Consider the following 54,338-nt stretch of genomic DNA (forward strand, 5'->3'; position numbering starts at 1 on the left):
CGGCGGGTTCCCCCCCCCCCCCCCCGCGCCGCGGCGCGGGGGGGGGCGGTTCCCCCGGCCCCGGGCCCGCGGTCGGGGGGGGGGGGGGGCCGGTACACCCGCCCGGCCCCCACGCCGCGCGAACGGCTCCCTCCGGCCCTTCCCCTGACCGGCCGCACGCCACGCGAACGCCGTCCCCGGCCCTTCCCCTGACCGGCCACGCACCAGGCGACTTCCCCGCTGTCCGGGGTCAGGCGAAGCGTTCGATCGTGACCGGGATCAGGCCCTGGCCGCGGATCGCCTGCCGGTGGTGGTGGAGCAGGGCGCCGATGGCGGCCAGCGGGCCGGCGCTCAGGCGTACGGTGACGTCCAGGCACCAGGCGATGCCGGGGCCGATGCGCCGCAGCTCCCAGGTGAAGGTGTGCCCGGCGGCGGTCGCCGTGGCGGTGCCGGCGATCCTGGCCCGCGGGTTCTCCCGCGGCGGCTCCAGGCGCAGGACGGTGCTCACGTTCGCCAGGCCGCGCTCGCCGAGCTCGCCCGCGAACAGGATGCGGTAGCGCCGGGTCTGCGCCGAAGGGGAGCCGCCCAGGTCGAGCGGGGCCGCGGCGGGGAGCGCCTGGCGGTACTGGAAGAAGGCCCGCAGCTCGGCCTCCTCCGGCAGCGCGCCGCCGCCGAGCATCGAGTAGGTCTCGCGGGCGTCGCGCCGGGTCACGGGCAGCACCCGGTCGCGCAGCGCGGGGTCGGCGCGGATGGCCCGGCTGGATCCGGGCGACTCGCGCCACTCGCCGCACTCGGCGGTCCATTCCGCGCAGTCGATGCCCGCGGCGGTGTAGTCGTCGCAGAGCACGAACTCCTCGACCAGGATGCCCAGGGGAAGTGTTCCGCGGCCACGGTCGGCGGCGTAGATCAGGTAGTAGTCCAGGGGTACGTCGGCGTCCATTGGCGACATGATCGTGGTGCGGGCCCCCGCGGGCAAGGCGACATTCTGATGTTCGCGCAGGTCCTGCCGTCAGATGACGGTCTAGCCGGTCACGGGTTTGCCCGTGGCGCTGCCGGCGAGCCATTCCGTCCACGACTTGGCCCACGGGGTCGGGCCGTTGCCGAATCGCAGCTTGCGCGAGGTGCCCGTGACCTGGATGACGTCGCCGCGCTGGGTGAAGTCGTAGAACCAGCGGGCGTCGGCGGGGCTGGCGTTGACGCAGCCGTGGCTGACGTTGGAGTTGCCCTGCGCGCCCGTCGACCAGGGCGCGGCGTGGAAGAAGGTGCCGCTGTAGGTCATCCGGACGTTCCATTTGGTCTTGATCCGGTACTCGCCCGGCTCCCCGATGGTGGCCGAGTCCATGACGGTCTCCGCGGCCTTCTCCTGGGCGATCATGGTGCCGGAGTAGCTGTCGTCGCCGGGTTTGCCCAGGCTGACGGGGATCGTCCGGACGACCTTGCCGTCCGCGGTGACGACGGCCCGGTGGCGGTCGGCGTCCACCTTGGTGACGTGCCGGGGGCCGACGGTGAAGGACAGGCTGCGGTCCCTGGTCCCCCACAGGTCCTCGCCCGCGCGCAGCCCGGCCAGGTGGGCGACGACCTTGACCTTCTCCCCCACCGGCCAGTACTCACGCGGCCGGAACTGCACCTCGCGGTCGCTCACCCAGCTCCACGCGCCTTCGACCGGCTCGGACATCTCCACCACCAGCGAGCGCTCGACCGCCGCGCGGGCCTGCCTGGAGGTGACCGGGTGGGACAGCAGCAGCTGGACCGGCATCCCGACGCCGACCTTCTCGCCGTCCAGCGGCGACATGCCGCTCTGCAGAGCCCGCCTGGGCTTGAGCGTGGTGAAGGACGACCGCCCGGTGACGGCCTTGCCGTCGGTGCCGGTGGCCTGCGCGCTCACCGTGTACGACGTCGCCGGGCGCAGCGGCCACCGTGGCCGCCAGGTGCCGTCGGCCGCCGTCGAGCCGGTCACCTGGCGTCCCTTGGCGTCGGCGACGGTCACCTTGGTGACCTTGCCGCCGGTGACCCGCACGCTGATCCCGGTGTCGGGGGCGACCTTCTTGGCGCCGTCCGCCGGGGTGATCGCGAGCTTGGCCACCGGGCCCTCGGCCTGCCGCGGGCCGCCCGGCGGCTGGGCGCCGCCGCCGCCGGAGGCGCATCCGGCGAGCAGGAGCCCCGCGAGGGCGAGCGTCGTACTGGTCCGGCCGTTCCGCATCCTCGATGCCTCCCGTGCCTGACAAGGCGTCAACTTCTTCATTGAACGGTCTGCGCTGTCACGTGCGGACACTTCTGCCCAATGAGCATGGGAGAAACCTTCATCCGCCGATGACCACTCTTGCGAACCTTGCGGGCCGATCTGGTGTCCAACTCTCTGGAACGGTCCTTCTGGGCCGGTCTCAGGGGATGACGCACCGGGGGCGGTGCATGAGGGGGAACGTCATGAACGGCGGCATGAAGCGGTACCTGTCCGGTATCGGGATGACCGCGGCGACACTGGCCGTCACGACCGCGCTCATGGGGGCCACCCCCGCCCACCCCACGCCCTCCCCCACCCACCCGGCGCCGTCGGCCTCCCCCGAGCCGAAGCCCGACCACAAGCCGGACCACAAGCCGGACCACAAGCCCGGCCACAAGCAGGACCGGACCGGGCCGTCCGCCGAGCCCACCGAGACCGCCGAGCCCACGGGGCCCGCCAAACCCGCCGAGCCCGCCGAGGCGGGCAAGCCCGACTGCCGCAAGGTCAAGTGCGTGGCGCTCACCTTCGACGACGGCCCGGGGCCCTACACCGGGACGCTGCTGCGCCACCTGGCGAAGTACCGGGCCCACGCCACGTTCTTCGTCGTCGGACAGAACGTCGGCCTCCACCCCGACGTGGTGCGCCGCACGGTCGAGGCGGGGCACGAGCTGGGCAACCACACCTGGTCCCACCCCGACCTGACCCGGCTGTCGCCGGCCGCGATCAGGTCCCAGCTCGCCCGCACCGACCAGGCCGTGAAGTCGGCCGCGGGCGTCGTGCCCGGCCTGGTGCGTCCCCCGTACGGCGCGACGGACGGCGACGTGCGGCGGCAGGCGCACCGGCCGCTGGTCCTGTGGAGCGTGGACACCCTCGACTGGCGCTACCGCGACAGCGCCAGGGTGGCCCGCGTCTCGCTCAAGCGGGTCCGCCCCGGCAGCGTCATCCTGTTCCACGACATCCACCCGACCACGGTCAAGGCCCTCCCGCGGGTGCTGAGGGGCCTGTCCGCCCGCGGCTACCGGTTCGTCACGGTCAGCGAGCTGTTCGGCGGCCGGCCGCCGAAGGTCGTCTACAACGCCCGCCGGCTCTCCGGCGGCCCCAGGTAGCCGGGCAGGCGCCCGCCGGTGTCCACCACGAGCCGCTGCAGGACGACGGTCGGGTCCGCCATCCAGAACTTCAGCACGTGCCTGCCGGGAGCAGTGACCGTGTGCACGGTCGTGGTCTCGTTGACGTTGTCGGACGTGTTGCGCTCCCACTGGCGGTTCATGGTCGTGCCGTCGGCGCCGGTCACGGCCGTGACGTTCACCGTCCGGGGCGGCTGGTCGTCGATGGAGACGGCGTAGCTGAGCCCGTCCGACGGCAGGACGTTGTTGCGCGGCGACAGCAGCGCCGAGACCTTGACCTGACCGGCCGTGAACAGCGTCATCGTGTACTCCAGCCGCGGGCTGTCCCCGCCGGGGGTGACCCGCGGGGCGGTCACCGGGCGCGGGGTCACGCCGTCTGAGCTGCGGCCGAGGTCGGGGATGGTCCGCCAGGCGCCGACGGCCCGGTCGTGGTGCGCGGCGTCGACGGCGACCTGCCCGCCAGCCTCGACGAACCCCTTGACCGGGCCCGCCGGGTTGTCCACGACCGCCTTGACCGTCACGCTCGTCCCGCCCGGCCCGGTGACGGTGAGCGGCACCCGGACGCGGGCGGCCCGCTCGGCCGGCCGCCGCCATTCGGCCGTGACCCGGTCCATCTCCTGGTAGCTCGTCAGGCTGAACGGCGTGTCGCGGTCGTCGTAGGTGACCTTCGTCGGGTCGGCCGGGTGCACGATGATGCGGCGGTTGAGCAGCTCGGGCTTCCGGCCTGTGGGCCCTACTCCTCGACGGTCTCCTCGTAGCCGATCGCGGCGTCCGCCGCGTCGCCGCCCGACTCGCGGGCCCGGTAGCTGTCGCCGCCGTAGAACCTGAAGGCGCCGTTGTCGGCCCGCTCGCCGACGGGCGGCACGCGGCCGTCGATGGCGATGTAGTACCAGCCGTAGCCGCCCTGCCGGTCCTCGCAGAAGTTGTTGACCACGCGCCGCCGGGACGGCTTCGCGACGCACACCTCGACCCACTCCGAGGGCGTCTCGATGGCGGTCTCGGCGCCGGGGCCGCCCTGCGGCGACGCCTTGGTGAGCTCGTCGTCCCCGGGGTCCTCGTAGGTGCCGCCGTCGGCCCGTTCGCCCACCGCGGGGACGGTGGCGTCGCCGGCGTAGAAGTACCAGGCGTAACCCCGGCGCTCGTCCTCGCACGGGCGGTAGTCGGCCCTGGCCTGCGTGCCGGTGTCCACGCAGACGGCGATGCGGACGGACTCGTCCTGCGCCGCGGCGTCGGACTCGCCGTCGGGCTCGTCGTCGATGACCTCTTCGGTCTCCTCCGGCGCGGCCGGCGGACCGGTGTCGGCGACGGTGCAGCCGGCGGCCAGGACGGCGACGAGCGCGAGGCAGGCGAGTCGTAACAAGGATCCTCCACGGACTCGGAGTGACGACCGGCCAACGAGCGGGGAACCGGGCCCGGTTCCCCGCACGCGGCGGCAGGCCATTGACGACTAATCGTTTGGGACCGTACATTTTCGAAGCACCCGTCCGCGACAGAAGGGCCGACGATGCCGGTCAACGGCGACATGCCGACGCTCGACCAGACGTTCGCCACCGAACAAGCGGTGGCCGCCGGGGAGCGGGGCGCGTCGTGACCCACGAGGAATGGCTGAGCCGGGCCGCGGCGGTCGCGCCGCCGTCCGCGCACCACATCGACGGCGCCGACGAGCCCGGCGGCGCGTCCTTCACGGCGCGCTCGCCGCGCGACGGCCGGGTGCTGGCCGAGGTGGCCGACGGCGGCGAGGCGGAGGTCGGGCTCGCGGTGTCGGCGGCGCGGCGGGCGTTCGACTCCGGGCCGTGGCCGCGGATGGCGCCCGCCGAGCGCGGGCGGGCGCTGGTTCGGCTGGCGTCCCTGATCGAGGAGCGGCGCGAGCACCTGGCGCTGCTCGTCAGCCTGGAGATGGGCAAGCCGATCACCGACGCGCACGACATCGAGCTGCGCGCCGCGATCACCACCTTCCGCTGGTACGGCGAGCTGGCCGGCAAACTGGCCGACGAGGCCCCGCACGTGCCCGCCGACGCCCTCGCCCTGGTCACCCGCGAGCCCGCCGGGGTCGTCGGCGCGGTCGTGCCGTGGAACTTCCCGCTCACGCTGGCCTCGTGGAAGGTGGCCCCCGCCCTGGCCGCGGGGTGCACGGTCGTGCTCAAGCCGTCGGAGCTGTCGCCGCTGTCGGCCCTGGAGCTGGGACGGCTGGCCACCGAGGCGGGGCTGCCGCCGGGCGTGCTCAACGTGGTCGCCGGCGACGGCCCAACCGCCGGGCGGGCGCTCGGCCTGCATCCCGGCGTGGACGTGCTGGCCTTCACCGGCTCCACCGCCGTCGGGCGGCACTTCCTGCGTTACTCGGCCGACTCCAACCTCAAGCGCGTGTGGCTGGAGCTGGGCGGCAAGTCGCCCAACATCATCCTTCCCGACGCCCCCGACCTGGAGGCCGCCGCGGCCACCGCCGCCTGGGGCATCTTCTTCAACCAGGGCGAGATGTGCACCGCGCCGTCCCGCCTGCTGGTCCACCGGTCGGTGGCCGACCGGGTGACGGAGGCCGTGGTCGCCCGCGCCCGCGCGCTGCGCGTCGGCGACCCGCTCGACCCGGCCACGGAGATGGGCGCCCTGGTCGGCGAGGCCCACCTGGAACGGGTGCGCGGCCACGTCGAGGCCGGTCTCGCCGAGGGCGCGCGGCTGCGTACGGGCGGCGGCCGGATCCTGGCCGGCACCGGCGGCGCCTACCTCGAACCCACCGTCTTCGACCGGGTGGACCCCGGCTCCCGGCTGGCCAGGGAGGAGATCTTCGGCCCGGTGCTGTCCGTGCTGCCCTTCGACGACGTCGAGGAGGCCGTCCGCCTGGCCAACGACACCGAGTACGGCCTCGCGGCCGGCCTGTGGACCTCCGACCTGGGCACCGCGCACCGCGTCGCCCGCGCGCTGAGGGCGGGCACCGTCTGGGTCAACTGCTACGAGGAGGGCGACCTGACCGTGCCCTTCGGCGGCATGCGGCAGTCGGGCAACGGCCGCGACAAGTCGGCGCACGCGCTGGAGAAGTACACCGAGCTCAAGACCACCTGGATCCAGCTGTGAGACCGCTGATCGCGATCCCCGCCCGCTTCTCCGCCACCGCCTCGGCCCTGCGCCACGCCGCCGAGGTGAGCGCCCGCGCCCTGGTGGAGGCCGTGTGGCGAGCGGGCGGCGAACCGGCCACGATCCACCCGGCGGCCACCGACGGCGTGGACGGCGCGGCGGCCCGGATGGCCAGGTTCGACGGCCTGCTCCTGCCCGGCGGCGGCGACGTGGCCCCCCACCGCTACGGCGCTCCCGACACCCACCAGGACGTCTACGACGTGGACGACGTCCAGGACGCCTTCGATCTGGCCCTGGCCCGCCACGCCCTGGCCGCCGGGCTGCCCACGCTGGCGATCTGCCGCGGCCTCCAGGTCGTCAACGTGGCCCTCGGCGGCACGCTGGAGCAGGACATGGGCGGCCCCGAGGGCGGCCACCGGCACGTCGTGCACCCGGTGTCGCTGCGCCCCGGCACCCTGCTGGAACGCGCGGCCGGGACGGCGAAGGTGGAGGCGTCCTGCTTCCACCACCAGCGGGTCGAGCGGCTCGGCGACGGCCTGTCCCCCGCCGCGCACGCCGCCGACGGCACGGTGGAGGCCGTTGAGCTCGACGGCGCGCCCGGCTGGTTCGCCGCCGTGCAGTGGCATCCCGAGGACACCGCCCATCGCGATCCGGCCCAGCAGGCCCTGTTCGACGCGCTCGTCCGCGAGTCGGGGCATCATGGCTGTCATGATCCGCGCCGCCGTCCCTGAGGACCTGCCCGCACTCCACGACCTCGCCGTCGCCTTCTACGCCGAGGACGGCTTCACCACCCCGGCGCAGACGCTGAAGGCCAACCTCGCCAGGCTGATCGCCGCGCCCGGCGTCCGGGTCGCGGTGAGCGAGAGCGAGGGCGAAGGCGAGGGGCGGCTGGTCGCGTTCGGCATCACCACGACCACGTTCGGGCTGGAGCAGGGGCTGTACGCCGAGCTGGAGGACCTGTTCGTCGCGCCGAGGGCACGGCGGCGGGGCGAGGCGGAGCGGCTGATCGAGGACAGCCGCCGGTGGGCCGCCGCCCAGGGCTGCACGGCCCTGGAGATCGTGATCGCCCCGAACGGCGCCGACGTGAGCCACCTGTTCGCCTACTACGGCAAGCGCGGCTTCCGTGACGAGGGCCGCCGCATCCTCAGCCACCCCCTGTGAGTTCCGGGGGACGACGGGCCGCCGCCCCCGGACGCTCACAGGCGCCCCGCGGCTCACCAGCGGCGGGCCGCCACCCCCGACGCTACGAGCGGTGTGGCGGGCGGATGCCGCGGAACTCCCAGTCGCCGCCGAGGGCGGTCGAGCGCACCTCCTCCGACTCCGTCGGCTGCGCGCCGACGTCGGAGCGGATCGGCACCGGCCCGGTGACGACGTGGTTGGTCAGCCGGCCGAGCCCTTCGGCCTCGACCTCGACGACGTCCCCCGGCCGGACGGGCCGCGAGCCCGCCGGGGTGCCCGACAGCAGCACGTCGCCGGGGAAGAGGGTGATCGTCCGGGCGATGTCGGCGACCAGGTAGTGCATGTCCCAGGTCATCTCGTCGGTGTTGCCGTCCTGGACGACCTCGCCGTTGACGTACGTGCGCAGGCGTTTGCCGCGGAAGTCCCAGCCGGTCACCAGGCCGGGGCCGAGCGGGCAGAGCGTGTCGGAGCCCTTGACGCGCAGCATCGAGCCGGCGTCGGTGTCGCGGAAGTCGTGCAGCCCGAAGTCGTTGGCCACGGTGTAGCCCGCGATGTGCGCGCCGGCCTCGGAGGGGGCGATGTTGCGGCAGGTCCGGCCGATGACGATGGCGATCTCGCCCTCGTAGTTGAGCCACTTGCAGCCCTGCGGCCGCACGACCGCGCCCCGGTGGGAGTTGAGCGAGGAGGTGGGCTTGTGGAAGTAGGTCGGCGCGTCCGGCAGCCGGGTCCGGAACTCCTCGACCCGGCTGCGGTGGTTCAGGTGCACCGCGATGATCTTCGTGGGGACGACCGGCGGCAGGTGCGCGGCCTCGTCGGCGCTGACTCGGCGGCCGTCCGCGGCGACGAGCTCGTCCCCGTCGCGGACGGTCTCGGTGACGGCGCCGTCCAGCAGGACGCGGCGGTACTCAGGCATGGGCGTTCTCCTGTCGGGGTGCGGTCCAGCCGCTGGCCGGGCGGTCGAACCAGAGCAGGGCCTGGCCGGTGCCGACGGAGTTCTCGTACTCGCCGTACTGCCGGGCGGGGGCCGTGCAGCGCTCCTCGCCGAGGGCGCCGGCCAGCATGACGTAGTGGTGGAAGCGGGCCTCGGGCTTGTACGTCCGGAACTCCGGCATCGTGCGCAGGACCTCGTCGTGCCGGCCCTGCCGGAACCATTCGATGCGCCGCAGGTCGGCGGCGCGGGCCTCGGGGGTGAAGACGTGCCGCGGGTCGCTGGACTCGTGGTCGCGCAGCTCGCGCAGCGGCCAGAACGTGTGCGACAGCGCGCCGGAGGCGATCACCAGCACCCGGCGGTCGGTGGCCGCGACGCCGTCGGCCAGCGCGCGGCCGAGCCGCAGGTGGTCCTCCATGTCGCCGGTCTGGCAGACGCCGATGCTCACCCAGCGTTTGCTGGGCAGGCCCTCGCCGAGGTACTTCCACAGGTTGGTGGTGGCGTAGTAGATCGGCAGGTACTCGTCGTCGATGGGGGTGATCCAGGTGCCGTGCCGGTCCGCGAAGGAGGCCACGTTGCGGGCCAGCTCGGGGTCGCCGGGGAAGTCGTACGGCATCCGGCACATGCCGCGCGGCAGCTCCTCGGAGGTGTACAGCCCGGCCCGGCGCGCCTGGGCGGTGACCACGAACTCGACCGTGGTGGCCCAGTGGGAGTCCAGCACCACGACGGTGTCGTAGTCGTCGCGCTCGAAGACGTCCCGGCGCAGCTCGCGCAGGCCGGTGACGAGGGTGATCTCCTTGCCCTCGTTCAGCTCCAGCCGGGTGGGCTCGGGCAGCACGATGGTGGGGACGTGCGCCAGCAGGCCGGCACCGACGATCTCACCCATGGTCGTTCCAGCCCTTCGGCGCGGTGACGGTGTTCTTCAGGTCGCAGTAGAAGTCGAAGCTCCAGGTGCCGCCCTCGCGACCGACGCCGGACTCGCGGGAGCCGCCGAAGGGCGCGCGCAGGTCGCGCACGAAGAAGCAGTTGACCCACACCGTGCCCGCCACCAGCCGTTCGGTGACCCGGCGGGCGCGCTCGCGGTCGCCGGTCGCGACGGTGGCGGCCAGGCCGAAGCGGGTGTCGTTGGCCAGCCGGACGGCCTCCTCCTCGGTCTCGAACGTCTGCAGCGTGAGCACCGGGCCGAAGACCTCCTCCTGGACGATCTCGCTGTCCTGGGCCACGTCGGTGAGCAGGGTGGGCCGGTAGTACAGGCCGTCGCCGCGCTCGCCGCCGATGACGGCGCGCGCCCCGGCCGCGAGGGCCCGCCGGACGAACCCGTCGATCTTCTCCACCTGGCGCGGGTGGATGTTGGGGCCGACGTCGGTGGCCTCGTCGCGCGGGTCGCCCTGGACCAGGGCCGTGGCCCGCTCGGTGAAACGGCGGACGAACTCCTCGGCGATCGGCGCCTCGACCAGCAGCCGGGTGGCGGCCAGGCAGACCTGCCCGGCGTTGTCGTACTGCTCGACGGCCAGATCAACGGCGAGGTCGAGGTCGGCGTCGGCGAAGACCAGCAGCGGCGACTTGCCGCCCAGCTCCAGGCTGAGCGGGGTGAGGTTGGCGGCGGCCGAGCGGGCGATGCGCCGCGCGGTCGGCACCGAGCCGGTGAAGCTGACGCGGCGCACGCCGTGGTGCTCGACCAGGGCCTGCCCGGCCTCCTCGCCGAACCCCTGGACGACGTTGAGCACGCCGTCCGGCAGCCCGGCCGCGGCGGCGACGTCGGCCAGCAGGGAGGCGGTGAGCGGCGACCACTCGGCGGGCTTGAGCACCACCGTGTTCCCGGCGGCGAGCGCGGGGGCGATCTTCCAGGTGGCCAGCATGAGCGGCGCGTTCCACGGCGTGATCAGGGCGCAGGGGCCGGCCGGGTCCCAGGAGACGTGGTTGGCGTGGCCGCGGGTGTCGAAGTCGTCGTGGCCGAGGCCCTCCAGCCAGTCGGCGAAGAAGCGGAAGTTGTGCGCCACGCGCGGCATGACGCCGCGGCGGTGCGAGCGCAGCAGGGCGCCGTTGTCGCGGGTCTCGACGGCGGCCAGCTCCTCCAGCCGCTTCTCGACGCCGTCGGCGATGGCCCGCAGCACGGCGGCCCGGCCGGCGCGCGGGGTGGCGGCCCAGCCGGGGAAGGCGTCCTGGGCGGCGGTGACGGCGGCGTGCACCTCGTCGGGGCCGCCGCGGGCGATCTCGCCGAGCGCGGCGCCGTCGATGGGCGAGAGGTCGGTGAACGTGCGCGCGGAGGCGACGCGCCGGCCGCCGATCCAGTGGCGGGTGTCGACGGTGACCCCGGCGACGGTGATCTGTTCGGACATGTCGGGTGCTTCCAATCTCAAGGGGCTAGTGCGCGCCGGAGGTGCCGGATTCCAGCAGCGTGCCGCCGTCCCACACCACGCCGACCTGGCGGAAGTAGGCGCCGATGGGCTCGCGGACGGCCAGCCGGGACAGCTCCTCGGTGGGGGCGTCGAACAGCTCCAGCTCGGCGTCGCCCGCCCACGCCTGGCCGGCCTCGAAGGCGGCGGCGCCGGACTCGACCAGCTCGTCGAGCGCCAGGCCGCCGCCCTTGCCGATGGCGGGCAGCCAGCGGTGGTGGGCCATGGGGTGGCCGTTGACGAACCCGTTGTGCGGCGACGGCTCGCGCAGGGTCACCACGGCCTGGGCCAGGCGGCGGTCGGCGGCGGCCAGCGTCGCGCCGAACCGGGCGCCCGCCTCGATGCGCGGCGCGGGGCCGTACGGGTGCGGCCTGGTCTGGTGGATCGACCCCAGCTTCTTCGGATAGCCCTGGTGCAGCCCCCTGGCGAGGGCGAAGTCCTTGTCCACCCAGATGTAGACGCACCTGGAGTAGGTCCGCCCCCGGTAGGAGCACCGGACGACGGCGAACGCCTCCTTGTACTGCGAGCGCACCGGGTCCAGCAGCTCCTCGCGGGAGGCGGCGCAGGACTGCCAGTCGGCCCAGATGAGCGCGACCGCGCCCGGGTCCTCGGCGGCGAGTTCCAGCGGCTCGGGCAGCAGCTCACGCACCCGGTCGGGGTCGGTGCGGTACTCGATCGTGAGCAGGTCGCCGGAGTAGTGCCAGGGCGGCTCCGGCACGAGGGACGAGCGGCCCGTGGCCGTCTTGGGATGGAAGTAGCCGCGGACGCCGGCCAAGATGGTCCTCCTGGAACTCGTTTGGTTCCAAATAAAATATGAACATCCAGGCCGATCGGTCAACAGCTCTTGCGGCAGCCAATACAGGGCCGTTACGTTTGGCGTCAAACGACCCTAGGAGAGACCGGTGCAGCAGCACATCGACCGCCTGACCGAGCGGGGCGTCGACGTGGTCCGCGTGACCTACCCCGACCTGACCGGGACCGACCGCGCCCGCGACGTCCTGCTGGAGGCGCTGCCCGACGCCCTCGGTCACGGCCTCGCCTTCTGCCGCGCCGTCTACCACTCCACCCCGCGCGGCGGCACCGCCGACATCAGCGGCGGCCTGGACGCGGGGCTGCCCGACATCGCCGTCGTTCCCGACCTGGCCACGCTCGCCCCGCTGCCGTGGGAGCCCGGCGTGGCCTGGTGCCACGGCGACGTCGTCGACCCGGCCACCGGCGCCGCGGCCCCCGAGTCGCCCCGCGACCTGCTGCGCGCCGTGCTGGCCCGGTGCGCCGAGCAGGGCCTGCGCCCGGTCGTCGGGCCCGAGCTGGAGTACTTCCTGTGCGACCCGGCCCCCGCGGGCGGCTGGCAGCGCTACGCCGAGGCCACCGGCAACGTCTACACCGCCGGCCGCCGCGGCGACCCCGACGGCCACCTCACCCGCACGCTGCGGCACCTGCGCGACCTCGGCCTCGGCGTGACGGCGGGCAACCACGAGTTCAGCAGCGGCCAGTTCGAGATCAACCTGCGGCACTCCGAGGCGCTCGACGCGGCCGACCGGGCCTTCTGGTTCAAGGCCGCGGTCAAGGAGCTGGCGCGGGTGGAGGGCAGGCTGGCGACGTTCATGGCCAAGCCGTTCAACGACGAGGGCGGGTCGGGGTTCCACCTGCACCTGTCGTGCCTGGGCGAGGACGGCGGCAACGCCTTCGACGACCCGGCCGCGCCGTACGGTCTGTCGGCGACCGCGCGGCACGCGATCGCGGGCGTGCTGGCCCACGCCCCCGCGCTGGCGGCGCTGGCCAACCCGACGGTCAACTCCTACAAGCGGTTCGGCCCCGACACGCTGGCCCCCTGGCTCGTCGACTGGGGGCTCGACAACCGCAGCGCGATGCTCCGCGTCCCGCCGGAGCGCGGCGCGGGCGCCCGCTTCGAGCTGCGGCTCGGCGACGCCAGCGCCAACCCGTACCTGCTGGTCGCCGGGACCGCGGCGGCCGCGCTGCTGGGGGTGCGGGCGGCCCAGGAGCCGCCCGCGCCGCTCGTCGGGTACGGCTACGACGCCTCCAAGGCCCCGGTGCTGCCGATGACCCTGCCCGAGGCCCTGGACGCCCTGGAGGCCGACGGCGAGCTCACCGAGCTGCTCGGCAAGGACTTCACCGCCGCCTTCCTGGCCTACAAGCGCGACGAGGTCGCCCGCTTCCAGCGGCACGTCACCGACTGGGAGTTCGGCGAGTACGCCTACCACCTGTGACCCGTCATTCGATCGCGCGCTGCGCCAGGTCCTCGGCCAGCGCGATGATCTCCGGGTTGTAGGGCGCCTTCTCCCCCGGGACGTACCGCACCCGGTCCAGGCCGCGCCGGTAGCGGAACACGCCCCGGCGCTCGTGCAGCTCCCAGTCCACCGGGCCGCCGTAGTCGAAGCCGACGCTGATGCCGGTGAAGGGCGCCATGCCGACCAGCTGCGGGACCCGCTCGACGGCCAGCACCGGCTTGTCGTCCACCAGCACCTCGACGTCCCAGCGCACCTCCGGCAGCGCCGTGAAGCGGGCCGTGACGGTCACCGGCCCCGCCGCCGGGATCGGGCCGGCCGCCCGCACCGGCACGCCGTAGGCGTTGTACGTCAGCCGCAGCTCGCCGTCCTCGACGTACAGGACGTAGCCGCCGCCCTGGTCGCCGTGGGCCACGATCACGCCCTCGTCGCCCGGCCGCCGCTCCAGCCACGCCTCGATCGTGAACGACCGCATGGAGGTGAGCCTGCTCGACCGGAACCGTTCCAGCACCGGGGTGCCCGGGTGGATGGTGACCGGCTCCGACAGCGCCAGCTCGGCCGGCGGCCGGGTGTTGAGCATGTCCGGCGTGTCGGCCAGCGGGAAGACCGTGTTGAGCCAGGCCGCCGCCCGCCACTTCGCGGCCAGGTCGGCCACCCGTTCCGGCTGCTCGGCGGCCAGGTCGGTGGTCTCGGCCGGGTCGCGGGCGATGTCGTACAGCTCCCAGCCGTCGTCGGTGAACGGCGTGCCGGGCAGGTGCGGGGCGATGAGCTTGTAGTGGTCCTCGAAGTAGCCGCGCTGCCCGCCGCTCTCGACGTACTGCGAGCGGTGCCGGCTCGGCCGGTCGCGCTCGCGCAGGAAGTGGTCGAACGGCACGCCGTCCACGTCCTGCGGGTGGTCCAGGCCGGCCAGCGTGAGCAGGGTGGGCGCGACGTCGGTGACGTAGGCGTACTGGTCGCGCACGCCCGGGTCGCCGGCCTGCCTGGGCAGCCCGGCCGGCCACGACAACACGAACGGCACGTGGATGCCGCCCGCGTAGGCGTGGCCCTTGTAGCGGCGGAACGGGGTGTTGGAGACGTTCCCCCAGCCGCGCGGGTAGTGGCCGTGGACCTGGGGGCCGCCGACGAGGTCGAGGTCGCGCGGCACGTCGTGGCACCAGTCGTCGGGCAGGCCGGCCAGGTGCACGAAGCGGCTGAGGTAGCTGCGGGTGCCCTCCGGGCCGCCCTCGGCGGTCGCGCCGTTGTCGCTGGTGACGACGATGACGGTGTTGTCGTACTCGCCGATGCGCTTGAGGTGCTCGACCAGCCGGCCGAGGCTCTGGTCCACGGCGTCCACGGCGGCGGCGTAGACCTCCATGTGGCGGGCGTACAGCTCGGTGCGCTCCTCCCACGGCGCCAGGTCCGGGTCGGACGGCCGGGTGCCCTCGGGGAAGAGGCCGTCGCGGAGCTGGCGGGCGAAGCGTTCCTCGCGGATCCTGGCCCAGCCCGCGTCGTAGCGGCCGCGGTACTTGGCGACGTCGGCCGGCTTGGCCTGCACCGGGCCGTGCACGGCCTGGTGGGCGAAGTAGAGGAAGAACGGCTTGTCGGCGTCGTTGGCGCGCAGGCCGTTGATCATGCCGATGGCGCGGTCGGTGAGGGCGTCGGTCAGGTAGAAGTCGTCCGGGAAGCCCTCGTCGGGGATCGGGCCGTTGTCGCTGATCAGGCGGTGCGGGTGGAACAGGGATGTGAAGCCGTCCATGGAGCCGTAGTAGCGGTCGAAGCCGCGCTGGAGCGGCCAGGAGCTCTTGTCGGCGCCGTCGTGCAGCTTGGACTCGATGGTCAGGTGCCACTTGCCGACCATGAACGTCGCGTACCCGCCGGCCCGGAACGACTCGGCCAGCGTGGGCACCTCCCGCGGGATCTCCATCCGGTAGCCGGGATAGCCCGGGTCCACGTGGGCCACCATCGCGAACCCGGCCCGGTGCGGGTTGAGCCCGGTCATCAGGGCGGCCCTGGAGGGCGAGCAGAGCGGGGTGCTGTGGTAGTTGCTGAACCGGTAGCCCGACTCGGCCAGCGCCTGCACGTGCGGCGTGTCGATCTCCGACCCGAACGGCGACAGGTCGCTGAACCCCAGGTCGTCCACCAGCACCACCACCACGTTGGGCGCCCCGGGACGCGCCCGCCGCGGCCGCGGCCACCAGGGCGTGGACTGCGAGGCCAGCTCGCGGGCCGTGCCGCCGAAACCCTCGTACCCCCTGCTCGGCGGCGTGCTCACGGGCCCTCCGGATCGACGGCGTCCCGGTCGGCCCACAGCGGCGCCACCAGCGCCCGCAGCTCCTCGGCGCCGACCCGCTCGACCAGCTCCACGGCCGCCAGGTTGTCGCGCAGCTGGTCCAGGCTGGTCGCGCCGAACAGGGTGGTGGTGTTGGCCGGGTGGGTGAGCGTGAAGGCCACGCACACCTGCGCCGGGGTGGCGTCCAGGCCGGCGGCGATCGCGGCCAGCTCCGCCGCCGAGGCCGCGATGCGCTCCCTGATGCCGCCGGGGTCGCGGCCGACCTGCCGGTCCACGCCCTTGCCCAGCAGCACGCCGCCCTCCAGCACGTCGGAGGACTGCAGCGTGACGCCCTGGGCGAAGATGCGGGCGAACGGCGCGCCGTCGGGGATCGAGCGGCGCGAGACGCTGTACTTCAGCTGCGCGATGGCCGGGCCCTCGACGCCCCCGCCGGCGGCGGCGTCGATGAGCGTCTGCACGTTCGAGGCCGACCAGTTGTTGACGCCCCAGCTCCGGATCAGCCCCTCCTTCGCCAGGCCGGCCAGGTCGAGGACGAGCCGGTGCAGGTCCACGCCGTCGTGCCGCAGGTCGCCCAGCACCACGAGGTCGGCGTGGTCGGCGCCGGCCCGGAACAGGGCGTTGAGCAGCTGGTCGCGCAGGCTGTGCTCCGGGTAGCCCTCCAGCCACAGCTTGGAGGAGAGCAGGTAGTCCTCGCGGCGCAGGCCGGCCGCGCGCACCAGGGCCGAGAAGATCACGTCGGTGAACACGGGCGGCATGCCGGGGAAGCCGTAGACGCCGACGTCGAACAGGTCGATGCCGTGGTCCACGGCCTCGCGGATCATGGCGACCGCGTCGTGGAAGTCCATGCGGTCGTAGGTGTGCCAGGAGCCGAGCGCGAGCACGCCCGTCTCCGGTCCGGTGCGGCCGATGCGGCGGCGCGGGATGGTCTGCACGGCAGGTCTCCTAGGGCAGGCGGGGGTCGATGACGGCCTTGATCTCACCGAGCCTGGACATCGACTCGACGCAGGCGGTGGCCTGAGCCAGGCCGACGGGCTCGCTGAACAGCTCGTCCCACGGCATGCGGGCGGCGAAGGTCTGGAAGAACTCGATCGAGCGGTGGTAGTCGGCGATGTCACCGTTGAGCGAGCCGACGACGGTCAGCTCCTTGCCCATGACCGCGCCGAGCGGCACGGGCGCGAGCTCGAAGCCGGTGGAGCCGACGATCACCACGGTGCCGCGCTGGGCGGCCACCGCGACCGCCTCCTCGGCCACGGTGGGCGCGCCGGCCAGGTCGAACACGTAGTCCGCGCCGCGCTCCCCGGCCAGCTCCCTGATCCGGGCGACGCGCTCGTCCTTGCCGAGGTCGGTCGAGACGGTCGCGTCGGCGCCGAAGCGCCGGGCGGCGGCCAGCCGGTCGTCCGGGCCGCCCACGGTGATGACGGTGCCCGCGCCGGCGATCCTGGCGACGGCCGTGGCGAAGATGCCGAGCGCGCCCGCGCCCTGCACCACCACGGTGGAACCGGTCCTGACGCCGCCGGCCCGGTCCACGGCGCGCAGCACGGTCTTGGCCGCGCAGCCCGACATCGAGGCCCAGGTGTCCTTGACGTCGGCGGGCAGCAGCAGCTTGGCCGCGCCCGGGGTCACGTAGCAGTACTCGACCAGGCCGCCCGTGGCGTACGGGGGGCGGTCGGCGCGCTGCGTGAAGCCGTAGCCGCGGTTGGCGCAGGCGACCGGCTGGCGCAGCACGGCGCAGCCGTAGCAGTGGCCGCAGGTGGACTCCGACCAGCCGATGCGGTCGCCCGGGGCGATCGGGCGGCCGAGGGCGTCGGTGGTGCCCGGCCCGGCCTCGACGACCTCGCCGACCATCTCGTGGCCGAGGATCATCGGCAGCATCCCGGGGAACGTCATCTGGCCGGCCCACAGGTGCACGTCGGTGCCGCACAGGGTGGTGCACGTGATGCGCACCAGGGCGGCGCCGGGCTCGACGGCGTCGGGCAGCGGGACGTCCTGAAGGCTGAGGGGCTTGCCGTGCTCGGTGAGGACGGCGGCGGCGGTTCTCGTAGGCATGGTCACCTTCGTGGCTTTCGACCGTTAAGTGTGGTTAATCTACACTCGTTGACAAACAATTACAGCCCCTCGGGAGGAACCCGGTGTCAGCGGACGAGTACGCGGACCTCGTGGCGGTCGGCGGCAACGTGCTCACCTTCGACGCCCGCGACGGGCGGGCGAGCGGCCTGGCGGCGCGCGCCGGCCGCCTGGTGGCGGTCGGGACGGACGAGGAGGCCCTGGCGCACGCCGGACCCGGCACCCGGGTGCTCTCCCTGGCCGGCCGGACGGTCCTGCCCGGCATCAACGACTCGCACCTGCACGCCGCCTGGCTGGGAGCGGTCTGGCCGGACACGCTGATCAGCGAGAACGGCCTGTCCGCCCACCAGGGCCGGCTGCTGGCCGACGAGGAGTCCAGGCGGGCCGCCATCCTGCGCGCCGGGCGGATCTGCGCCTCGCTCGGCATCACCAGCTACACCGAGCCCGGCCTCGGCCCCGGCGAGGACGACGGCGAGACCGGCTGCTTCTCGCAGGCCGTCCTGGACACCTACGCGACGCTGGCGAAGGAGGGCGAGCTGCGGGCACGGGTGACCGCGTTGCGGCTGTTCGGCATCCTCGACGGCCCCAGCACTCTGGAGGACGTCGCCGCCGGCCTGGACGCGCCCCTCCCCCGCACCGACCCCGCCTGGCTCAACGTGACCGGGCTCAAGATCTTCGCCGACGGCATCCCGCCCATGGGCTCGGCCTGGACCTGCCACCGCTACACCTCGGGCGGCCACGGATCGCTGCTGGTGGCGGGGGCGGACGACGCCGCGCGGGAGCACAACCTGCGCGCCATGATCCGGCTGGCGCACCGCGCGGGCCTCCAGGTCGGCGTGCACGCCACCGGCGACCGGTCCATCGACGCGTTCGTGGACACGGTGGCCGAACTGGTGGCCGAGCCGGCGGGCGAGCGCGGGGCCGCGAGGCGGCACTACGTCATCCACGGCGACCTGGTGAACCCCGCCCAGATCGCCCGCATGGCCGGGCTCGGCATGGGCCTCACCACGCAGCCGCTGATCGCGGCGGCCACCGCCGACTGGGTGGCCGGCGCGCTCGGCCCGGAGGTCGCCGGGACGGCCTGGCCGCTGCAGGAGCTGCTGGCCGCCGGGATGACGTTCACCCTGAGCAGCGACGGGCCGGTGACCACGCCCGACTGGCGGGCGCAGGTGGCGGCGGCGTGCGGGCTGCTGGGCGAGCGGGCGCCGCGCCCCCGGCTGATGACCCGCCTGCTGCGCTGCTACACCACGGCGCCCGCCGTCCAGGACGGCGCGGAGGCGTGGAAGGGGTCGCTGGAGTGGGGCAAGGCCGCCGACTTCTGCGTGCTGGACCGCGACCCCCTGGAGGTCGCGCCGGGAGACCTGCCGCAGGTCGCGGTCGACGCCACCGTGACCGCGGGCCGGATCGTCCACCTGCGCGAAGGGGTGTCCCTGGACTGAGACGGGTGTCCGCGGACTGAGCGGCGGGGCCGGGTGGCGGCCCGGCCCCGCCGGTGGCGGGGTCAGGCCAGGAGCTGGCCGCCGTCCACCTGGAGGCTGACGCCGGTGATGTGGCGGGCGCCGTCGGAGGCCAGGAAGAGCACGGCGGGGACGATGTCGGCCACCTGGGCGATCGAGCCCAGCGGGATCCGGGCCTCCCACGCCTTCCTGGCCGCGTCGTCGGTGGCGAACATGGCCGTCATCGGGGTGAGCACCGGCCCGGGGGCGACGCCGTTCACGCGGATGCCGTGGGGGGCCAGCTCGATGCCGGCCGAGCGGGTCAGGGCGTCGATGGCGGCCTTGGTGGCCTCGTAGTGGCCGAGGCCGGGCGTGGGCTGGCGGGCGCCGATGGAGGAGATGTTGACCATGCAGCCACGTACGCCCCGCCGCACCATGTGCGCCCCGACGGCCCGGGTCATCAGGAACGTGCCGCGGAAGTTGACCCGGGCGCAGGCGTCGAAGACGTCCACGTCGAGCCCGATGAGCGGGCCGCCGCCCGCGGTGTGCCCGGCGTTGTTCACCAGCACGCCGATGTCGCCGTGCTCGGCGGCGACGGCCGCGACGGCGGACTCGACGGAGGCGGCGTCCCCGACGTCCAGCTGGACGTGGTGGGCGCCGAGCCCGGCGGCGACCGCCCTGGCCCGCGCCTCGTCGAGGTCGGCGATGACCACCCGATCGCCCGCCGCGGCGAAGGCTTCGGCGACGCCGCGGCCGATGCCGCTCGCGCCGCCGGTGACGAGGACGGTCCTGGGAACGACAGGTTCGCTCATGTGGGGGTTCCTGTTCGGTGCGGGCCTTCGCAGACGGGGCTGCGCGGGCGTCCTGGGTTTATTATTATACAAGCGTAGACAAAAAAGGCTTCATCCGGCAGGGAGTGGATCGACGTGAGCGACACACAGCGGGTTCCGGCACGGCGCCTCGGACCGGGCGGCACGACGACGTCCCTGTTCGGGCTGGGCTCCTGGAACACCTGGGACCGCATGGAGTTCGGCGACGCGGTGGCCCTGATCAGGGCGGCGCTCGACGCCGGGGTGACCCTCTTCGACGTCGCCCACTACAACATGGGCCCGCACGCCGAGCAGGCCCGTACGGACCTCATCTTCGGCCGGGCGGTGCGCGAGGCCGGCGCGAGCCGGGACGACTGGCAGCTCTGCGGCAAGCTGTGGCTGTGGGAGTACCCGCGCACGGGCTTCCGCGAGCAGCTCGACGTCAGCTTCGACCGCGTCGGCGTCGAGAGCGCCGAGACCGTCGTGGTCGGCGACTATATGCAGCGGCCCGACATCCGGCGGATCGTGACCGACGTCGCCGAGCAGATCGCGGCCGGCCGCTTCACGAGCTGGGGCGTCAACAACTGGATCGCCGAGGACGTCGACCTCGCGCTGAGCTTCGCCGCCGAGGAGGGCCTGACGCCGCCGAGCTTCGCCCAGCTCAAGTACAGCATCGCCCGGCGCTCGATGGCCGAGGGCGGCTTCTACGGCCGGCACTTCGCCTCCGGCGCGCTGGCACTGCAGGCCAGCGACGTCTTCGAGGGCGGCATCCTGGTGGGCAGGAAGTTCCCCGAACGGAAGATCGGCGCGGACCCGGGCGGCATCCGGGAGGCCGTCAGGCAGGCCGCGGACGCCGTCGCCCGGGTCGCGGACGAGTTCGGCGCGACGCCCGCCCAGGTCGCGATCGTGTTCTGCCTGGAGCATCCGGCGGTGGCCAACGTGCTGTTCGGGGTGAGCCGGATGGCCCAGCTGGAGGACAACCTGGGCGCGTTGCGGCTGTGGCGCGAGCACGGCCCGCAGGTGCGCGCGGCCCTGGCCGACCTGTGGCTGGACCGCGACGTGCGCGCCGACGGCGTCTGGGCCCCCTGACCTGTGGCTGGACCGCGACGTGCGCGCCGACGGCGTCTGGGCCCCTGACCTGCGACGTGCCGGGCCGGGAGCCTCTGACGCGGGCGCGGGGACGCCCGGCGGCGATCGCCGGGGTCCCCGCGCGGGCCCGCCGTCACTGAGCCGTCACTGAGCCGTCACCGTGCCGTCACTATGCCGGACGGCGGGTGCGCAGCTTCTGCAGCTCGCTCATCGACCGGGCGCGGGCGTCCACCACGTTGCGCATGCTCGACCCGATGAGGTTCAGCAGCAGCACGCAGAACATGATCGCCGCACCCGGCAGCACGATCAGCCACGGCGCCTGCGTCAGGTACGACCGCCCCTCGGCGATCATGTTGCCCCACGTCGGAGTGGGCGGCGCGATGCCCAGCCCGAGGAAGCTCATCGCGCCGTCCACCAGCATCGCCGAGGCCGACAGGATCACGACCTGCACCAGCGCCAGCGGCAGCACGTTGGGCAGCACGTGCACGAACAGGATCTTCGCCGGCCGCATGCCGGACACCCGCGCCGCCCCGATGTACTGCCGCGCCGCCACGCCGAGCACCCGGCTGCGGATCACCCGGGCCGTGAACGGCGTGAAGATGACCGTCAGCGCGATCAGCTCGGTCCAGATGCTGGCGCCGAGCCCGATGGCCAGCGCCATGGCCAGGATGATCGCCGGGAACGACATCCAGGCGTCCATGATCCGCATGACGATCGCGTCCACGGTCCGGTAGAAGCCGCTGACCAGGCCGATCACCATGCCGGTGAACGCCGCGCAGAGCGTGATGAGCGCCGAGAGGCCGAGCGAGGCCCGGCCGCCGGAGACCAGGCGGCTCAGCACGTCCCGGCCGTAGGAATCGGTGCCGAGCAGGTGGTCGGCCGAGGGCGGCAGCAGCCGGTGCACCGGGTCGGTCGCGTTGGCGTCCGGCAGGAACGCCGGCAGCAGCACGACGGCCAGCACGACGAGGACGAGCAGCGCGGTGGCGGTGATCAGCACCCGGTTGCGGCGCCAGGCGCGGGAGGCCGCGGAGGGCCACCCGGCCGTCCCGACGCGCCCGGCGACGGCCTCGGAAGTCACGAAACACGCACCTTGGGGTCGAGGAGGGCGTAGGACAGGTCGACGACCAGGTTGACGACCACGAACATCAGCGCGACGAACAGCGTCACGCCCTGGACGAGCGGGAAGTCCCGGGTCGAGACCGCGCCCATGAGCAACGAGCCCAGCCCGGGGATGACGAAGATCGACTCGATGATCACGATGCCGCCGACCATCATCGCGAAGTTGCTGCCGAGCTGGGTGATCAGCGGCATGAGCGCGTTCGGCAGCACGTGCCTGAGCATGACCTGCCGCTCCGACAGGCCCTTGACCCGCGCGGTGCGCAGGTACGTCTGCGGCAGCTCGCCGAGCACGCTCTCCCGCAGGGTCAGCGTGAACAGCGCCGACTGCCCGATGACCAGGCACACCACCGGCAGCACCAGCATCGGCACCCCGGCGACCGGATCGGCGAAGAGGTCGGCGTACCCGCTGGAGGGGAACCAGCGCAGCGACACGGCGAACACCAGCACCAGGATCAGCGCGATCCAGAAGTCGGGGATCGCCATGCCGAGCGAGGAGAGCAGGTTGAGCGCGCGGGCCACGGGGTTGCGCGGCGAGACCGCGTTCCACGAGGTGACCAGCACCGCGACGACGAAGCTGAGGACGGTGCTGATCACCGCCAGGGTCAGCGTCGGGACGAAGTGCTCGGCCACCACCCCTGCCACCGGCGCGTGGTAGGTGATCGACGAGCCGAAGTCGCCGCCCGCCACGTTGCCGAGCCAGCTCAGGTACTGCTGCCACAGCGAGCCCGTCAGGCCCATGCTCTGCCGCAGCGCCTCGACGTCCTGCGGCCTGGCCGTCGGGCCGAGGATGGCGATGGCCGGGTCGCCCGGGATCAGGCGGATGACGAAGAACATCATCGTGCCCACGATCAGCAGGATGACAACCAGGTCACGCAGCCGCCGGAGCAGAAGTCCCGCCATGTTCCCCCCTCACTTCCGCAGCCAGGAGTTCCAGAACACGCGGTAGAACGTGTCGTACCCCTTGAGCTTGGGCGAGTAGGCGGCGTACAGCTTCGACTGGCTGATCGTGATGACCGGGAGCTGCTGCCACACGAACGCCTGGAGCTGGTCCATGAGCGTCCTGGCGGTCTCGGGGGAGGTCGCGGCGTTGTAGTCCTCGATCAGCTTGGCCAGCTCGGGCGAGCCGGAGCCGTTGAACGCCCCGAGGGTCAGCGCGGGCATCTGCGAGGGCGAGGTGAGCGCGGCGTTGAAGAACAGGGTGGTGACGTCCCAGCCGCCGGGGTCCTTGGTGATCGTGCCGAGCATCGTCGGGAAGTCGTAGGTGTCGATCTTCGTCTTGATGCCGATCTTGGAGAGCTGGTCCTGCAGCAGCACCGCCCACTGGCTGAACTGCGGATAGCTGCTGGAGGTCAGGATCCGCACGGTGTCACCGGCGTTGACGCCGGCCTGCGCGAACAGTTCCTTGGCCCGGTTCGGGTCGTGCTGCCGGTAGACGTCGTCGCCGGCGGTGGAGTACAGGCCCTTGTTGTCCTGCGAGACCAGCGCGCCCACCTCGACGGTGAGGTCGGGGCCGCCGCCGGTGGCGGCGTTCAGCGCGGGCTTGTCCATCAGCAGGTTGAGCGCCTGCCGGGCGCGCACGTCGGAGAACTTGGAGCCCTTGTTGAAGTTGGGGATCAGCACGTTCTGGTTGGCCCCGGCCAGGTTCGACACGACCACGGCGGGGTTGTTCTTCAGCGGGGTGTACTGGTCGTCGCCCGGCATGGCGTGCGCCCACTGGCCGGTCTGCAGGCCGTTGACCACGGCGTCCTGGTCGGCGACGACCTTGTAGGTGACCGTGTCGAGGTAGGCGTGCTTGGCGCCGGCCTGGCCGCCCCAGTCCTCCTCGGCGCGCGACTTGTAGCCGTCGTAACGCTCCAGCACGACCTGCTGCCCGATGTCCCAGCTCTTCAGCTTGTACGGCCCGGTGCCGACCGCGCCCTCCTTGGCGAAGCCGGTCGCCGGGACGTCCTTGAGGTTCCTGGCCTCGTAGATCTCCGCGCCGGGGCTGGCCAGCTCGTCGATCAGCGGGTAACGCGGCTTCTTCAGCTCCAGCGTGACCGTGCGGTCGCCGGCGGCCTTGAGGCTCTTGACGTCGGCGGCGACCTGCTGGCCGGTGACGTGGCTCTTCAGCCAGCGCTCCAGGCTGGCGACCGCGTCGGCGGCGGTGAGCGGGGCGCCGTCCTGGAACGTGACACCGGCGCGCAGCTCGAAGGTGTAGGTGAGCCGGTCGTCGCTGCGCTTGTAGGTGTCGACCAGCATCGGCCTGGCCGCGAAGGTCTTGTCGACCTCGAAGAGCTTCTCGTACAGCATGTTGCCGATGTGGGCGGTGACCTGGCCGGGGTTGGCGACCATGTCCAGCGACTGCGGGTCGGTCGGCACCGCGACCACGAGGTCGCCGCCGCGTACGGGGGTGCCGGCGTCGGCGGAGGAGGACGAGGAGGACGACGTCGCGCCGCCCGCGCAGCCGGAGAGCAGCAGGGCACTCGCCGCGGCGGCGGAGACGAGCCCGGCCCTCAGGCTCTTGAGCACGTTCATGGTGGGTTCTCGCTCTTGCTCTAAAAGGGGGGACAGAAGGAGAAGGTCGGCCCGGGGCTATCCCACGTATGCCGACAAGTCGGGGTTCGCGGCCAGGAGCCGGCGCGTGTACTCGTGGGTGGAGGAGGAGGCGATGGTTTCCGGGGCGCCGACCTCGACGAGGTCGCCCTTGTACATCACGCCGACGCGGTCGGCCACCGACAGCACCAGGCTGAGGTTGTGCGTGATGAACAGGAAGCTGATGCCGTGCGAGCGGCGCAGCTGCAGAAGGAGGTTCATGACCTGGCCCTGGACGGAGACGTCGAGGGCGGAGGTGGGCTCGTCGGCGACGATGAGCTTCGGCTCGGCGGCGACCGCGCGCGCGATGGACACGCGCTGGCGCATGCCGCCGGACAGTTGCGAGGGCAGCTTGCGGGCGCAGTCGGCGGGCAGGCCGACCTCGTCGATCAGCTCGGCCACCCGCCGGTCGAGGTCCGCGCCGCGCAGCCGGGTCAGCTCGCGCAGCGGCTCGGCGATGATGCGGGCCACGGTGTGCCGGGGGTCGAGCGAGCTCTGCGGGTCCTGGAAGATCAGCTGGGTGGCGCGGCGGAAGGCGCGCTCGTCGCCGCGCAGCCCCGCGTCGGTGATGCGGTGCTCGCCGAAGGAGATGCTGCCCGAGGTCGGCCGTTCCAGGGCGCTGACCATGCGGCCGAGCGTCGTCTTGCCCGAGCCGGACTCGCCGACCAGGCCGAAGAACTCGCCGGGCGCGATCTCCAGCGAGACGCCGCCGACCGCGCGCACGCTCGCCCGGCGGCCGGTCCGGTACACCTTGGTGACGTTCTCGACGACCAGGGGCGGAGTGCCGGTCGCCGGCGCCGGCTCGTCGCCGAGCGCCGGCGTCTCGGTCACGCTCCCGCCGGCGGGCACGCCGTCGGCTTCGGTCGCGGCCCGCAGCCTGGTCTCCGAGATCGTCGGGAATCCGGTACGGCGGCTGACGCCGAGCTGTGGCACGCATTCCAGCAGCGCCTTGGTGTACGGATGCGTAGGCTTGCGGAGGATGTCCATCTTGTCGCCGACCTCCACCAGCCTGCCCCGGTACATGACGGCGATCCGGTCGGCGATCTCGGCGGCGACGCCCATGTCATGGGTGATGAACACGCAGGCGGTCCGATGCTCACGCTGCACGCGACGGAACAGCGCCAGGATCTCGGCCTGCGTGGTCACGTCGAGGGCGGTGGTCGGCTCGTCGGCGATGAGGACGTCGGGGTCGGACATCAGTGCCATGGCGATCATCACGCGCTGCTGCATGCCGCCGGACATCTGGTGCGGATAGAGCGCCATGATCCGATCGGTGTCGGCCAGCCCGACCTCGGTGAGCAGGCTCCTGGCCTTGGCCTCGGCCTCGCGGCGCAGCCGGCTCCCCCGGCGCAGCGCCTGCCGGGGCAGCGCGCCCTCGGGCCGGTAGCCCTCGATGAGCTGCGCGCCGACGCGCTGGGCGGGGTTGAGCGAGTCCAGGGCCTCCTGGAAGATCATGGCGATCCGGGCGCCCCGGTAGGCGCGCATGGCCTCGGCGCTCAGCCGCGTGACGTCCACGCCGCCGACCTCGATCGTGCCCTCGGTGTAGGCCGGGGCCACGAACTCCAGCAGGCGGATGATCGACAGCGCCGTCACGGTCTTGCCGCTGCCCGACTCCCCCACCACGCAGAGCGTCTGCCCGGAGGCGACGTCGAGGGTGAGCCGGTGGACGAGTTCCTGGGGCTCGGCGTCCTCCCGGGTGACGCCGATGGTCAGATCCGTCAGATTGAGCAGCGACATGCGCGAGAGCTCCATTCCAGGCACCGGTCCCGTGCTCGAAGTGGGGCACGCAAACCCACACTGAGCTGCCGAAAAGCCATGTTCGAGCCAGATAGTTCTACAAAGGTTGACAGAGGGGTCCCCTACTGTCAACGGTTATTCCACGTTCGTAGACAGAGGGTCTATGGTGAACGTCTACATTCGTAGACAATACAGAAAGGGCAGGGCCTTGACCATGTCCACGCCTTCCCCCACGCCGGATCCGATCGTCGCCATCGCCACCGGTTACATGGGCGCCAAGCAGCTCTTCGCGGCCAGCCGCATCGGGCTGTTCGAGGCGCTCGCGGACGGCGAGCGCAGCGCCGGGGAGATCGCGACGGCCACTGGCGTCACCCCCCGCATGGCCCGCATCCTGGCCGACAGCATGGCCGGGCTCGGCCTGCTGACCAGGACCGACGGCCGGTACGCCCTCGGCGCCGACGCGGCCGGCTACCTGGCCGGGCGAAAGTCGTCCGAGCTCGACCTCGGGCCGTTCCTCACGTTCCTCAACCAGATCAGCTACGGCCACTGGCTGCAGTTCGACACGACCGTGGACACCACCGAGCCGGGCGTCCTGGACACCTCCGGCGACCGGTGGGGCACGTTCATGGCCGGGGTCATGACGTACAACAGCCTGCACGCCAGGATGCTGGGCGGCGCGTTCGACTTCGCCGGCTTCCGCAGCCTGCTGGACCTGGGCGGCCTGTCCAGCGCCTTCGCCTTCGAGGCCCTGCGCGCCAACCCGGAGCTGCGGGCCTCCTTCGTGTACGACCCGACCTTCGCCGACTCCATCACCCAGCAGGTGGCCGAGGCCGGGTTCGCCGACCGGGCCGAGGTGACCGGCGTCCCGACCGACACGGCCACGCCCGCCGGCCCGTACGACCTGGTCATGGTCAACCACGTCATCCACCGCTTCGGCGTCGAGCAGAACCGGGCCATCCTGCGCAACGCCCGCGCGGCGGCGGCGCCGGGGGCGCGGCTGCTGCTGCTCGACTTCTTCCTCGACGACGACGCCGAGCAGCGGGCCATCGACGCGCTGCACGCCGGGGAGTACCTGGTGATCGACGGGACCGTCGTCCACGAGGAGTCGCAGGTGCGCGCCTGGCTCGACGAGGCCGCCTGGAAGCCGGTGGACAAGCTGGCCCTGCCGGGCAGCCCGCGCGTCATCGTGGCCGAAGCGGTCTGAGCACGACGCGGCCCGCGCCGCCCAGGTGGCGGCGCGGGCCGGAACGCGCAGGTCAGGACCGGAACGCGCAGGTCAGGACCGGAACGCGCGGATCAGGGGCCCGAACGCGCGGGTCAGGGCCGGGAGATGCGGTCGAAGAACGACTCCAGGTGCCGCTTCTGCAGCTCGACCGTGGAGAACTGCGGGCCGACCAGACTCATCACGTTGGCCCCGGCGTTGAGCAGCACGAGCTCGTCCACGAGCTGCTCGTCGGGGATCGAGGTGTGGATGTCGCCGTCGGCGCGGCCCTCCTCGATCAGCCGGTGCAGCATGCCGCGCCAGGCCCGCAGGTGCTCCAGGTACTTGTCGTACAGCTTGGGGTTGGTCAGCGAGGTCTGCCAGAAGATCAGCAGCACCCGGCCGGCCGTGATGCGCTCCTCGTCGATCGGCATCGCGGCCTCGCACATCTCGCGCAGCGCGCCCAGCCCGCGGCGGCCGTCGAGCTTGACGTAGCTGGTCACGATGGCCAGGGCGCGCTCGTACGTCGCCTCGATGATGTCTTCCTTGCCGGGGAAGTAGTGCTTGAGCGCGCCGTTGGCGAAGCCCGCCGCGTTCGCGATCTCGCGCATGGTGGCCGCCTCGATGCCCCCCTTCGTGATCAGGTCCCACGTGACGTCGATGATGTCGCTGCGACGCTGGTCGTGGTCGATGATCTTGGGCATGCGGGCACCCCTCCGTACGGCGTTTCGTCTACCAGTGTAGGACAAAATGCCGGGAGGGTATGACCCGATCGTTAGCCGTGGGTGACCCGGACGTCATAGAGGGCGCCGGCGGTGTTCGTCTTGTGCGCGCAGGCCAGCCGTTCGATCTCGGCGGGGTCGGCTCCCCCGGCGATGAGGTCGAGCAGGTGCTCGTGCTCCTCGACCGAACGGCGGGCCCGGCCCGGCAGGTAGCCGAACACCGAGCGCCGCATGTGGTCCAGCCTGGTCCATTCGGCCTCCAGCAGGAAGTTCAGGTGCTCGTCGTCGCAGTGCTCGTAGACCGAGAAGTGGAAGGCGCGGTTGAGCGCGGTGAACGCGGTGGGGTCGAAGGAGTCGAGCGCCTGGAACAGCCGGGCGTTGATCTCGCGGGAGCGCGCCACGTCCGCCGGGCCCATGCGCGGGGCCGCGACGGCGGTCGCGTACCCCTCCAGCCGGGCCAGCACCTCCAGCGTGTGCCGCACCTGCGCCGCGTCGAAGACCGCGACGCGGGCGCCGACGTTGCGCACGACCTCCACCAGCCCGTCGGACTGCAGGCGGCGCAGCGCCTCGCGCAGGGGGATCGTGCTGACGCCGATCTCCCGCGCGAGGCGGTCCATGACGAGCTGGTAGCCAGGGCCGTAGGTGCCGTCCAGGATGCGCGAACGCAGGATCTCGTAGCTGAGCTCCGCCTTCGACGCGACTCCGCCGGTGCTGGTCACGTGCCGGACGCCGGATCAGCCACCGGGCCGGACGCCGGGCCGAGCGCCTCGCCGAGCGCCTCGCCGAGGGCGGCGCGGAACGCGGGCCCGGCCAGCGCGCCGCGGTGGTCGCCGGGGACGGTGACCAGCCGGGCGCCGGGCACCAGCGCGACGACGTTCTCGATGCCGGAGGTCATCATGTCCTCCGCGCCCGCCACGAACATTGGCGGCGTGCGCCCGGCCCAGCCCTTGGGCTCGAACGGCGTGCCGCGCAGGCCCTCGACCAGCCGGACCAGCCCGGCGGCCCGTTCGGGGTCGCCGCCGGAGGCGCCCGCGATCATCGCCGCGATCATGCCGGTCATCGGGTCGCCCGGCTCGCCGCCCGCGACGGCCGAGCGCAGCGCCGCGACGTCCAGCGCGGCGAACGGCTCGAACGGGCTGAGCCCGCCCAGCACGACCGCGCGCACCCGATCGGGGGCCAGCTCCGGCAGTTCCCAGGCGAGCCGGGCGCCGAGCGAGTACCCCACCACGTCGAGCGGCCCGTCGCCGGCCAGGGCGAGCAGCGCGGCCGCGATCTCGGGCGCGCCCGCCGGCCCGTCCGGCACCGGGCTCTTCCCGTGACCGGGCAGGTCGGGCACGACGACCACGCGCCCGGCCGCGGCCAGCTCCGCCGCGATCCCGGTCTCCACCCAGTCCTGCCGCCCGCTGGAGGCGAACCCGTGCAGCAGCAGCACGGGCGGCGCCCCGGCGGGCCGGTCGGGCGTGAACGTCTGTACGGCCGTCATGTGCGCCGGCTCCTTCATCTCGTGTGGTAGGCGGGTACGGGGAAGTCGACGACCACCTGGCCGGTGCCGCTGCTGCCGAAGTACGGGCACAGCTGCTCGCCGCGCCCGGTGTACTCGCGCCAGCCCAGCAGCCCGAACAGCATGGCGGTGTCGGCCATCGCCCCCTCGCCGGTGCACCGCTCGTTGTAGTCGGGCAGCATGTCCAGGAACTCCGGGATGCGCCCTTCGTCCCACATCTCCAGCACCGCGTGGTCGACCTTGCGGTTCAGCTCGCTGCTCACGTCGTCGAGCAGCGACTCGGCGATCTCGTTGGGCGGGAAGGCGTGCGAGAGCGACCCGCTGGCCAGGAAGGCCACCTTCCTGTCGCTGCGAAGCACGGCCCGCAGCAGCGCCTCGCCGATCCGCCGGTTCTCCTCGACGGTCGAGTAGATGTTGCAGCCGATGGGCAGGACCCGGATGTCGGAGTCCTGGTTCATGAAGTACATCGGCACGAGTGTGGCGTACTCCAGGCCCAGGTCCTGGTAGGTGTGCACGCGGGCCTTCTGGCCGCCCGCGACGATCTCCTCGCGGATCAGCTCGGCCAGCTCGGGATCGCCCGCGTAGTCGTAGGCGAGGTCGTGGATGAAGTGCGGCAACTCATGGCTGACGTACGTGGCCTGGTGGCGCGGCTTGCCGTTGAGGTGGAAGCCGATGCTGTTCATCCAATGGGTGTCGGCGATCAGGAACGTGTCCGCGCCGCGCTCGCGGGCCCGCCTGCCGACCTCGGTGAGGGCGAGTTCCGCGGGACGGCGGATGCCGAAGTGTTTGCCGGGCTGGATCGACAGCCAGATCGACGGCACATGCGTGATCTTGGCGGCCAGCACGATCTCACCCATCACGCCACTCCCGGCCTGCTTGGGCGGTCTGAACCATCATCCGCACTCTCCTCTCCACTGATGACGTGATGAGCATCATGTAGGCATCTGAGGGGGTATGTCGATATTGTTCCACATGCCATAACATAAATGATGTCGTATATGATTTGGAAGGAGACGAGGTGGGACACCCTCTCGGACTGTCACCAGGGAAGATCGTCGCGGTCCATCTGAACTACCGCAGCCGGGCCGCCGAGCGCGGTCGCGTCCCTGCCGTCCCCTCCTACTTCCTCAAGCCGCCGACGTCCCTGTCCTGGTCCGGACGGCCCGTGGTGCGTCCCGAGGGGTGTGAGCTGCTGGCGTTCGAGGGCGAGATCGGCATCCTCATCGGCAGCCGGGCCCATCGCGTCCCCCCCGGACGCGCGCTGGAGCACGTGGCCGGGTACGTGGCGGCCAACGACTTCGGCGTCTACGACTTCAAGCACGCCGACCTCGGCTCCAACCTGCGGGCCAAGGGCCAGGACGGGTTCACGCCGGTCGGCTCGGAACTGCTCACCGGCGCCGATCCCGGACGGTTGTGGCTGCGCACCTACGTCAACGGCGAGCTCGCCCAGGAGGCGTGCACCGACGAGCTGCTGTTCGGCTTCGACCTGCTCGTCGCCGACCTGTCCCGGTACATGACGCTGGAGCCCGGCGACCTGATCCTGGCCGGCACCCCGGCGGGCTCGACCGTCGTCCGGCCCGGCGACGTGGTGGAGGTCGAGCTGGAGGGTACGGCCCGGCTGCGCAACGAGGTCGTCGCCGGCCAGGATCCCCCCGCGGCGTACGGCGTCCAGCCCCAGGTCACCGAGGCGACCAGGGCCGCCGCGTACGGCGCCGCCCAACCCGTCCCCGCCCCCGACCCCGGCCCGCTGACCCCGGAGGTCGTCGCCGCGCTGCGCTCGGTCTCCACCGCGACGCTCTCCTCCCAGCTCCGCGCGCGCGGCATCGACCACCACTTCATCGAGGGCGTCCGCCCCGCCCGTCCCGACCTGCGCATGGTCGGCGTCGCGCGCACCCTGCGCTACCTGCCGCTGCGCGAGGACGTCTTCGCCGAGCGCGGCGGCGGCATGAACGCCCAGAAGCGCACCGTCGAGGAGCTCCAGCCGGGCGAGGTGCTGGTCATCTCCGCCCGCGGCGAGCACGGCGCGGGCACGCTGGGCGACATCCTGGCCATGCGCGCCCTGCGCCGCGGCGCGGCCGGCGTCGTCACCGACGGCGGGCTGCGCGACAGCCCCTCCTTCGCCTCGCTCGACCTGCCCTCCTACTACGGCGCCGCGCACGCCGCCGTGCTCGGCCGCCGCCACGTCCCGATGGACTCGCAGGTGCCGGTGGACTGCGGCGGCGTGCTGGTGTGCCCCGGCGACGTGCTGGTGGGCGATGCCGAAGGGGTCGTCGTCATCCCGCCCGCGCTGGTCGCCGAGGTCGCCGGGGACGCCGCCCGGCAGGAGGACGAGGAGCGTTTCATCCTCGATCGCGTCTCCGAGGGAGCCTCGATCGACGGCCTCTACCCGCTGAAGGGCGCCTGGCGCGAGGCGTACGAGCAGCAGCGCTGACCCCCCAAGAAGGAGAATCCATGAAGTTCCGCTCGGATCCGTCGACCATCCGCGGATCCATCGCCCCCGTGGTGACGCCGTTCGCCGCCGACGGGTCGCTGGACCTCGACTCGTTGCGCTCGCTGGTGCGCTGGCAGCTCGACCAGGGCTCGCACGGCATCTCGACCGGCGGGTCCACCGGCGAGCCCGGCGCCCAGTCCGTCGAGGAGCGCGTCGCGGCGATGGCCGTGGTGGCCGAGGAGACCGCCGACCGGGTGCCGTTCCTGCCCGGCACCGGCTCGGCCAAGCTCGACGAGACGCTGCGGCTGACCGCCGAGGCCGAGCGCCTGGGCGCCGACGCCGCCCTGGTCATCACGCCCTACTACGCCCGTCCCACCCAGGAAGCCCTCTACCGCTGGTACGCCACGGTCGCCGCCGAGTTCCCCGCGCTGCCGATCGTCATCTACAACGTGCCCTCGCGCACCGCCGTCGACATCGCCCCCGCGACCGTGGCCAGGCTGCGCCGCGACCACGACAACATCGTCGGCGTCAAGGAGACCACCAAGGACTTCGAGCACTTCTCGCACGTGCTCAACCTGTGCGGGCGCGACTTCCTCATGTGGTCCGGCATCGAGCTGCTCTGCCTGCCGCTGCTGGCCATCGGCGGCGTCGGCTTCGTCAGCGCGGCGGCCAACCTCGCGCCGAAGACCGTGGCCCGCATGTACGAGGCGTACACCGCCGGCGACCACGCGACCGCGCTGGAGCTGCACTACTCGCTGCACCCGCTGGTCGAGCTGCTGTTCGTGGAGACGAACCCGGCCCCCGCCAAGTGGGTGCTGGAACAGCGCGGCCTGATCGCCTCCGGCCACGTACGAGCCCCCCTGATCACCCCCACCGAGCCCGGCATCGCCCGGATCAACGAACTACTGGCACAGAGCGAGGGAGTCGCCTGATGAAACTGGAGCACTACATCGGCGGCCGGCACGTCCCGAGCCAGTCCGGTGCGACCTTCACCGCGCTCGACCCGACCACGAACGAGCCGTACCTGGAGGTGGCCGCGGGCGGCGCGGCCGACGTGGACGCGGCCGTCGCCGCCGCCCAGAAGGCGTTCACCGACGGCCCGTGGAGCACGATGCCCGCCGAGCAGCGGGCCGGCACGCTGCGCGCGGTCGCGGCGGCCATCGAGTCCAGGGACGACGAGATCGCCGCGCTGGAGTGCCGGGACACCGGCCTGCCGATCACCCAGGCCCGCGGCCAGGCCCGCCGCGCGGCGCACAACTTCCGCTTCTTCGCCGACGTGATCACCACCATGGGCGAGGACGTCTACCGCGTCGGCTCCGCGCAGCTCAACTACGTCGTGCGCAAGCCGGTCGGCGTGGCCGGGCTGATCACGCCGTGGAACACGCCGTTCATGCTGGAGACCTGGAAGCTGGCCCCGGCGCTGGCGGCCGGCTGCCCGGTGGTGCTCAAGCCGGCCGAGTGGTCCCCCGCCTCGGCGAGCCTGCTGCCGGAGATCATGGAGGAGGCCGGGCTGCCCGAGGGCGTGTTCAACCTGGTCCACGGCATCGGCGAGGACGCGGGCGCGGCGCTGGTGGCCCACCCCGACGTGCCGGTGATCTCCTTCACCGGCGAGAGCGGCACCGGGCAGACCATCATGCGCAACGCCGCGTCGTCGCTGAAGACGTTGTCGATGGAGCTGGGCGGCAAGTCGCCGCTGCTCGTCTTCGCGGACGCCGACCTGGAGCGGGCGCTCGACGCGGCCGTCTTCGGCGTCTTCTCGCTGAACGGCGAGCGCTGCACGGCCAGCTCGCGGATCCTCGTCCAGGACACCGTGTACGAGGAGTTCGTGGCCAGGCTGGCCGAGCGGGCCGCGCGGGTACGCGTCGGCGCGCCCGGCGACCCCGCCACCGAGCTGGGCGCGCTCATCCACCCCGAGCACTACGAGCGGGTCATGGAGTACGTCGAGCTCGGCTCGCGCGAGGGCGCCCGCCTGGTCGCCGGCGGTTCCCGGCCCGAGCACCTGACGGCGGGCAACTTCCTGGCCGCGACGGTGTTCGCCGACGTGGCCCCGCACATGCGGATCTTCCAGGAGGAGATCTTCGGACCGGTCGTCTGCGTGACGCCCTTCTCCACCGAGACGGAGGCGGTGGAGCTGGCCAACGCGACCCGGTACGGCCTGGCGGCGTACCTGTGGACCAACGACCTGCGCCGGACGCACCGGCTGGCCCAGTCGATCGAGGCGGGCATGGTCTGGGTCAACTCCCAGAACGTGCGCGACCTGCGCACGCCGTTCGGCGGGGTGAAGGCCAGCGGCGTGGGCCGGGAGGGCGGCCGGCACAGCATCGACGTCTACACCGAGTCGCACATCGTGCACCTGGCCACCGAGGACCTGCCGATCCCCCGGTTCGGCGCCGCCTGAGCCGGCACGTCCCGCGCCGGGCCGCTCCCCGGTCCGGCGTGGGACGTGGACGCCGAGAAGTGCGCGGAGTTACGCTCCCGATGGCCGATAGGGCGGTGATGGCCGTCTTTGGGGGGGAACCCAATGAGCTACACACTTCTGCGCGGCAGCTTCGTGATCCGTTACCCCGACCTTCCCCGGCAGGGCCCCGAGCCCGACGGCGACACGATCAAGTTCAGGCCGGACACACCCGCGCTGGTCGAAGGGCTGGCCCGGCCGTCCGGACGGCCGCCGGAGCTCGGCGCGCGCGGCATCTCCGTGCGTCTGGAGGCCATCGACGCCCTGGAGACCCACTTCCAGGACACCCACCAGGAGCTGACCGGCGCGAACGCCGCCCGCGACGAGCTGCTGCGGCTGCTCGGCTTCACGAATGTGCGCTTCTTCGACGACCTGCCCAACAAGGTCCAGTCGGCCGACCAGGACGAGCTGCGCGGGCACGTCCTCAGCAACGGCATCGACGCCAACGGCCGGCTGATCGGGTTCGTGTTCGCCGGCGAGCACCCCGGCCCCGACGGGCAGGCCGTGTTCCTCGACGAGGCGCTGGTGGACACGTCCGTGAACGCCAGGCTGCTGGCCGCCGGGCTGACGTACCCGGCCTTCTACGCCACGCTGCCCGCGACGCTGCGCACGCACCTGGCCGGCGTGTCGCGCACGGCCAAGGCGGCGGCGTCGCCCACCGGCATCTGGCCGCGCTCGGCCGCCGACCCCGACGGGCCCGCCGAGGCCGGCTCGCTGGAGGCGCTCACCGGGCTCGTCATGTGGCCGAAGTTGTTCCGCCGGCTGGTGCCCTATCTGGCGACCGGGGCGGCGAACCTGGACGGCTTCGACGCCTGGCTCCGGGCCGACCCCGTCAACCGGGACGACGCGGTGTTCCTGCTGGACCGGCTCGAACACGGCAACCTGCACGACGTGATCCGCGCCTCGGGCAGCCAGATCCAGCTCACGGCCTGGCCCGAGGACTTCGTCATCAGCCCCGACCCGGCGCCGCCCGGCGCGCCCGTCGTCGCGCGCCCGCCGTCCACCGGGGACGTGCTGATCGTGGCCGCGCTGCCCGACCCGGTGGGGGCCGACCGGGGGCACGAGACGGTCACCCTCCTCAACGTCACCGGACGGTCCGTGGACCTCGGCGGGTGGCGGCTGGCGGACTCGGCGGGCGGGCGCATGGAGCTGACCGGGGTGCTCGCGGGTGGTGGCGTGCTGCAGGTCGTGCTCGACGGCCGGGTACAGCTCCGCAACCAGGGCGAAACCATCCTGCTCGTGTCCCCCGAGGGCGTCACGATCGACCAGGCCGCCTACAAACCCGACCACGTCCACCCCGGCCACACCATCTGCTTCGGCCGCTGACCATCCCGCGCCGGGAAACCCGACCCCGAGCACCGGCGTTCCGGCGCTCGGGGCGGGGGCCGTCAGGCGAGGAGGGTCGCCAAGGCGGCGGCTGTGGCGGGGTGGTCGGTGAGGAGGGTCTCGACCTCGCGGTTCCCGGGCCCGACGGCGGAGGCGGGCTGTTGCCAGCCACCCTCGCAGCCCAGCAGCCCCGCCACCGCGTCGCACGCCGCCGGATGCCCCGCCAGCAGCTCGGCGACCGGCCCGGACGCGACCGCGGGGGCCGCCTTCGGCGCGGCCGCCGCCGTCCGGGCCCACGGCGGTGTCCAGGCGTCGACCGCCGTCAGGCTGCCGGGGAACGTGCGCCCGGCCTCCCGGACGAGGACCGGCATCAGCTCGCCCGCCTGGTCGCGCAGCGTCGTGATCAGCTTCGGCAACCACGGCAGCAGCACCTGGTCGGGCAGCCGTCCGAACGCCTTGGAGATCACCTCCACCACGAACCCGGACAGCGCCGGAGCCGGCTCCATCGCCTGCACGAACCCGGTGATGTACTGCGGGAACGACGGGATGACCAGCGGGTTGCCGAGCAGCTCGTCGCACCGCGACCGCAGCTCGGCCAGCGGCAGCAGCCCCAGCAGGTGCTGGGCGGCCCACAGCAGCGCCACCTTGGCCGGCGCCTCCGGATGCGACTGCCGCACCGCGATCTCCAGCTGCGCCCGGTCGCACCCGAGCGCCAGCGCCAGCCCCTCCATCGTGAACAGGAACCCGAGCATCGCCGACACCTGCCGCACCCCGGTGTCGTCCTCGACGAACGCGGTCGGGAGCAGGGTGCAGTAGTGGGCGTACCCCTCGGTCACGAACGCCTCGCACCACGCCGGCAGCGTGGGTTCGGCGGTGCGGTAGTAGGCCAGCAGGCGGCGGATGCGGCGCAGCACGTCGGGCGCGTCGTCGACGCCGCGCTCGCCGGCCAGCAGCTCCACCGCCCGCGCGCCCAGCTCGTCGGCGACGCGCCCGCCGCCCAGGTAGAGGATGGCGTCCTCGACGGCGGCCAGGGCCACGGCGGCGGTGGCGTCGGGCTCCCAGACCGCGCGCCGCAGCCGCTGTTCGACCACCTGCTCGATGGTGACGCCCTCGTAGCCGAGCTCGATGATGGCCCGCTGATTGCGGCCGAGCGCGAGGTCCCAGCTCTCCTGGATGGCCCGCTCGCCGAGCTTGCGCTCGCCCATGATCGGCCGGGCCGCGTCGGCGGGCAGCACGAAGCGCAGCATCCACAGCAGGTCGGAGCAGGGCCGCAGCTCCGGGTCGGAGTGCAGGTCGAGCAGCGCCCGCTGGATCGTGCGCTTGTCGAAGTCGACGCCGAGCGGCCGCAGCCGGTCGTAGACGTTCTGGGCCAGCGGCGGCAGCGCGTCGTAGCCGACCGAGCCGATGCGGTCGCCGCCGAGCAGGATCTCGCACAGGCGCCGCACGTCGCGCCGGCCCGGCACGACGTCCTTCTCGATGCAGGTGACCGCCGCGTCCTGGAAGTCGTACGGCGTGGGCCTGGCCCGGTTGCGCATGCCGGCCAGCAGGATCGACGTCTCGAACACCGCGATGGCGTCGGCGGTGCTGGCGAGGTAGCCGTTGCGCCGGGCCAGCCGGACGATGTCGACGCTCCAGCCCAGCAGCTCGGCCTCGTCGAGCGCGTCGAGCGTGGGCGGCCTGGACAGGAACCCGGTCAGCCGGTCGGTGACCTGCGCCGGCGCGGCGGGCGCGGGCAGCTTGACCGGCCGTTTCCTGGCCCCCTTCTGCCCGCTGAGCTGGAACGGGGTCAGCTTGCTCCGCGTCACCGCCTTGGCCCAGGTGGCGGCGGCGATCGACACCGACCCCGAGGCCAGCCCGAACTGCGCCTCGATGGCCGAGTGGCTGGAGGGGATGAGCCCGTACAGCCAGCGGGTCGCGGTGCGTGGGCCGATCTCGTACGGGGCCGTGGCGGCCAGGCCGAACTGCTCGACGCGGCTGGCGGCGTGGAAGGCGCCGCAGACGTAGAGGCAGTCGGCCGGGTCGGCGCCCGAGGCGGACAGGTGCTCGCGCATCCTGGTCCACATGTAGCGCTCGCGCTCCTCGTCGCCGGCCAGCCGGTCGTCGTCGGGGCGCAACCGGCGGAACAGGCTGCCGATGAGGACCATGACCTGGCGGTAGGTGTCGTAGTCGGCGCCGGAGAGCGGCTGCTCGACGTACTGGTCCCACCACTCCGACCAGTGGCGGACCTTGCCGTGGTGGAGCAGGTGCTCCTCCAGCTCGGCGAAGCGGGGGCGCAGGTCGCCGATCTCCACGCCGACGGCGTCGCCGTGCAGGCCGGCCTCCTCCCCCGGTTTCGCCGGCTCATCGCCTTCGCGCGGCAGCCACTGGAAGACGTGGTCGGCCGAGCGGTCGACCAGCACCAGCTCGACGCCCGGGGTCTCCAGCGCGTACGAGATGGCCTGGTACTCGGCCGACGCCTCGGTGATCGGGGCCACCACGCTCAGCGGCCCCGAACCCTTGGGGAAGCCGTCGAGGTCGGTCGCGAACGCCTGGAGCGCCACCGGGAGCCGGCAGTTGCGCAGCTCGGTCAGCAGCGGCGCCAGGTCTTCGCAGAGCTCCAGGTAGATGACCTTGGGCTGCTTCTCCCGCAGGCGGCGCACCATGGCCAGCGCCGAGGCAGGCGAGTGGTGGCAGACCGGGAAGATCTCCAGCTCCTCGCGCAGCGCCCGGTCGACGTCCTCGACGATGCCGGTGAGGATGGACGACACCGCGCCGTCGCCCGCGAAGGCCGCGGCGGCCTCGCTGAGCTGATCCTTCAGCGGTTGGAAGAGGCTCATGACAGGGTGGAGATGGCCTGGCGGCCGCCCTCGAGGAAGTCCTGCCACGGGCCGCCGTCCTTCTTGCTGCGCGGCTCGACCACACCGTGCCAGTACTTGTTGAGGATGGCCAGGTCTTCCGGGCTGCGCCGGGCCAGCGAGCCGACCAGCGAACCGGCCAGCGTCTCGGGGCGCAGCGTGCGGTCGCCGAAGAAGTGACTGTGCAGGATGGCGTCCTCCAGCACGCCGATCTGCTCGGCCGTGGACAGCGCGGACTCCAGCTTCTCGTCGTCGCTGGTCGCCGAGGCGGCCGCGGCCCGCAGGTCGGCGAAGCTCTGCAGCAGGATGTCCAGCAGCGTGGGCGGCAGGTCGAGCTCGATCTGGTGCCGGCGCAGCAGCTCCTCGGTGCGGAACCGGACGATCTCCGCCTCGCTCTTCTTGTTCGTCACCACCGGGATGCGGACGAAGTTGAAGCGGCGCTTGAGCGCGGAGGACAGGTCGTTGACGCCCCGGTCGCGGCTGTTGGCGGTGGCGATGATCGAGAAGCCGGGCTGGGCGAAGACGATGTTGTCGTCGTCGAGCTCGGGGATGGAGACGTACTTCTCCGACAGGATGGAGATCAGCGCGTCCTGGACGTCGCTGGTCGAGCGGGTCAGCTCCTCGAAGCGGCCGATCACGCCCTGCTCCATGGCGTTCATGATCGGCGAGGGGATCATCGACTCGCGCGACTGGCCCTTGGCGATGACCATCGAGACGTTCCACGAGTATTTGATGTGGTCTTCGGTGGTGCCCGCGGTGCCCTGCACGACCAGCGTGGAGTTGCGGCTGATCGCCGCGGACAGCAGCTCGGCCAGCCAGCTCTTGCCCGTGCCGGGGTCGCCGATGAGCAGCAGGCCGCGGTCGGAGGCCAGCGTCACGATGCTGCGCTCGACGAAGCTGCGGTCACCGAACCACTTCTGCGGGATCTCGCGGTCGAGCCCGTCGGAGCGCTCGGAGCCGAGGATGAAGATGCGGATCATGCGCGGGCTGAGCCGCCACGAGAACGGCTTGGGGCCGTCGTCGACCGACTCCAGCCAGTCGAGCTCGTCGGCGTACTTCACCTCTGCGGGGGCGCGCAGCATGTCACTCATGGTCGGGGGTTCTCCTAGGTGAGGAAGTTCTTGAGCTCGAAGACGAGCTTGCGGACGTGGCCGGAGAGCACGGGGGTGCCCAGGTCCTTGAGTTTCTGGCGGTACCACGGGTCGACGCTCTGGTGGCCGGAGCTGTTGACCGAGCCGACGGGGATGAACTTGACCCCTGAACGGTGGATCGACCCGAAGTCGTTGATCAGCGAGCGGTTGTCGTAGAAGTCGGAGATCCACACCATCACGGTGTTGCGCGGATCGGCGATCTTCGGCCTGGCCAGGGCCATCGCGGCCGTGCCGTCGGTGCCGCCGCCGAGCGTCGTGCGCAGCAGCACCTCGAACGGGTCGTGCACCCACGGCGTCAGGTCGAGCGCGCGGGTGTCGTACGCGACGAGGTGCACGTCGACCTTGGGCAGGCCGGCGAAGATCGAGGCCAGGATGGTGCAGTTGACCATCGCGTCGACCATCGAGCCCGACTGGTCGACGACCACGATGAGCCGGGCCGGCGTGGTGCGGCGGGCCGTCTGCCGGTAATAGAGCCGGTCGACGTAGAGCCGCTGGTCCTCGGGGCTCCAGTTGGTGAGGTTCTTCCAGATCGTGCGCTCGATGTCGAGGTTGCGGAAGACCCGCTTCGGCGGCACCGACCGGTCGATGACGCCCACGCTGGTCTTCTCCACCTGCGTGCGCAGCACTTCGGCGACCTCGTCGACGAACCTGCGGATCAGCGCCTTGGCGTTGGCGAGGGCGACGCCGGACAGGTTGGACTTGTCGCGCAGCAACTGCTCGATGAGCGACATGCTGGGCGTGAGCTGCCTGGCCAGAGCCGGGTCGGCGAGCACCTCGCGCAGCCGCATGCGCTTGACCAGATCGCCCTCGATCATGGCGAGGACGGCGGCCAGCTCGTCGTTGCCCGGCCCGTTCCGCAGGCCGCCGGGCTCGCAGCCCATGCCCTTCTCGAACCAGGCGGCGTCCTGCTTCCAGCGGGCCAGGTCGCCCGCCGTGACGTCGCCCGTGCCGGTGGAGAACACGTTGAGCAGCAGCTTGGAGACCAGGGCGGCGCGGCGCACCTCGCCGCCCTCCTCGTGCTCCTTGTCGGCCATCAGGTCCTGGAGCTCGGCGCCCAGCTCGGGGAAGCGCTGGACGAGCGTGTCCACCGAGACGCCGGGGTCGAGCAGCGCGGGCGGCAGCTCCAGGTCGCCGACGATGCCCATGCTGGCCGTCTCCAGCGCGGGCTGCTCGTCGGCCGAGAACAGCCGCGACATGAGCCGCCAGTACAGCACTTGGCGCCGGGTCTCGTCGGCGCTCGTGGTCGAGTCGGTCATTTCCGCAGCAGCCGTCCTGCCCGTTCGCGCAGCACGGCGACCACGTCGCCGGCCTTGGCCTCGGCCTTGACGACCTTGGGGTCGGTGGGGCCGTTCGCCCAGTCGCCGTTGTGCACGGTGACGGGCTTCTTCTTGACCGTGGCCTGGACGGCCAGCGGCTGCAGCAGCCACCTGCCGCCGTCGCGGCGCACCAGCCCGACGCACGCCGAGGACGCGGCCACCAGCTCCGGCGTGAGCGGGCAGCTCGCCGGGAGCCGGTCGAGGTCGAGGGCGAGCTTGTTGCCGCCCAGGTCGAGGGTGTGCCCGTCGACCGTGTACCCCTCGACCAGCACCGGCTCGGCGATGCGCACGGGGTGGCGGTCGAGCGGCGGCGTGGCCGGGGCCAGCGCGCCCGCGAGCCGCACCCGCGCGGTGGTGAACGGGTCGGCCTCGGCGCCGGTGCGGGCGCGGTCGTCGTGCCACAGCAGGTCGCCGCCGGGCAGCAGCGGCATGCCGTCGATCTCCACGGACCGGTGGTCGGCCAGCGCGCCCATGAGCACGGGCCGCCCGCCGAACAGCCGCCACACCGACGGGCCCACGATGGTGTCGACCTTGGCCGCCGCGACGCTCGTGCGCACCAGCCGGGTCTGGCCGCCGGCCTCCTCCAGGACGCCGTGCACCTGCACGCGGACGACCGTGGCGTGCTCGTGCACGTCGGCGCCGAGGATGAGCAGCCGCCCCGACACCGGCTCGGGCACGCCGTGCCACGGCCCGGACTGGGCCAGCAGCAGCCCGCGCGTCCACAGGTCGGCCCACCGCCTGAGCGGCAGCCGGTCCATCGTCGCCACCGGGGACGAGGCCCGCAGCTCGGTCGCCAGCCCGTCGAGCAGCACGGCGAGCCCGCGCAGCTCGGGCACCCCGAGCAGCGCCTCGATCGCCTGGTCGGCGCCGGAGACGAGGTCGTCGTCGACGCCCCGCCAGCCGGTGATCGCCAGCTCCCGCAACCAGACCCGGCACCCGGCCAGCAGGTTCTCCGGCACGCCGCCGGACGCCGCCTCGCTGCCCGGCACGCCGCCCACGGACGCCGCCCCTGTTGTGGCGTCCGTGGCGGCGGCCGGCGGCCAGGGTGCGCGGCTGCGGCCCAGAGCGTGGTCGAGGCGGGCGAGCAGGGCGTCGTGCACCGCGCCGAACAGCGCGGCCCGCCCGCCGGCCAGCGCGGCCAGGTGCTCGTCGGCGACCGACCCCGCGGTCACCTTCTCCACCGCCTCGCCCAGCCGCTCGCCGAGCGGGGAGCCCGCGAGCGCGCCGGCCAGCGCCGCCAGCGCCGCGGCCGGCTCCTCGGCGACCCTGGCGAACCCGTGCCCGAGCGCGCCGTCGAACCCCGTGGCGAGCGCGAGCGCCTCCGCGACCCCGGCCGGCCCGTCGCCGGCCAGCTCCCCGAGCTGTACGTCGAGCATCAGCCCACCTTTCCCGTCTCGGGCCCCATCGCCGGGAACCAGTGGAGCTCGGCCAGCGGCTCGGTGCTGTCGGGCACCTCCAGGTAGGCCAGGTGGCGCAGGAACCGGCTGAGCACCACGGCCGCCGGGGTGCGCTGGGGGGTGCCGTTCAGCGCGCTCATCAGGTGGCCGCCCTCGGGCACCTCGACGCGCAGGTAGCGGGCCACCCGGTCGAGGCCGTACTGGAGCACGGCCTCGTCGGCCAGCATGCGGATGTGCTTGCACGCGTAGCCGTGCAGCGCGCCGCACGGGCGGTTGTTGTTGGTGCTGCAGCTCAGGTCGTGGGTGCCGGCGGCGATCGAGGAGACGTAGACCCGCTCGATGTCGGACCCGCTCGACACGACCCCCTGCAACCTGCCGTCAGCCAGCTCGACGAAGGGCACCTTCGCCAGCTTGCGCGGCTGGACCGGCGGCACCACCCGCACGACGCTGCGCTGCTCCCACGCGGTTTCGTCCGCGTCCAAGGTCTCGACCTCCAGTCTGACGGCATGCTCGCGCCGACAGCCAACTCCGATGGGGCTTGATCAACAGACCCGGAAATCTACCGGAGGCCACCGACAGACCGGACGTGAACGATCATTCACATGGAGGTCGAGCAGCCGGAGGCCGTGCGCGGGCTCGCACCCCGCGCACGGCCTCCGCCGCTCAGGAGGTGGCGGCCGCCCAGGTGGGGTGGTCGCCGGGGCCGAGCTCCACGAAGCCGGGCAGCTCGCGCAGCGCCAGCTCGGCCCCGCCCGGCGTGTACGTCGCGATGATCCGCAGCGGCCGCCAGCCGGTGTTGAAGGTGGAGTGCAGCGTGCCCTTCGGGATGTAGATCGCCTCACCGGCCCTGACCGGGAACTCCGGGTCGTCGCCGACGGTCTGCCGTCCCTCGCCCTCGATGACGTAGAGGACCTCGTCGGAGTCGGGGTGCAGGTGGCGTTCGTGGCCCTTGTTCGGGTTGATGATGACCTCGCCGAACGTGGAGGACGCGTCCGGCACGGCGTCGGGCGTCACGTGCCATTTGATGGCCCCCCAGTCGAAGATCATCGTGGGCAGGGCGTCCGGTCGTCGGTGCATGGCGGGTTCCTCCCGGTCAGAGCTGCTTGAAGGCGCGGACCTGTTCGGCGATGGCCCGCTCGGCGGGCAGGCGTTCCATCGAGGACGCGCCGAAGAACCCGGCGACGCCGACCGTGCGCTGCTGGATGTGGCGCACGTCGTCGGGCTCGGCGATGGGGCCGCCGTGGCACAGCACGATGACGTCGGGGTTGACGGCGACGGCGGCGTCGCGCATCTCCTGGACGCGCACGGCCGCCTCGTCGAGGCCGATCGCGGTGACGGCGCCGATGCTGCCCTTGGTGGTCAGGCCCATGTGCGGGACGAGGATGTCGGCGCCCGCCCGCGCCATGGCCGTGGCCTGCTCGGGGGTGAACACGTAGGGGGCGGTGAGCAGGTCGCGCTCGGCGGCCAGCCTGATCATCTCCACCTCCAGGTCGAAGCCCATGCCGGTCTCCTCCAGGTTCGCCCGGAAGACACCGTCGATCAGGCCGACCGTCGGGAAGTTCTGGACGCCGGTGAAGCCCATGTCCTTCAGCTCGTCGAGGAAGCGCGGCATCAGCCGGAACGGGTCGGTCCCGCACACCCCGGCCAGCACCGGCGTGTCCTTGACGACCGGCAGGACCTCCCCCGCCATCTCCACGACGATCGCGTTGGCGTCGCCGTACGGCATCAGGCCGGCGAGCGAGCCGCGGCCGGCCATCCGGAACCGCCCGGAGTTGTAGATGATGAGCAGATCGACCCCGCCCGCCTCGGCGGACTTGGCCGACAGCCCGGTGCCCGCGCCGCCGCCGATGATCAGCCGGCCGGCCTCCCGCTCGGCGCGCAACCTCCGTAGTGCCTCGTCGCGACGCATCAAGCCCCCTTCTCGATCAGCCGGTGCAGCCGGTCGGCGGCCGCCACGGCGAACTGCGCGTTGTTGATGTCCTGGTCGCTCTGCACGACCTCGACGGCGGTGCCCGCGACGGCCGCGAGCACGGCGTCGAAGCAGGCCGCGTCGGCCGCCGGGTCGTGGAACGGGCCGCCCTCGACGTCGACGGCCGAGACGCCGCCGCGCGGCACGAACAGCGTGACCGGCCCGGAAGCGCGGGCCAGCCGCTCGCCGATCGCCCGCCCGATCTCGGCGTTCTCGTCGGGAGTGGTGCGCATGAGCGTCACCGTCGGGTTGTGCGCCAGGAGCTGCCGTGACCTGAACCGTTCCGGCACGGTCTCCATCGGGCCGAAGTTGACCATGTCGACGGCGCCCAGGCTGACGACCTGCGGGATGCCGGCCCGCCCGGCGGCGGTCAGGCGGTCGGGGCCGGCCGACAACACGCCGCCGACGAGCTCGTCGGCCAGCTCGGTGGTGGTCAGGTCGAGCACCCCGGCGAAGTGGCCGCCGGCCGCCAGCGCCTCCATGGCCCGGCCGCCCGAGCCGGTGGCGTGGAAGACCAGCACCTCGTAGCCCAGGGACTCCAGCCGGGCCCGCGCGGCGTCGACGGCGGGCGTGGTGACGCCGAACATCGTGGCCGCGACCAGCGGTTTGTCCTCCCCGGACGGCTCGGCGCCGGCGTCGTAGGAGGCGGCCATCGCGCTGATCGCGGCGGCGGCGTTGGTCAGGATGCGGCGGGAGACGGAGTTGACGCCCGCGACGTCGACGACGCTGTACATGAGCGTCACGTCGGTCTCCCCGACGTAGGCCGAGACGTCGCCGCTGACCATGGTCGAGACGAGCAGCTTGGGCAGGCCGACGGGCAGCGCCCGCATGACGGCGGCGGCGATGGAGGAGCCGCCGCTGCCGCCGAGCGCGAGCACGCCGCTCAGCTCGCCGCGGGCGTGCAGGTCCTTGGCCAGGGCGGTGGCCCCGGCCGCCATGGCCGCGAGAGCGGCGCCGCGGTCGCCGGCGCTCCTGAGCCGATCGAGGCCCGTGCCCGCGGCCCGCGCGACGGCCTCGGCGGGCACGTCGGCGGCCAGCGCCGGGGCGCCCATGACGCCGGTGTCCATGAGGACGACGCCCTGGCCGGCCCGGACGATCAGGTCGCGGACGAGGGCGTACTCCTCCCCCTTGGTGTCGAGGGTGCCCAGCAGCAAGACCGCCATGTCAGACCTCCTACGATCGGCCTTCCGACCTTACCCCGGCGATCTCCGCGTGGCGGATGCCCAGGACGTCCACGCCGTGCTCGGACAGCGGGCGGGAGCCGAAGATGCGGCGTTCCTCCTCGGTGATGGCGACGTCGTTGATGCTGGCCTCCCGGCGGCGCATCAGCCCCGACGCGTCGAACTCCCACTGCTCGTTGCCGTAGCTGCGCCACCACTGGCCGGCGGCGTCGCGGGACTCGTACTGGAAGCGCACGGCGATGCGGTCGCCGGTGACCGCCCACAGCTCCTTGCGCAGGGCGTAGTCCAGCTCGCGGGCCCACTTGCGGCGCAGGAACTCCGCGATCTCGGCGCGGCCGGTGACGAACTCGCCCCGGTTGCGCCACACGGAGTCCTCGGTGTACGCGAGCGCGACGCGGTCGGGGTCGCGGGTGTTCCAGGCGTCCTCGGCGGCCTGGACCTTGATCCGGGCGGTCTCCTCGGTGAACGGCGGGACGGGCGGGCGGGTCATGGGCGGTCCTCTCATCGAGAGAACGGGCGTTCTCCCGGGTTGTGCGCTAGCGTAGAGAACGATCGTTCTCCGCGGCAAGCACCTGGAGGGGTGTCATGGATCACGAGCAGCGGCTGCTGGACGCCGCGGGCGACCTGTTCTACCGCCGCGGCGTGCAGGCGGTCGGCATGGACGAGATCCGGGCCGCCTCCGGCGTCTCGCTGAAACGCCTCTACCAGTGTTTCCCGTCGAAGGAGGCGCTGGTCGTGGCCTATCTGCGGCGGCGCGACGAACGCTGGATGGCCTCGCTCACCGCGTACGTGGCCGACGCCGGCGACCGCATCCCGGCGGTCTTCGCGTGGCTGGAACGCTGGTTCACCGAGGACGACTTCCGCGGCTGCGGGTTCGCCAACGCCTTCGCCGAGCTGGGCGCCGGTTCGGCCGCCGTCCGCACGGCGGTGCGCGAGCACAAGGAGCGCCTGCGCGCCTACCTGCGCTCGCTCGCCGAGGAGGCCGGAGCCGGAGACCCCGGCCTGCTCGCCGAGCAGTTGCTCACCCTGATCGACGGCGCCACGGTCACCGCGATGATCTCCGAGGAGGCGGGCGCGGCCCGCTCGGCCGGGCAGGCCGCGGCGGTCCTGGTCCACCGGCGGCCCTGAAACGCGAAAGAGCGCACTCCCCGCGGGGAATGCGCTCTTCGCTTGGCAGGATCAGGCGGCGTACGACGGGTAGCCGTAGCCGACGACCTGGGAGGTCGGGCGGACACGCTGCTCGACCTTGCCGTTGCCGGTGTTGCCCTCGATCGTGGAGATCGTGCCGTCGCCGTTGTCCTTGACGACGAAGCCGACGTGCTGGATGTCGCTCAGGCTCTTGCTGCCGCTCCAGGAGAAGAAGACGACGGCGCCCGGCTTGGCCTCGGTGCCCCAGCGGTCGTTGGCGGCGAACCACTTGGCGTGGGTCACGGTGTAGGCGTCCCAGCCGACCTGCGGGCGGGCGCCGGTCTGCTCGCCGACCCAGGAGACGAACATCGAGCACCAGGGGGCGTTCAGGTACATGGCGCGGTTGCCGCCGTCACGCGCGGCGGTCTCGGCGGCGCGCTGCGAATCGGCGTACCACTTCTGGAACTTGGTGCCGCCGCCGTTGGCGTCCTCGGAGGTGCCGACCTGGGCGCGGGCCGTGGCCAGCACCTGGGCGGCGGTGACGTTGACCTTGCCCTTGGCGCTCTCGTCGGCGGCGCGGTTCTGCGCGACGCGCGGCTGGGCGGCCACGCCGGCGACCTTGGCGGTCTGGGTGGCGGTGTGGGCGGTGGCGGTGGCGGTGTCGGCGTTCACTGCCGCGTGCGTGCCGAGCACGCCGGCGACGGCGGTCGCGCCGAGAGCGATCTTGGCGAGGTCGAGCTTGTAGGCACGGTGAAGACGGTGCTTGGCCATGAGGGTGTTACTCCTTGAGCTTCCGTGCCGCTTGCCGGGTTAGCTGACGGGTTCGGGCGGGAAGCTGCCCTACGGCACCACGGTGCCGATTCACCCCATTGGACACATGGGTCCCCGGTTCCGCGCACAGGCGGATTCAGCGGTCTCTTGGTCAGGCAAAGGGCTGACGCATCGTCTTCCCGGGCCCGGGAAAGGGCCTGAAGGTATATGTGCGACGCCCGGATGCGGGGATGTCCGCATCGACTCTGTACAACACGGGTCCCGCTTGGGTAATTCCCAGGCAATGCCATCCCTACCTGGGACGACTCCCCGTTCGGCTGTGTACAACCAAGCTACCCGGCGAGTAATTCCCAGGCAAATGGCGGCAATGAATTCGACGGTGCGTGGGAGAAACGCTACGCACCGAATCGGTTCACGCCACGTGCGCCTTTATCGCCACACTCGTGAGCGCCAGCAACAATTCCAGATCGGGCTCGGCGTCGACCTGCACGGCGACCCAGGCGCGGTCGCGGCAGGCATGGACCTGGTCGCACGCCCGCAGGTACGGCTCCAGGCGGCCGATGGCGGGGGCGGTGAGCCGTACGTGGATCTCGTCCCGGCCGGCCAGGCGCAGGATCTCGGTTCCGTGTACGGCGAAGGTGACCTGCTGACCGGTGCCGCTGACGTTCAGCGACGGCCAGGACCGTAACTCCGCGACCGCGCGGACCACGTAGGGCCCGCGTCGCGTGGGCGTCCGCCGCCAGGCGGAGATTCCTGCCACGCTCCAATGCTGAGCCACGGCTCACCTCGCCGTCAGCCCCCGTTCCTGAACCGTTATCCCCTCGTGAACGGGCGCGTCCAGGGTCTGACCGGCACGATTACGGACGCCTGACCGATACGTATTGACGCTCCCCCAGGCAGAAGCTACCGTCGATTCACAACTTAAAGGAAACTTTCCTAATAGTTTCCCCAGAAGTCTCCCATCCCACTCCCCACACACCCCCCCAACGGATGTCGGAGCGACATGAAGCACACCATTCTGAGCAAGGTCCTGGCGGGAATGGCGGCATTGGCCCTGCCTCTCACCGCGGCCGTGGCCGCCCCAGCGCTCGCCTCCGCCAGCACGGTGGCGTACGCGGCGGCCTGGGCCCCGTGGACCGCCTACACGGCGGGCACGGTCGTCACCTACAACGGCGTCGACTACGTCTGTCTCCAGGCGCACACCTCCCAGCCCGGCTGGGAGCCGCCGAACGTGGCGGCGCTGTGGAAGGTCTCCGGTGGCGGCGGCAGCGACACGACCGCGCCGTCCGTGCCGGGCAACCTGCGCTCGACCGGCGTCACGGACACCAGCGTGGCCCTGGCCTGGAACGCCTCCACCGACAACGTGGCCGTGACCGGCTACGAGGTCTACCGCGGCGGCACCCTGGTCACCACCGTCACGGGCACCACGTACAACGACACCGGCCTCACCGCGAACACGGCCTACAGCTACACCGTGCGCGCGCGTGACGCGGCCGGCAACCGCTCGGCCAACAGCAACCAGATCTCCGCGACGACCACCGGCGGCGGTGGCGGCGACGACAAGACACCGCCGTCGGTCCCCGGCAACCTGCGCTCGACCGGCGTCAGCAACAACAGCGTCTCGCTGGCCTGGAACGCCTCCACCGACAACGTGGCGGTCACCGGCTACGAGGTCTACCGCGGCGGCACCCTGGTCACCACCGTCACGGGCACCACGTACAACGACACCGGCCTCACCGCCAACACCTCCTACAACTACACCGTGCGCGCGCGTGACGCGGCGGGCAACCGCTCGGCCGACAGCAACCAGATCACCGCGACCACCACGGGCGGCGGCGGTGGCGGCGGCAACAAGGTGCTGGGCTACTTCGTCCAGTGGGGCATCTACCAGCGCGGCTACCACGTCAAGAACATCGACACCAGCGGCTCGGCGGCCAAGCTGACCCACATCAACTACGCGTTCGGCAACGTGCAGAACGGGCAGTGCACGATCGGCGACAGCTACGCCGACTACGACCGCTTCTACCAGGCGGGCGAGAGCGTCGACGGCGTCGCCGACACCTGGGACAACGGCGCGCTGCGCGGCAACTTCAACCAGCTGCGCAAGCTGAAGAAGAAGTACCCCAACCTGAAGGTGCTCTTCTCCTTCGGCGGCTGGACCTGGTCCGGCGGCTTCGGCCAGGCGGCGCAGAACCCGACGGCCTTCGCCGACTCCTGCTACAAGCTGGTGGAGGACCCCCGCTGGGCCGACGTCTTCGACGGCATCGACATCGACTGGGAGTACCCGAACGCCTGCGGCCTGACCTGTGACACCAGCGGCGCGGCGGCGTTCAAGAACGTGATGTCCGCGCTGCGCTCCCGCTTCGGCGCGAACAACCTGGTCACCGCGGCCATCACCGCCGACGGCAACGACGGCGGCAAGATCGACGCGGCCGACTACGGCGGCGCCGCCCAGTACGTCGACTGGTACAACGTCATGACGTACGACTTCTTCGGCGGCTGGGACGCGCAGGGCCCGACCGCCCCGCACTCCCCGCTCACCACCTGGGACAAGATCCCGATCCCCGGCTTCTACACCGACAACGCCATCCAGAAGCTCAAGAGCAAGGGCGTCCCGGCCGCCAAGCTGCTGCTCGGCATCGGCTTCTACGGCCGCGGCTGGACCGGCGTGACCCAGGCCGCGCCCGGCGGCACGGCGACCGGCCCGGCGCCCGGCACGTACGAGCAGGGCATCGAGGACTACAAGGTCATCAAGACCCGCTGCCCGTCCACCGGCACGGTCGCGGGCACGGCCTACGCCTACTGCGGCAACCAGTGGTGGAGCTACGACACGCCGAGCACCATCGGCGGCAAGATGAGCTACTCGAAGAACCAGGGCCTCGGCGGCGCGTTCTTCTGGGAGCTCAGCGGTGACACCACCAACGCCGAACTCCTCACGGCCATGAAGAACGGCCTCGGATAAGTTCGCACGTCAGGGCCGGTCCCGGGTTTCGGGGCCGGCCCTTCGCCGTGCCCGGCGCGCCGCAGGACGGAACACGGACGCCTTGGGAGAAGCTGGTCACCGGGGGTGAACGACGATTCTGTGGGGTGGCGGGCCCAGGCGGCCCTTCTTCACGACACCGGTCTTCCTGGTCGGCCTGATCGGGATCACGGTGCTGGTGGTCGGGCTGGACAGGTTCACCGGCGGGGGCGCGGAGCTCGTGCCGGTGCTGATCTTCCTGCCCGCGATCGTGTCGGGGCTGGGCTCGGTGTGGCAGACGGCGGTCGCGTCGGTGTGGGTGCTGGCGGTGGTGTCGGCCTCGGTCGCCTATCTGGGCGGCAATCTGCGGACGAACCTGGAGGTCTCCGGCTTCACCGCGGCGTTCGGGCTGATGAGCGTGGTCGGCGCGAGCTACCGGATCCAGCGCGAGGAGGAGGTCCGCCGGTTGCGCTCGGCCGCCGCGGCGTTGCAGCGGCAGCTCGTCAGGCCGCTGCCGCTGCGCTCGCTCGACGTGGTCGTGGACGGCCTCTACCAGCCCATCGAGGAGGACACGATGGTGGGCGGCGACATGTACGAGGTGGCGCCGTCGCCGTACGGGACCCGGGTGATGATCGCGGACGTGCAGGGCAAGGGGCTGCCCGCGATCGGCGCCGCGCTGGCCGTGCTGGGCGCCTTCCGGGAGGCGGCCTATCGCGAGATCTCCCTCATGGGCGTGGCCGACGCCCTGGAGGACGCCGTGATCAGGCACAACAGGTTCGCCGCGCACACCGGCGAGCCCGAGCGGTTCGTCACCGCGCTGCTGCTGGACATCGGCCCGGAGCTGGAGGTGGACGCGGTCAACTGCGGGCACATAGCGCCGTACCTGATCCACGGCGGGAACGCCGGGCAGCTCTGGCTCGGTGAGCCGGAGGTGCCGCTCGGCCTCGCCGGGCTGGCGGGCGAGCCACGCCACGGCGCGCGCTTCGCCTTCCCGCGCGGGGCCTCGCTGCTGCTGTGCACCGACGGCGTGACCGAGGCCCGCGATCGCGACGGCTCCTTCTACCCGCTGGAGCAACGGCTGCGCTCCTGGGCCCGCGACCCGCCGGCCAGGACCGTCGAGGCCCTGGCCGCCGACCTGAACACCTTCACGCACGGCGCGCCGCGCGACGACATCGCGGTGCTCATCCTGCGCCGGACCGGATCGTGACCGCGCGAACGACCGGACGGCAACTATTAAGAAAGTTTCCTAACAGAGAGCATTGACGGCCCTGGTCACCAGGCTTACCTTCCGATCAACCCCCCAGTCATGCCCCATCGGAGGTGGCCTTGAAGCCCACACGCCTACGCGCGGCCCTGGCCGCGTGCGGCACCTCACTGGTCCTCATCGCGGGAGCCCTGGCCGGTACGGCCACCGCCGCGGCCGACAACGCCGCCTGCCGCCCGGACGGCCTCTATCAGACCCCCGGCGTGGACGTCCCCTACTGCCTGGCCTACGACGAGGACGGCCGGGAGAAGATGGGGGCCGACCACCCCCGCCGCATCATCGGCTACTTCACCAGCTGGCGCACCGGCAAGAACGGCCGGCCCGCCTACCTGGCCGGCAACATCCCGTGGGGCAAGGTCACCCACATCAACTACGCCTTCGCCCACGTCGACGGCAGCAACAAGATCGCCGTGGACGCCGACGCGACCGCGACCGAGTGGCCCGGCGTCGCCGGCGCCGAGATGGACCCGGCCTACGCCTACAAGGGGCACTTCAACCTGCTGAACAAGTACAAGAAGCAGTACCCCGGCACCAAGACGCTGGTGTCGGTCGGCGGCTGGGCCGAGACCGGCGGCTACTTCGACGCGAGCGGCGCCCGCGTGCCCTCCGGCGGCTTCTACTCGATGACCATCAACGCCGACAGCTCGGTCAACCAGGCCGGCATCGGCACGTTCGCCGACTCGGTCGTCGCGTTCGTGCGCGCGTACGGGTTCAACGGCGTCGACATCGACTACGAGTACCCGACCTCGATGAAGGACGCGGGGAACCCGCTCGACTGGACCATCGCCAACGCCCGCCGGTCGAGCCTGATGAAGGGCTACGCGGCCCTGATGAGGACGCTGCGCCAGAAGCTGGACACCGCGGCCGCCGCGGACGGCAGGTACTACATGCTGACCGTCGCCGCCCCCGCCTCCGGCTACCTGCTGCGCGGCATGGAGACCTTCCAGGTCACCCAGTACCTGGACTACGTCAACATCATGTCCTACGACCTGCACGGCGCCTGGAACGAGTTCGTCGGCCCCAACGCCGCCCTGTACGACGACGGCAAGGACGCCGAGCTGGCCAAGTGGGGCGTCTACACCGCCGCCCAGTACGGCGGCCTCGGCTACCTCAACACCGACTGGGCCTACCACTACTTCCGCGGCGCGATGCCGGCCGGCCGGATCAACATCGGCGTGCCGTACTACACGCGCGGCTGGAAGAACGTCAACGGCGGCGCGAACGGCCTGTGGGGCACCTCCAACGGCCCGAGCGGCAGCTGCCCGCAGGGCATGACCACCTGCGGCGACGGCGCCCGCGGCATCGACAACCTGTGGCACGACGAGGAGAACGGCAAGGAGGTCGGCGCCGGCTCCAACCCCATGTGGCACGCCATGAACCTGGCCAAGGGCATCGCCGGCTCCTACGGCCCCGCCTACGGCCTGGACCCGGCCAACGACCCCGAGGACCGGCTGACCGGCACCTACACCCGCAACTACAACGCCACCCTGACCGCCCCCTGGTTGTGGAACGCCGCCAAGAAGGTGTTCCTGTCCACCGAGGACGACCAGTCGCTCGGCGCCAAGGCCGACTACGTCAGGAACCAGGGCATCGGCGGCGTGATGATCTGGGAGCTGGCCGGCGACTACGCCTGGGACGCGGCCAAGGGCGAGTACTTCATGGGCCAGACCCTGACCGGCCTGCTCTACGACAAGCTCAGGACCGCCGCCCCGTACGGCGCGGCCAAGGCCAAGGTGGCCGTCCCCGCCGAGAAGGTGGACGTCACGATCGAGGCCACCGGCTTCCCCGCCGGCGACAGCAACTACCCGATCAACCCCAAGCTCGTCATCACCAACAAGACGCAGACCACCATCCCGGGCGGCGCGGAGTTCCAGTGGGACTACGCGACCTCCGCCCCGAACAACGCCAAGGACCAGTCGGGCTTCGGCCTGCGGGTGATCAGCAGTGAGCACACCGGCAACAACGTCGGCGGGCTCAAGGGCGACTTCCACCGGGTGTCGGTGAAGCTGCCCACCTGGCAGACGCTCGCCCCCGGCGCGTCGGTGACCCTCGACTACGTGTACTACCTGCCCGTCCCCGGCCAGGCGAACTACACGCTGACCTTCGGCGGCAGGACGTACGGGCTGGTCCAGGACCTGGCTCGGGGCGGCGTCGCGCCCAGCCCGAGCCCGACCGTCACCCCGACCGGCGGCGCCTGCACCGCGCCCGCCTGGAGCGCGACGGCCGTCTACAACGGCGGCCAGCGCGTCTCGCACAAGGCCCACACGTGGGAGGCCAAGTGGTGGACGCAGGGCCAGGAGCCCGGCACCACCGGCGAGTGGGGCGTCTGGAAGGACGTCGGCGCCTGCTGAGGCGGCGCCGCCGGCCGGGGGGGGGGGGGGGGCGCGGGCCCCCCCCCCCCCCCCCCCCCGGGGCGGGGGGGGGGGGCGGGGCCCCCCCCCCCCGCCCGCCCCCAATCGACCGTGCGGGGGGGGTCGGGCCGCATGGCCGAAAGCGCCC

Annotated in this window: 47 protein-coding genes and 1 riboswitch; of the genes, 16 read left to right on the plus strand and 31 right to left on the minus strand. The window is 72.4% G+C overall.

The features are described from left to right. Positions 1-229 precede the first annotated feature (229 nt). Positions 230-919, minus strand: coding sequence for a hypothetical protein (locus ACIBQ6_RS22805; protein WP_358292460.1), 690 nt, complete (start codon positions 917-919; stop codon positions 230-232). Positions 920-1,000: 81 nt separating this feature from the next. Continuing rightward, complete coding sequence (locus tag ACIBQ6_RS22810) at positions 1,001-2,179, minus strand: Ig-like domain-containing protein (RefSeq protein ID WP_397214261.1); 1,179 nt, start codon at positions 2,177-2,179, stop codon at positions 1,001-1,003. 224 nt (positions 2,180-2,403) lie between these two features. Between ACIBQ6_RS22810 and ACIBQ6_RS22815 the strand changes: the two genes are divergently transcribed. Further along, on the plus strand, positions 2,404-3,306 hold the full coding sequence (locus ACIBQ6_RS22815; protein WP_397214263.1) for a polysaccharide deacetylase family protein: 903 nt from the start codon (positions 2,404-2,406) through the stop codon (positions 3,304-3,306). On the opposite strand, the gene ACIBQ6_RS22820 is transcribed toward ACIBQ6_RS22815, so the two are convergent. After that, the gene (locus ACIBQ6_RS22820; protein ID WP_397214265.1) at positions 3,270-4,013 is read right to left on the minus strand and encodes a hypothetical protein; all 744 of its coding nucleotides are present in this window, start codon (positions 4,011-4,013) and stop codon (positions 3,270-3,272) included. The genes ACIBQ6_RS22815 and ACIBQ6_RS22820 overlap by 37 nt on opposite strands. 44 nt (positions 4,014-4,057) lie before the next feature. After that, on the minus strand, positions 4,058-4,684 hold the full coding sequence (locus tag ACIBQ6_RS22825) for a hypothetical protein (RefSeq protein WP_397214267.1): 627 nt from the start codon (positions 4,682-4,684) through the stop codon (positions 4,058-4,060). A 227-nt stretch (positions 4,685-4,911) separates the two neighbouring features. Here ACIBQ6_RS22825 and ACIBQ6_RS22830 point away from each other — a divergent pair, with 227 nt between their 5' ends. From ACIBQ6_RS22830 to ACIBQ6_RS22840, 3 genes are read left to right on the plus strand one after another with little or no spacing between them, the layout of a single operon-like run. Beyond that, entirely contained in the window at positions 4,912-6,390 is a 1,479-nt protein-coding gene (locus ACIBQ6_RS22830; protein ID WP_397214269.1) for an aldehyde dehydrogenase, read from the plus strand. After that, positions 6,387-7,121, plus strand: a complete 735-nt coding sequence (locus ACIBQ6_RS22835; RefSeq protein ID WP_397214271.1) for a gamma-glutamyl-gamma-aminobutyrate hydrolase family protein — start codon at positions 6,387-6,389, stop codon at positions 7,119-7,121. The genes ACIBQ6_RS22830 and ACIBQ6_RS22835 overlap by 4 nt, the downstream gene beginning before the upstream one ends. Beyond that, entirely contained in the window at positions 7,099-7,551 is a 453-nt protein-coding gene (locus ACIBQ6_RS22840; RefSeq protein WP_397214273.1) for a GNAT family N-acetyltransferase, read from the plus strand. The genes ACIBQ6_RS22835 and ACIBQ6_RS22840 overlap by 23 nt, the downstream gene beginning before the upstream one ends. A gap of 82 nt (positions 7,552-7,633) precedes the next feature. Here ACIBQ6_RS22840 and ACIBQ6_RS22845 read toward each other — a convergent pair whose 3' ends face one another. Genes ACIBQ6_RS22845 through ACIBQ6_RS22860 form a run of 4 tightly spaced genes read right to left on the minus strand, consistent with a single transcriptional unit; the run spans position 7,634 to position 11,668 of the window. Next, positions 7,634-8,482: a fumarylacetoacetate hydrolase family protein gene (locus ACIBQ6_RS22845; protein WP_397214275.1), complete on the minus strand. Its 849-nt coding sequence runs from the start codon at positions 8,480-8,482 to the stop codon at positions 7,634-7,636. After that, a complete protein-coding gene (locus ACIBQ6_RS22850; RefSeq protein WP_397214277.1) occupies positions 8,475-9,383 on the minus strand; it encodes a 3,4-dihydroxyphenylacetate 2,3-dioxygenase in 909 nt (302 codons plus the stop codon). The genes ACIBQ6_RS22845 and ACIBQ6_RS22850 overlap by 8 nt, the downstream gene beginning before the upstream one ends. Further along, positions 9,376-10,836 carry an aldehyde dehydrogenase gene (locus ACIBQ6_RS22855; RefSeq protein WP_397214279.1) on the minus strand — a complete coding sequence of 487 codons (1,461 nt, stop codon included), beginning with the start codon at positions 10,834-10,836 and terminating at the stop codon, positions 9,376-9,378. The genes ACIBQ6_RS22850 and ACIBQ6_RS22855 overlap by 8 nt, the downstream gene beginning before the upstream one ends. 25 nt (positions 10,837-10,861) lie before the next feature. Continuing rightward, positions 10,862-11,668 (minus strand): acetoacetate decarboxylase family protein, encoded by an 807-nt coding sequence (locus ACIBQ6_RS22860; protein ID WP_358292430.1) that lies wholly within the window; start codon positions 11,666-11,668, stop codon positions 10,862-10,864. A gap of 127 nt (positions 11,669-11,795) precedes the next feature. Here ACIBQ6_RS22860 and ACIBQ6_RS22865 point away from each other — a divergent pair, with 127 nt between their 5' ends. After that, positions 11,796-13,121, plus strand: a complete 1,326-nt coding sequence (locus ACIBQ6_RS22865; protein WP_387672912.1) for a glutamine synthetase family protein — start codon at positions 11,796-11,798, stop codon at positions 13,119-13,121. Between the two features lie 4 nt (positions 13,122-13,125). Here ACIBQ6_RS22865 and ACIBQ6_RS22870 read toward each other — a convergent pair whose 3' ends face one another. The 3 genes from ACIBQ6_RS22870 to ACIBQ6_RS22880 are packed head-to-tail and all read right to left on the minus strand — an operon-like array spanning position 13,126 to position 17,454. Beyond that, complete coding sequence (locus ACIBQ6_RS22870) at positions 13,126-15,390, minus strand: arylsulfatase (protein WP_397214281.1); 2,265 nt, start codon at positions 15,388-15,390, stop codon at positions 13,126-13,128. Beyond that, on the minus strand, positions 15,387-16,340 hold the full coding sequence (locus tag ACIBQ6_RS22875; protein ID WP_397214283.1) for an aldo/keto reductase: 954 nt from the start codon (positions 16,338-16,340) through the stop codon (positions 15,387-15,389). Before ACIBQ6_RS22875 ends, ACIBQ6_RS22870 begins: the two co-directional genes overlap by 4 nt. Before the next feature lie 10 nt (positions 16,341-16,350). Further along, the gene (locus tag ACIBQ6_RS22880; RefSeq protein WP_397214285.1) at positions 16,351-17,454 is read right to left on the minus strand and encodes a zinc-binding dehydrogenase; all 1,104 of its coding nucleotides are present in this window, start codon (positions 17,452-17,454) and stop codon (positions 16,351-16,353) included. An 83-nt stretch (positions 17,455-17,537) separates the two neighbouring features. On the opposite strand from ACIBQ6_RS22880, the gene ACIBQ6_RS22885 reads away from it, so the two are divergent. Further along, complete coding sequence (locus ACIBQ6_RS22885) at positions 17,538-18,911, plus strand: amidohydrolase (protein ID WP_397214288.1); 1,374 nt, start codon at positions 17,538-17,540, stop codon at positions 18,909-18,911. A gap of 62 nt (positions 18,912-18,973) precedes the next feature. Here ACIBQ6_RS22885 and ACIBQ6_RS22890 read toward each other — a convergent pair whose 3' ends face one another. After that, positions 18,974-19,720, minus strand: coding sequence for an SDR family NAD(P)-dependent oxidoreductase (locus ACIBQ6_RS22890; RefSeq protein ID WP_397214290.1), 747 nt, complete (start codon positions 19,718-19,720; stop codon positions 18,974-18,976). Between the two features lie 114 nt (positions 19,721-19,834). Between ACIBQ6_RS22890 and ACIBQ6_RS22895 the strand changes: the two genes are divergently transcribed. Then, positions 19,835-20,806, plus strand: coding sequence for an aldo/keto reductase (locus ACIBQ6_RS22895; protein WP_397214292.1), 972 nt, complete (start codon positions 19,835-19,837; stop codon positions 20,804-20,806). 169 nt (positions 20,807-20,975) lie between these two features. On the opposite strand, the gene ACIBQ6_RS22900 is transcribed toward ACIBQ6_RS22895, so the two are convergent. Genes ACIBQ6_RS22900 through ACIBQ6_RS22915 form a run of 4 tightly spaced genes read right to left on the minus strand, consistent with a single transcriptional unit; the run spans position 20,976 to position 26,233 of the window. Continuing rightward, positions 20,976-21,884 (minus strand): ABC transporter permease, encoded by a 909-nt coding sequence (locus tag ACIBQ6_RS22900; protein WP_397214294.1) that lies wholly within the window; start codon positions 21,882-21,884, stop codon positions 20,976-20,978. Beyond that, positions 21,881-22,825, minus strand: a complete 945-nt coding sequence (locus ACIBQ6_RS22905; protein WP_397214296.1) for an ABC transporter permease — start codon at positions 22,823-22,825, stop codon at positions 21,881-21,883. The genes ACIBQ6_RS22900 and ACIBQ6_RS22905 overlap by 4 nt, the downstream gene beginning before the upstream one ends. Positions 22,826-22,834: 9 nt before the next feature. Then, complete coding sequence (locus ACIBQ6_RS22910; protein ID WP_397214298.1) at positions 22,835-24,439, minus strand: ABC transporter substrate-binding protein; 1,605 nt, start codon at positions 24,437-24,439, stop codon at positions 22,835-22,837. Positions 24,440-24,496: 57 nt separating this feature from the next. Continuing rightward, positions 24,497-26,233: a dipeptide ABC transporter ATP-binding protein gene (locus ACIBQ6_RS22915; protein ID WP_397214300.1), complete on the minus strand. Its 1,737-nt coding sequence runs from the start codon at positions 26,231-26,233 to the stop codon at positions 24,497-24,499. Between the two features lie 214 nt (positions 26,234-26,447). On the opposite strand from ACIBQ6_RS22915, the gene ACIBQ6_RS22920 reads away from it, so the two are divergent. Then, positions 26,448-27,437, plus strand: a complete 990-nt coding sequence (locus tag ACIBQ6_RS22920) for a methyltransferase (RefSeq protein WP_397214302.1) — start codon at positions 26,448-26,450, stop codon at positions 27,435-27,437. Positions 27,438-27,550: 113 nt separating this feature from the next. Here ACIBQ6_RS22920 and ACIBQ6_RS22925 read toward each other — a convergent pair whose 3' ends face one another. From ACIBQ6_RS22925 to hpaD, 4 genes are all read right to left on the minus strand, one after another. After that, a complete protein-coding gene (locus ACIBQ6_RS22925; protein WP_352352627.1) occupies positions 27,551-28,138 on the minus strand; it encodes a TetR/AcrR family transcriptional regulator in 588 nt (195 codons plus the stop codon). A 71-nt stretch (positions 28,139-28,209) separates the two neighbouring features. Continuing rightward, positions 28,210-28,875 carry a GntR family transcriptional regulator gene (locus ACIBQ6_RS22930; protein ID WP_358292395.1) on the minus strand — a complete coding sequence of 222 codons (666 nt, stop codon included), beginning with the start codon at positions 28,873-28,875 and terminating at the stop codon, positions 28,210-28,212. Further along, positions 28,872-29,639 carry an alpha/beta fold hydrolase gene (locus ACIBQ6_RS22935; protein WP_397214304.1) on the minus strand — a complete coding sequence of 256 codons (768 nt, stop codon included), beginning with the start codon at positions 29,637-29,639 and terminating at the stop codon, positions 28,872-28,874. The genes ACIBQ6_RS22930 and ACIBQ6_RS22935 overlap by 4 nt, the downstream gene beginning before the upstream one ends. A gap of 14 nt (positions 29,640-29,653) precedes the next feature. Beyond that, positions 29,654-30,514: a 3,4-dihydroxyphenylacetate 2,3-dioxygenase gene (hpaD, locus tag ACIBQ6_RS22940; protein ID WP_397214306.1), complete on the minus strand. Its 861-nt coding sequence runs from the start codon at positions 30,512-30,514 to the stop codon at positions 29,654-29,656. Between the two features lie 161 nt (positions 30,515-30,675). Between hpaD and ACIBQ6_RS22945 the strand changes: the two genes are divergently transcribed. From ACIBQ6_RS22945 to ACIBQ6_RS22960, 4 genes are all read left to right on the plus strand, one after another. Continuing rightward, the gene (locus tag ACIBQ6_RS22945) at positions 30,676-32,088 is read left to right on the plus strand and encodes a fumarylacetoacetate hydrolase family protein (RefSeq protein ID WP_358292387.1); all 1,413 of its coding nucleotides are present in this window, start codon (positions 30,676-30,678) and stop codon (positions 32,086-32,088) included. A 20-nt stretch (positions 32,089-32,108) separates the two neighbouring features. Next, positions 32,109-33,020, plus strand: coding sequence for a 4-hydroxy-tetrahydrodipicolinate synthase (gene dapA / locus ACIBQ6_RS22950; RefSeq protein WP_352352622.1), 912 nt, complete (start codon positions 32,109-32,111; stop codon positions 33,018-33,020). Further along, the gene (gene hpaE / locus ACIBQ6_RS22955; protein ID WP_397160441.1) at positions 33,020-34,486 is read left to right on the plus strand and encodes a 5-carboxymethyl-2-hydroxymuconate semialdehyde dehydrogenase; all 1,467 of its coding nucleotides are present in this window, start codon (positions 33,020-33,022) and stop codon (positions 34,484-34,486) included. Before dapA ends, hpaE begins: the two co-directional genes overlap by 1 nt. A gap of 123 nt (positions 34,487-34,609) precedes the next feature. Further along, the gene (locus tag ACIBQ6_RS22960; RefSeq protein ID WP_397214308.1) at positions 34,610-35,869 is read left to right on the plus strand and encodes a lamin tail domain-containing protein; all 1,260 of its coding nucleotides are present in this window, start codon (positions 34,610-34,612) and stop codon (positions 35,867-35,869) included. Positions 35,870-35,931: 62 nt separating this feature from the next. Here the strand turns inward: ACIBQ6_RS22960 and ACIBQ6_RS22965 are convergent, their stop codons facing one another. From ACIBQ6_RS22965 to ACIBQ6_RS23005, 9 genes are all read right to left on the minus strand, one after another. Beyond that, positions 35,932-38,685, minus strand: a complete 2,754-nt coding sequence (locus ACIBQ6_RS22965) for a DUF5682 family protein (protein ID WP_397214311.1) — start codon at positions 38,683-38,685, stop codon at positions 35,932-35,934. Further along, positions 38,682-39,794: an AAA family ATPase gene (locus ACIBQ6_RS22970; protein ID WP_358292378.1), complete on the minus strand. Its 1,113-nt coding sequence runs from the start codon at positions 39,792-39,794 to the stop codon at positions 38,682-38,684. Before ACIBQ6_RS22970 ends, ACIBQ6_RS22965 begins: the two co-directional genes overlap by 4 nt. 14 nt (positions 39,795-39,808) lie before the next feature. Further along, positions 39,809-41,110, minus strand: a complete 1,302-nt coding sequence (locus ACIBQ6_RS22975; protein WP_358292376.1) for a VWA domain-containing protein — start codon at positions 41,108-41,110, stop codon at positions 39,809-39,811. Next, positions 41,107-42,546 (minus strand): hypothetical protein, encoded by a 1,440-nt coding sequence (locus ACIBQ6_RS22980; RefSeq protein WP_397214313.1) that lies wholly within the window; start codon positions 42,544-42,546, stop codon positions 41,107-41,109. The genes ACIBQ6_RS22975 and ACIBQ6_RS22980 overlap by 4 nt, the downstream gene beginning before the upstream one ends. After that, the gene (locus ACIBQ6_RS22985; protein ID WP_397214315.1) at positions 42,546-43,049 is read right to left on the minus strand and encodes a hypothetical protein; all 504 of its coding nucleotides are present in this window, start codon (positions 43,047-43,049) and stop codon (positions 42,546-42,548) included. The genes ACIBQ6_RS22980 and ACIBQ6_RS22985 overlap by 1 nt, the downstream gene beginning before the upstream one ends. A gap of 181 nt (positions 43,050-43,230) precedes the next feature. Next, a complete protein-coding gene (locus tag ACIBQ6_RS22990; RefSeq protein WP_397214317.1) occupies positions 43,231-43,644 on the minus strand; it encodes a cupin domain-containing protein in 414 nt (137 codons plus the stop codon). A 16-nt stretch (positions 43,645-43,660) separates the two neighbouring features. After that, the gene (locus ACIBQ6_RS22995; protein WP_397160452.1) at positions 43,661-44,476 is read right to left on the minus strand and encodes a phosphoenolpyruvate hydrolase family protein; all 816 of its coding nucleotides are present in this window, start codon (positions 44,474-44,476) and stop codon (positions 43,661-43,663) included. Continuing rightward, positions 44,476-45,699 carry a Tm-1-like ATP-binding domain-containing protein gene (locus tag ACIBQ6_RS23000; protein WP_358292362.1) on the minus strand — a complete coding sequence of 408 codons (1,224 nt, stop codon included), beginning with the start codon at positions 45,697-45,699 and terminating at the stop codon, positions 44,476-44,478. Before ACIBQ6_RS23000 ends, ACIBQ6_RS22995 begins: the two co-directional genes overlap by 1 nt. A 10-nt stretch (positions 45,700-45,709) precedes the next feature. Then, a complete protein-coding gene (locus tag ACIBQ6_RS23005; RefSeq protein WP_358292360.1) occupies positions 45,710-46,207 on the minus strand; it encodes a nuclear transport factor 2 family protein in 498 nt (165 codons plus the stop codon). 95 nt (positions 46,208-46,302) lie between these two features. On the opposite strand from ACIBQ6_RS23005, the gene ACIBQ6_RS23010 reads away from it, so the two are divergent. After that, positions 46,303-46,845 carry a TetR/AcrR family transcriptional regulator gene (locus tag ACIBQ6_RS23010; RefSeq protein ID WP_397214319.1) on the plus strand — a complete coding sequence of 181 codons (543 nt, stop codon included), beginning with the start codon at positions 46,303-46,305 and terminating at the stop codon, positions 46,843-46,845. Positions 46,846-46,896: 51 nt separating this feature from the next. On the opposite strand, the gene ACIBQ6_RS23015 is transcribed toward ACIBQ6_RS23010, so the two are convergent. Together ACIBQ6_RS23015 and ACIBQ6_RS23020 are read right to left on the minus strand one after the other, a co-directional pair. Next, positions 46,897-47,616 (minus strand): CHAP domain-containing protein, encoded by a 720-nt coding sequence (locus ACIBQ6_RS23015; protein WP_397214321.1) that lies wholly within the window; start codon positions 47,614-47,616, stop codon positions 46,897-46,899. A 14-nt stretch (positions 47,617-47,630) separates the two neighbouring features. Beyond that, positions 47,631-47,768, minus strand: a riboswitch (cyclic di-AMP (ydaO/yuaA leader). 260 nt (positions 47,769-48,028) lie between these two features. Beyond that, on the minus strand, positions 48,029-48,376 hold the full coding sequence (locus ACIBQ6_RS23020) for a luciferase family protein (protein WP_358292351.1): 348 nt from the start codon (positions 48,374-48,376) through the stop codon (positions 48,029-48,031). 243 nt (positions 48,377-48,619) lie between these two features. Between ACIBQ6_RS23020 and ACIBQ6_RS23025 the strand changes: the two genes are divergently transcribed. From ACIBQ6_RS23025 to ACIBQ6_RS23035, 3 genes are all read left to right on the plus strand, one after another. Further along, a complete protein-coding gene (locus ACIBQ6_RS23025) occupies positions 48,620-50,578 on the plus strand; it encodes a glycosyl hydrolase family 18 protein (RefSeq protein WP_397214323.1) in 1,959 nt (652 codons plus the stop codon). A 190-nt stretch (positions 50,579-50,768) separates the two neighbouring features. Then, a complete protein-coding gene (locus tag ACIBQ6_RS23030; RefSeq protein WP_397214325.1) occupies positions 50,769-51,782 on the plus strand; it encodes a PP2C family protein-serine/threonine phosphatase in 1,014 nt (337 codons plus the stop codon). Between the two features lie 119 nt (positions 51,783-51,901). Further along, positions 51,902-54,190, plus strand: coding sequence for a chitinase C-terminal domain-containing protein (locus tag ACIBQ6_RS23035; RefSeq protein WP_397214327.1), 2,289 nt, complete (start codon positions 51,902-51,904; stop codon positions 54,188-54,190). The last annotated feature ends 148 nt before the right edge of the window (positions 54,191-54,338 follow it).

Source organism: Nonomuraea sp. NPDC049655 (genome assembly GCF_044465465.1).
Taxonomy (GTDB): domain Bacteria; phylum Actinomycetota; class Actinomycetes; order Streptosporangiales; family Streptosporangiaceae; genus Nonomuraea.

What these genes read in the sequence shown, in the direction of transcription:
- ACIBQ6_RS22995 (WP_397160452.1), bottom strand. Translation starts at nt 44,476, where the DNA reads ATGCGTCGCGACGAGGCACTACGGAGGTTGCGCGCCGAGCGGGAGGCC.
- ACIBQ6_RS22855 (WP_397214279.1), bottom strand. Translation starts at nt 10,836, where the DNA reads ATGTCCGAACAGATCACCGTCGCCGGGGTCACCGTCGACACCCGCCAC.
- ACIBQ6_RS22905 (WP_397214296.1), bottom strand. Translation starts at nt 22,825, where the DNA reads ATGGCGGGACTTCTGCTCCGGCGGCTGCGTGACCTGGTTGTCATCCTG.
- ACIBQ6_RS22840 (WP_397214273.1), top strand. Translation starts at nt 7,099, where the DNA reads ATGATCCGCGCCGCCGTCCCTGAGGACCTGCCCGCACTCCACGACCTC.
- ACIBQ6_RS22980 (WP_397214313.1), bottom strand. Translation starts at nt 42,546, where the DNA reads ATGCTCGACGTACAGCTCGGGGAGCTGGCCGGCGACGGGCCGGCCGGG.
- ACIBQ6_RS22925 (WP_352352627.1), bottom strand. Translation starts at nt 28,138, where the DNA reads ATGCCCAAGATCATCGACCACGACCAGCGTCGCAGCGACATCATCGAC.
- ACIBQ6_RS22845 (WP_397214275.1), bottom strand. Translation starts at nt 8,482, where the DNA reads ATGCCTGAGTACCGCCGCGTCCTGCTGGACGGCGCCGTCACCGAGACC.
- ACIBQ6_RS23000 (WP_358292362.1), bottom strand. Translation starts at nt 45,699, where the DNA reads ATGGCGGTCTTGCTGCTGGGCACCCTCGACACCAAGGGGGAGGAGTAC.
- ACIBQ6_RS22915 (WP_397214300.1), bottom strand. Translation starts at nt 26,233, where the DNA reads ATGTCGCTGCTCAATCTGACGGATCTGACCATCGGCGTCACCCGGGAG.
- ACIBQ6_RS22975 (WP_358292376.1), bottom strand. Translation starts at nt 41,110, where the DNA reads ATGACCGACTCGACCACGAGCGCCGACGAGACCCGGCGCCAAGTGCTG.
- ACIBQ6_RS22850 (WP_397214277.1), bottom strand. Translation starts at nt 9,383, where the DNA reads ATGGGTGAGATCGTCGGTGCCGGCCTGCTGGCGCACGTCCCCACCATC.
- hpaE (WP_397160441.1), top strand. Translation starts at nt 33,020, where the DNA reads ATGAAACTGGAGCACTACATCGGCGGCCGGCACGTCCCGAGCCAGTCC.
- ACIBQ6_RS22920 (WP_397214302.1), top strand. Translation starts at nt 26,448, where the DNA reads ATGTCCACGCCTTCCCCCACGCCGGATCCGATCGTCGCCATCGCCACC.
- ACIBQ6_RS22910 (WP_397214298.1), bottom strand. Translation starts at nt 24,439, where the DNA reads ATGAACGTGCTCAAGAGCCTGAGGGCCGGGCTCGTCTCCGCCGCCGCG.
- ACIBQ6_RS22960 (WP_397214308.1), top strand. Translation starts at nt 34,610, where the DNA reads ATGAGCTACACACTTCTGCGCGGCAGCTTCGTGATCCGTTACCCCGAC.
- dapA (WP_352352622.1), top strand. Translation starts at nt 32,109, where the DNA reads ATGAAGTTCCGCTCGGATCCGTCGACCATCCGCGGATCCATCGCCCCC.
- ACIBQ6_RS22880 (WP_397214285.1), bottom strand. Translation starts at nt 17,454, where the DNA reads ATGCCTACGAGAACCGCCGCCGCCGTCCTCACCGAGCACGGCAAGCCC.
- ACIBQ6_RS22965 (WP_397214311.1), bottom strand. Translation starts at nt 38,685, where the DNA reads ATGAGCCTCTTCCAACCGCTGAAGGATCAGCTCAGCGAGGCCGCCGCG.
- ACIBQ6_RS22890 (WP_397214290.1), bottom strand. Translation starts at nt 19,720, where the DNA reads ATGAGCGAACCTGTCGTTCCCAGGACCGTCCTCGTCACCGGCGGCGCG.
- ACIBQ6_RS22970 (WP_358292378.1), bottom strand. Translation starts at nt 39,794, where the DNA reads ATGAGTGACATGCTGCGCGCCCCCGCAGAGGTGAAGTACGCCGACGAG.
- ACIBQ6_RS22935 (WP_397214304.1), bottom strand. Translation starts at nt 29,639, where the DNA reads ATGACGGCCGTACAGACGTTCACGCCCGACCGGCCCGCCGGGGCGCCG.
- ACIBQ6_RS22990 (WP_397214317.1), bottom strand. Translation starts at nt 43,644, where the DNA reads ATGCACCGACGACCGGACGCCCTGCCCACGATGATCTTCGACTGGGGG.
- hpaD (WP_397214306.1), bottom strand. Translation starts at nt 30,514, where the DNA reads ATGGGTGAGATCGTGCTGGCCGCCAAGATCACGCATGTGCCGTCGATC.
- ACIBQ6_RS23005 (WP_358292360.1), bottom strand. Translation starts at nt 46,207, where the DNA reads ATGACCCGCCCGCCCGTCCCGCCGTTCACCGAGGAGACCGCCCGGATC.
- ACIBQ6_RS23015 (WP_397214321.1), bottom strand. Translation starts at nt 47,616, where the DNA reads ATGGCCAAGCACCGTCTTCACCGTGCCTACAAGCTCGACCTCGCCAAG.
- ACIBQ6_RS23010 (WP_397214319.1), top strand. Translation starts at nt 46,303, where the DNA reads ATGGATCACGAGCAGCGGCTGCTGGACGCCGCGGGCGACCTGTTCTAC.
- ACIBQ6_RS22815 (WP_397214263.1), top strand. Translation starts at nt 2,404, where the DNA reads ATGAACGGCGGCATGAAGCGGTACCTGTCCGGTATCGGGATGACCGCG.
- ACIBQ6_RS22810 (WP_397214261.1), bottom strand. Translation starts at nt 2,179, where the DNA reads ATGCGGAACGGCCGGACCAGTACGACGCTCGCCCTCGCGGGGCTCCTG.
- ACIBQ6_RS23025 (WP_397214323.1), top strand. Translation starts at nt 48,620, where the DNA reads ATGAAGCACACCATTCTGAGCAAGGTCCTGGCGGGAATGGCGGCATTG.
- ACIBQ6_RS22805 (WP_358292460.1), bottom strand. Translation starts at nt 919, where the DNA reads ATGGACGCCGACGTACCCCTGGACTACTACCTGATCTACGCCGCCGAC.